General features: G+C 72.0%; 48 protein-coding genes (1 of these 48 running past the window's edge). 23 read left to right on the top strand and 25 right to left on the bottom strand.

The genetic code is table 11. The annotated features are described in order from the left end of the window. Both H563_RS0100230 and H563_RS0100225 read left to right on the top strand, forming a co-directional pair. On the top strand, positions 1-543 hold the 3' portion of the coding sequence (locus H563_RS0100230; RefSeq protein WP_245556799.1) for a DUF1295 domain-containing protein. It extends 255 nt beyond the left edge of the window; 543 of the gene's 798 nt are visible here — the last part of the coding sequence; the start codon falls outside the window, past its left edge; the stop codon is at positions 541-543. Between the two features lie 10 nt (positions 544-553). Continuing rightward, entirely contained in the window at positions 554-1003 is a 450-nt protein-coding gene (locus H563_RS0100225) for a hypothetical protein (protein ID WP_022880614.1), read from the top strand. 3 nt (positions 1004-1006) lie between these two features. Here H563_RS0100225 and H563_RS0100220 read toward each other — a convergent pair whose 3' ends face one another. Next, on the bottom strand, positions 1007-1528 hold the full coding sequence (locus H563_RS0100220; protein ID WP_022880613.1) for an NUDIX domain-containing protein: 522 nt from the start codon (positions 1526-1528) through the stop codon (positions 1007-1009). Positions 1529-1628: 100 nt separating this feature from the next. Here H563_RS0100220 and H563_RS14280 point away from each other — a divergent pair, with 100 nt between their 5' ends. Both H563_RS14280 and H563_RS14275 read left to right on the top strand, forming a co-directional pair. Further along, positions 1629-3134, top strand: a complete 1506-nt coding sequence (locus tag H563_RS14280; RefSeq protein WP_022880612.1) for a permease — start codon at positions 1629-1631, stop codon at positions 3132-3134. Beyond that, entirely contained in the window at positions 3134-3538 is a 405-nt protein-coding gene (locus H563_RS14275; protein WP_022880611.1) for an ArsR/SmtB family transcription factor, read from the top strand. Before H563_RS14280 ends, H563_RS14275 begins: the two co-directional genes overlap by 1 nt. Positions 3539-3557: 19 nt before the next feature. On the opposite strand, the gene H563_RS14270 is transcribed toward H563_RS14275, so the two are convergent. The 4 genes from H563_RS14270 to H563_RS0100190 form a co-directional block, all read right to left on the bottom strand. Next, the gene (locus tag H563_RS14270) at positions 3558-5252 is read right to left on the bottom strand and encodes an APC family permease (RefSeq protein WP_022880610.1); all 1695 of its coding nucleotides are present in this window, start codon (positions 5250-5252) and stop codon (positions 3558-3560) included. A gap of 162 nt (positions 5253-5414) precedes the next feature. Continuing rightward, on the bottom strand, positions 5415-6443 hold the full coding sequence (gene mgrA, locus H563_RS0100200) for an L-glyceraldehyde 3-phosphate reductase (RefSeq protein ID WP_022880609.1): 1029 nt from the start codon (positions 6441-6443) through the stop codon (positions 5415-5417). 9 nt (positions 6444-6452) lie between these two features. Next, positions 6453-7322, bottom strand: coding sequence for an LLM class F420-dependent oxidoreductase (locus tag H563_RS0100195; protein WP_022880608.1), 870 nt, complete (start codon positions 7320-7322; stop codon positions 6453-6455). Positions 7323-7421: 99 nt separating this feature from the next. Beyond that, a complete protein-coding gene (locus tag H563_RS0100190; RefSeq protein ID WP_022880607.1) occupies positions 7422-8777 on the bottom strand; it encodes an HNH endonuclease in 1356 nt (451 codons plus the stop codon). Between the two features lie 136 nt (positions 8778-8913). On the opposite strand from H563_RS0100190, the gene H563_RS18050 reads away from it, so the two are divergent. Next, the gene (locus H563_RS18050) at positions 8914-9309 is read left to right on the top strand and encodes a hypothetical protein (protein WP_022880606.1); all 396 of its coding nucleotides are present in this window, start codon (positions 8914-8916) and stop codon (positions 9307-9309) included. Positions 9310-9329: 20 nt separating this feature from the next. On the opposite strand, the gene H563_RS0100180 is transcribed toward H563_RS18050, so the two are convergent. Genes H563_RS0100180 through H563_RS0100165 form a run of 4 tightly spaced genes read right to left on the bottom strand, consistent with a single transcriptional unit; the run spans position 9330 to position 15274 of the window. Continuing rightward, positions 9330-10601 carry a SufS family cysteine desulfurase gene (locus H563_RS0100180; RefSeq protein WP_027478914.1) on the bottom strand — a complete coding sequence of 424 codons (1272 nt, stop codon included), beginning with the start codon at positions 10599-10601 and terminating at the stop codon, positions 9330-9332. 49 nt (positions 10602-10650) lie between these two features. Beyond that, positions 10651-11580 (bottom strand): aldo/keto reductase, encoded by a 930-nt coding sequence (locus tag H563_RS0100175; RefSeq protein ID WP_027478913.1) that lies wholly within the window; start codon positions 11578-11580, stop codon positions 10651-10653. A gap of 53 nt (positions 11581-11633) precedes the next feature. Next, positions 11634-13091: an MFS transporter gene (locus H563_RS0100170; RefSeq protein ID WP_033209082.1), complete on the bottom strand. Its 1458-nt coding sequence runs from the start codon at positions 13089-13091 to the stop codon at positions 11634-11636. A gap of 41 nt (positions 13092-13132) precedes the next feature. Next, a complete protein-coding gene (locus tag H563_RS0100165; RefSeq protein ID WP_022880604.1) occupies positions 13133-15274 on the bottom strand; it encodes a catalase in 2142 nt (713 codons plus the stop codon). 115 nt (positions 15275-15389) lie between these two features. On the opposite strand from H563_RS0100165, the gene H563_RS0100160 reads away from it, so the two are divergent. Beyond that, positions 15390-16355, top strand: a complete 966-nt coding sequence (locus H563_RS0100160) for a TIGR03557 family F420-dependent LLM class oxidoreductase (protein WP_022880603.1) — start codon at positions 15390-15392, stop codon at positions 16353-16355. Positions 16356-16559: 204 nt separating this feature from the next. Here the strand turns inward: H563_RS0100160 and H563_RS14265 are convergent, their stop codons facing one another. Further along, the gene (locus H563_RS14265) at positions 16560-18281 is read right to left on the bottom strand and encodes a GMC oxidoreductase (protein ID WP_022880602.1); all 1722 of its coding nucleotides are present in this window, start codon (positions 18279-18281) and stop codon (positions 16560-16562) included. Positions 18282-18382: 101 nt separating this feature from the next. Here H563_RS14265 and H563_RS0100150 point away from each other — a divergent pair, with 101 nt between their 5' ends. From H563_RS0100150 to H563_RS17155, 5 genes are read left to right on the top strand one after another with little or no spacing between them, the layout of a single operon-like run. Further along, positions 18383-19174, top strand: a complete 792-nt coding sequence (locus H563_RS0100150; protein ID WP_022880601.1) for an SDR family oxidoreductase — start codon at positions 18383-18385, stop codon at positions 19172-19174. Beyond that, positions 19171-20295 carry a carboxylate-amine ligase gene (locus H563_RS14260; RefSeq protein WP_081416116.1) on the top strand — a complete coding sequence of 375 codons (1125 nt, stop codon included), beginning with the start codon at positions 19171-19173 and terminating at the stop codon, positions 20293-20295. Before H563_RS0100150 ends, H563_RS14260 begins: the two co-directional genes overlap by 4 nt. A 55-nt stretch (positions 20296-20350) precedes the next feature. Further along, positions 20351-20896 carry a hypothetical protein gene (locus H563_RS0100140; protein ID WP_022880599.1) on the top strand — a complete coding sequence of 182 codons (546 nt, stop codon included), beginning with the start codon at positions 20351-20353 and terminating at the stop codon, positions 20894-20896. Positions 20897-20898: 2 nt separating this feature from the next. Continuing rightward, positions 20899-22923, top strand: coding sequence for an ATP-binding cassette domain-containing protein (locus H563_RS17035; protein WP_051142578.1), 2025 nt, complete (start codon positions 20899-20901; stop codon positions 22921-22923). Continuing rightward, positions 22920-23696 carry an ECF transporter S component gene (locus H563_RS17155; protein ID WP_051142577.1) on the top strand — a complete coding sequence of 259 codons (777 nt, stop codon included), beginning with the start codon at positions 22920-22922 and terminating at the stop codon, positions 23694-23696. The genes H563_RS17035 and H563_RS17155 overlap by 4 nt, the downstream gene beginning before the upstream one ends. A gap of 176 nt (positions 23697-23872) precedes the next feature. Here H563_RS17155 and metH read toward each other — a convergent pair whose 3' ends face one another. The 3 genes from metH to H563_RS14250 all read right to left on the bottom strand — a co-directional run bounded on the left by metH (position 23873) and on the right by H563_RS14250 (position 30544). Continuing rightward, positions 23873-27412: a methionine synthase gene (gene metH / locus H563_RS0100130; RefSeq protein WP_081416115.1), complete on the bottom strand. Its 3540-nt coding sequence runs from the start codon at positions 27410-27412 to the stop codon at positions 23873-23875. A gap of 94 nt (positions 27413-27506) precedes the next feature. After that, complete coding sequence (locus tag H563_RS0100125; RefSeq protein ID WP_022880597.1) at positions 27507-28985, bottom strand: MFS transporter; 1479 nt, start codon at positions 28983-28985, stop codon at positions 27507-27509. 158 nt (positions 28986-29143) lie between these two features. Then, positions 29144-30544, bottom strand: coding sequence for a chloride channel protein (locus H563_RS14250; protein WP_211212359.1), 1401 nt, complete (start codon positions 30542-30544; stop codon positions 29144-29146). A 46-nt stretch (positions 30545-30590) separates the two neighbouring features. On the opposite strand from H563_RS14250, the gene H563_RS14245 reads away from it, so the two are divergent. The 4 genes from H563_RS14245 to H563_RS0100100 all read left to right on the top strand — a co-directional run bounded on the left by H563_RS14245 (position 30591) and on the right by H563_RS0100100 (position 34494). Beyond that, positions 30591-31082: a MarR family winged helix-turn-helix transcriptional regulator gene (locus H563_RS14245; RefSeq protein WP_022880595.1), complete on the top strand. Its 492-nt coding sequence runs from the start codon at positions 30591-30593 to the stop codon at positions 31080-31082. Next, positions 31072-32640: a cytochrome c oxidase assembly protein gene (locus H563_RS17560; RefSeq protein ID WP_022880594.1), complete on the top strand. Its 1569-nt coding sequence runs from the start codon at positions 31072-31074 to the stop codon at positions 32638-32640. The genes H563_RS14245 and H563_RS17560 overlap by 11 nt, the downstream gene beginning before the upstream one ends. 106 nt (positions 32641-32746) lie before the next feature. Then, positions 32747-33211 (top strand): CBS domain-containing protein, encoded by a 465-nt coding sequence (locus tag H563_RS0100105; RefSeq protein ID WP_022880593.1) that lies wholly within the window; start codon positions 32747-32749, stop codon positions 33209-33211. Further along, positions 33208-34494, top strand: a complete 1287-nt coding sequence (locus tag H563_RS0100100) for an ArsB/NhaD family transporter (protein ID WP_022880592.1) — start codon at positions 33208-33210, stop codon at positions 34492-34494. Before H563_RS0100105 ends, H563_RS0100100 begins: the two co-directional genes overlap by 4 nt. Before the next feature lie 15 nt (positions 34495-34509). Here the strand turns inward: H563_RS0100100 and H563_RS14235 are convergent, their stop codons facing one another. The 4 genes from H563_RS14235 to H563_RS0100080 form a co-directional block, all read right to left on the bottom strand. Further along, positions 34510-37536 (bottom strand): FAD-binding and (Fe-S)-binding domain-containing protein, encoded by a 3027-nt coding sequence (locus H563_RS14235; protein WP_022880591.1) that lies wholly within the window; start codon positions 37534-37536, stop codon positions 34510-34512. Positions 37537-37555: 19 nt separating this feature from the next. Continuing rightward, positions 37556-39397 (bottom strand): thiamine pyrophosphate-requiring protein, encoded by a 1842-nt coding sequence (locus tag H563_RS14230; protein WP_022880590.1) that lies wholly within the window; start codon positions 39395-39397, stop codon positions 37556-37558. Between the two features lie 61 nt (positions 39398-39458). Beyond that, on the bottom strand, positions 39459-40346 hold the full coding sequence (locus H563_RS0100085) for a Rieske 2Fe-2S domain-containing protein (RefSeq protein WP_081416071.1): 888 nt from the start codon (positions 40344-40346) through the stop codon (positions 39459-39461). A 55-nt stretch (positions 40347-40401) separates the two neighbouring features. Beyond that, positions 40402-41841 carry a phytoene desaturase family protein gene (locus H563_RS0100080; protein ID WP_022880589.1) on the bottom strand — a complete coding sequence of 480 codons (1440 nt, stop codon included), beginning with the start codon at positions 41839-41841 and terminating at the stop codon, positions 40402-40404. 80 nt (positions 41842-41921) lie between these two features. On the opposite strand from H563_RS0100080, the gene H563_RS0100075 reads away from it, so the two are divergent. After that, complete coding sequence (locus H563_RS0100075) at positions 41922-43340, top strand: lipase maturation factor family protein (RefSeq protein WP_022880588.1); 1419 nt, start codon at positions 41922-41924, stop codon at positions 43338-43340. A 151-nt stretch (positions 43341-43491) separates the two neighbouring features. Here the strand turns inward: H563_RS0100075 and H563_RS17150 are convergent, their stop codons facing one another. Then, positions 43492-44346, bottom strand: coding sequence for an endonuclease domain-containing protein (locus H563_RS17150; RefSeq protein ID WP_022880587.1), 855 nt, complete (start codon positions 44344-44346; stop codon positions 43492-43494). Positions 44347-44585: 239 nt separating this feature from the next. Further along, a complete protein-coding gene (locus H563_RS0100065; protein WP_027478909.1) occupies positions 44586-45107 on the bottom strand; it encodes a hypothetical protein in 522 nt (173 codons plus the stop codon). A gap of 108 nt (positions 45108-45215) precedes the next feature. Here H563_RS0100065 and H563_RS14220 point away from each other — a divergent pair, with 108 nt between their 5' ends. After that, positions 45216-46166, top strand: a complete 951-nt coding sequence (locus tag H563_RS14220; protein ID WP_022880586.1) for a phosphodiesterase — start codon at positions 45216-45218, stop codon at positions 46164-46166. Positions 46167-46195: 29 nt separating this feature from the next. Here H563_RS14220 and H563_RS0100055 read toward each other — a convergent pair whose 3' ends face one another. The 5 genes from H563_RS0100055 to H563_RS0100035 all read right to left on the bottom strand — a co-directional run bounded on the left by H563_RS0100055 (position 46196) and on the right by H563_RS0100035 (position 51560). Next, positions 46196-46435 (bottom strand): DUF3072 domain-containing protein, encoded by a 240-nt coding sequence (locus H563_RS0100055; RefSeq protein ID WP_033209073.1) that lies wholly within the window; start codon positions 46433-46435, stop codon positions 46196-46198. A gap of 25 nt (positions 46436-46460) precedes the next feature. Then, positions 46461-48497: a vWA domain-containing protein gene (locus H563_RS14215; protein ID WP_022880584.1), complete on the bottom strand. Its 2037-nt coding sequence runs from the start codon at positions 48495-48497 to the stop codon at positions 46461-46463. After that, on the bottom strand, positions 48490-49890 hold the full coding sequence (locus H563_RS0100045; RefSeq protein ID WP_022880583.1) for a magnesium chelatase: 1401 nt from the start codon (positions 49888-49890) through the stop codon (positions 48490-48492). Before H563_RS0100045 ends, H563_RS14215 begins: the two co-directional genes overlap by 8 nt. 136 nt (positions 49891-50026) lie before the next feature. Next, positions 50027-50908: a manganese catalase family protein gene (locus H563_RS0100040; RefSeq protein WP_022880582.1), complete on the bottom strand. Its 882-nt coding sequence runs from the start codon at positions 50906-50908 to the stop codon at positions 50027-50029. 136 nt (positions 50909-51044) lie between these two features. Further along, positions 51045-51560 carry a metallophosphoesterase family protein gene (locus H563_RS0100035; RefSeq protein ID WP_022880581.1) on the bottom strand — a complete coding sequence of 172 codons (516 nt, stop codon included), beginning with the start codon at positions 51558-51560 and terminating at the stop codon, positions 51045-51047. 177 nt (positions 51561-51737) lie between these two features. Here H563_RS0100035 and H563_RS0100030 point away from each other — a divergent pair, with 177 nt between their 5' ends. The 6 genes from H563_RS0100030 (at position 51738) to H563_RS0100010 (ending at position 56385) form a co-directional block, all read left to right on the top strand. Then, positions 51738-52076 carry a DUF7882 family protein gene (locus tag H563_RS0100030; protein ID WP_022880580.1) on the top strand — a complete coding sequence of 113 codons (339 nt, stop codon included), beginning with the start codon at positions 51738-51740 and terminating at the stop codon, positions 52074-52076. Between the two features lie 247 nt (positions 52077-52323). After that, positions 52324-53841, top strand: coding sequence for a type IV secretory system conjugative DNA transfer family protein (locus H563_RS14210; protein WP_022880579.1), 1518 nt, complete (start codon positions 52324-52326; stop codon positions 53839-53841). 58 nt (positions 53842-53899) lie between these two features. Beyond that, positions 53900-54373 carry a single-stranded DNA-binding protein gene (locus H563_RS0100020; RefSeq protein WP_022880578.1) on the top strand — a complete coding sequence of 158 codons (474 nt, stop codon included), beginning with the start codon at positions 53900-53902 and terminating at the stop codon, positions 54371-54373. Between the two features lie 9 nt (positions 54374-54382). Beyond that, entirely contained in the window at positions 54383-55006 is a 624-nt protein-coding gene (locus H563_RS0100015; RefSeq protein ID WP_022880577.1) for a hypothetical protein, read from the top strand. Next, entirely contained in the window at positions 54981-55202 is a 222-nt protein-coding gene (locus H563_RS17555) for a helix-turn-helix domain-containing protein (RefSeq protein ID WP_081416068.1), read from the top strand. Before H563_RS0100015 ends, H563_RS17555 begins: the two co-directional genes overlap by 26 nt. After that, positions 55195-56385, top strand: coding sequence for a tyrosine-type recombinase/integrase (locus H563_RS0100010; RefSeq protein ID WP_022880576.1), 1191 nt, complete (start codon positions 55195-55197; stop codon positions 56383-56385). The genes H563_RS17555 and H563_RS0100010 overlap by 8 nt, the downstream gene beginning before the upstream one ends. An 89-nt stretch (positions 56386-56474) precedes the next feature. Here H563_RS0100010 and H563_RS14205 read toward each other — a convergent pair. After that, the coding region (locus tag H563_RS14205; protein WP_022880575.1) for a transposase at positions 56475-56696 on the bottom strand (222 nt) is incomplete at its 5' end.

The following is a 56696-nucleotide window of genomic DNA, read 5'->3' as shown; positions in this document are numbered from 1 at the left end:
GAGGACTACCGCTGGGCGGTGCTCCGGCAGCGGATGCCGGGGTGGGCGTTCGCCGTCTTCAACCTGTTCTTCATCACGATCTACCAGAACGTGCTGCTGCTGCTCATCGCGCTTCCGGCGTACACCGCGTGGCGGCATCCGTCGCCCCTGAACGCGCTCGACGTGCTGCTGATCGTCGTGTTCCTCGCGTGCCTCGTCGGCGAGACCGTCGCCGACGAGCAGCAGTGGCGCTTCCAGCAGCGGAAGAAGGCCGAGCTCGAGGCCGGGCGCGAGCCGGAGGCGCGGTTCGTGCAGACGGGCCTGTTCCGCTACAGCAGGCACCCCAACTACTTCTTCGAGCAGGCGCAGTGGTGGGTGCTGTTCCTGATCGGATGCGTCGCCGCGGGCTCGCTCTGGCAGTGGACGGTGCTCGGGCCGCTGCTGCTGACCCTGCTGTTCGTCGGATCGACCCGCTTCACCGAGCAGATCTCCCTCGCCCGCTACCCGGAGTACGCCGAGTACCGTCGGCGCGTGCGCTCGCCGCTCGTGCCGTGGCGGGGTTAGCGTGACACGCATGTCGTGCATCCGGTTCAACACCCCTGCCCAGCGCGAGCAGATGCGCCGGCTCGCCCCCAGCATGCTGACACCGGAGGAGGTGGCGGCGATGCACCCCGCTCCCCCGGTGACGGAGAGCAAGATCCGCCGGCTGCGGCTGCTGGCGAAGGACGCGAACCCGAAGATCCGCGAGGCGGTGGCCTCGAGCTACAACACGCCGCCCGACCTGTTCGAGCAGCTCGCGAAGGATCCGGACGCCGGCGTGCGCGGATGCGTGGCCCGCAACGAGGCGACGCCGTGCGACGTGCTGCGCGCCCTCGTGGACGACGAGGACGAGCAGGTGCGCAGCTTCCTCGCCGTGAACTACTACGTGCCCGAGGATGCCATGGAGCGCCTGCGCGACGACCCGAGCGACCAGGTGCGCGCGCTCGTCAAGTGGAAGACCGGGCTCGCCCTGCAGGACGCCTGAGGTTCACCCGAGCAGAGCCTCGATGCGCGGCCTGAGCTCGGTCCAGGACGCCGCGAAGCCCGGGTGCAGCGGCAGCGTCTCGACCTCGGCGAAGGGCACCCAGCGCACCTCGATGCTCTCGGCGTCGCCGAGCACCGGAGTGAACGGCTTGCCCACGTGGCCGACGACGGTCGTGTAGCTCCACCAGCCGAGATCCCACACCGATTCGAAGTCGAGCTGCACCTCGGCAGCCGGCACGCCCGCCTCCTCGTGCGCCTCGCGCACGGCGGCGTCGCTCGCGCTCTCGCCCTCGTGCCGGGCGCCGCCCGGGATGCCCCAGGTGCCGCCGAAGTGGCTGTAGGCGGCGCGGTGCTGCAACAGCACGCCGACCGCACGCTGGAACAGCAGCAGCCCCGCGGCGCCGTGCGTGCCCCAGAACCGGCGGCCGTCGGGCCCCTCGACCCACCCGTCGCCGCTGCCGAGCGTGCGGCGCGGCAGCGGTGCGCTGTCGTCGGCGTGCGCCGAGAGGGGGAACTCCTCGCCCATGATCCCCACCCTATGGCCGCGGGTGCGAGGCGGGAATGAGAGCGCACGCCACGCGTTAGGATATCCGTACGGTTTTACGGATATTCTCGGAGGCGACGCGATGCACTTCCTCTCCATGCTCGGCGAGAGCCTCTGGAGCGGCTTCTCGATGTTCTGGGAGACGCTGTGGGCGCTCGTGCTCGGCTTCGCGCTCTCGGGCGCCGTGCAGGCGTTCGTCTCGCGCGAGCGCATGCAGCGCTCCCTCGGCGACCACCGGCCGAAGACCATCGCCAAGGCGTCCCTGTGGGGCGTCGTGAGCTCCTCGTGCTCGTACGCCGCGTCGGCGCTCGCGAAGACGCTCTTCTCGCGCGGCGCCGACTTCTCCACGAGCCTCGTCTTCATGATCGCGAGCACCAATCTCGTGGTCGAGCTGGGGCTCGTGCTCTGGCTGCTGATGGGCTGGCAGTTCGCGCTGGCCGAGTTCGTGGGCGGGGCGATCATGATCGCCCTGATCGGATGGCTCGGCCCGCGGTTCCTGCCCGACCCGGTCGCCCACGAGGCGCGCGAGCGGGCGTCGTCGGGCGCCGGGGGCGGGCACGAGCACATGCACGGCGGGCACGACCACGAGCACATGCACGGCGAGACGGACGGGCACGACGAGGAGCCGCTGGCACGACGCATCCGATCGCGCCGCGGCTGGTCGGACGCCGCGGCATACATGATCAGCGACCTGACCATGCTGCGCAAAGAGCTCGTGATCGGATTCCTCGTCGCGGGGATCCTCGCGGTGTTCGTGCCGACGGCGGTGTGGCAGTCGGTGTTCGTCACCGGGCACGGGTTCTGGTCGAGCCTCGAGAACGTCCTCGTGGGTCCGTTCCTGGCGATGATCGCGTTCGTCTGCTCGGTCGGCAACGTGCCGCTGGCGGCGACGCTGTGGCACGGCGGAGCGAGCTTCGGCGGCGTCGTCGCCTTCGTCTTCGCCGACCTGATCACCGTGCCGCTGCTGCTCATCTACCGCCGCTATTACGGCGGCCGGGTGACCCTGCGCATCCTGGGGCTGTTCTGGCTGAGCATGAGCGCGGCGGGGCTCGCCGTCGAGTACCTGTTCCGCCTCGTGCGGCTGCCCGAGCCGAGTCACGACGTGACGATGGAGATGCGGCACATCTCGTGGAACTACACCACCTGGCTCGACATCGCCGCCCTGGCCGTCTTCGCCCTGCTCTACTGGCTGTACCGCACCCGCGGAGCCAGCGAGCGGTACGCGAAAGACCCCGTATGCGGCATGCAGGTGGAGGTCGCCCACGCCCCGGCCAGCCGCACGCGCGACGGCCGCACGTACTACTTCTGCTCGGATCGGTGCGCTGCGCGCTTCGACCGGGAACACCGAGGGGCCGCACACGACGGCCAGGAACACGACCAGGAAGGACACCAGCACATGCACGAGCACGGCAACGAGGCATCCGTCGACGGCGCCACCGCGATCGACCCGGTCTGCAAGATGACCGTCGACATCGCGACGGCCCCCGCCAGCGCCGAGCACGAGGGCCGCACCTACTACTTCTGCAACCCCGGCTGCCGCACCGCGTTCCTCGCAAACCCGGAGGCGTTCCTCACGGAGTCCCGCTGATGGCCGACCACGCGCACCCGGTCGACCCGGAGCGCGTCGCGCACGCGCGCGCCCGCGTGCCGAGTGCGGAGGAGACCGGCCGCCTGGCGGGCCTGCTGTCGGTGATGGCCGACCCGGTGCGGCTGCGCATCGTGTTCGCGCTCGACGAGAGCGAGGAGCTGTGCGTCGGCGACCTCGCGCTCGCCCTGGACATCTCGGAGGACTCGGCCAGCTACGCCCTCCGGCTGCTGCGGGCGGCGGGGCTCGTCGTCGTGCGCAAGGAGGGGCGCATCGTCTACAACCGGCTCGCCGACGACTTCCCCGAGCCGCTGCGCGACTACTGCTTCCGGCAGCTCATCGAACTGAGCGGGCGCGACAATGACGCCGCGCCCGCTCCCGCCCGCTCACACACGGGCCATCACTAGTCGTCCCTAGTCGTCCGGATCAGTGGCCGACGGGCTCGCCCAGCTCGGCCGTCTCCTGCTCGGCGTGCGCCGCCGTCTCCTCCGCCATCTGCAGGATGGCGTCGGTGGAGACGGAGGTGTTCACCGCCCAGTAGTAGATCACCAGGCTGAAGATCGCGGTCACGATCATGTCCCAGCCGAAGGGCAGCACGTCGGGGCCCGCGACCTTGCCGTCCGCGTCGGTGTTCCAGTCGCTCAGGAACACGATCAGGCCGAGGCCGATCAGGTACGGGAACAGCCACTGCGCCGACTTCCAGTTGAAGTGCACCGGCGTCGAGTTGAGGCGGAACACGCGGTTCAGCACGATGATCGCCATGCCGATGGCGATGCAGACGCCGAGCTTCCAGTCGGTCGACCAGCCGGTCCACAGGATGATCCAGTTCGACACGATGAACGCGATGGGCGCGAACACCTGGCCGCCGGGCAGCTTGAACGGCCGGTCGGCGTTCGGGATGCGCTTGCGGAACGCGCCGAAGGCGAGCGGCGCGCCGGCGTACATGAGCACGGATGCACTCGTGATCAGGCTCACCAGCGACTGCCAGCTCGGGAACGGCAGGAAGCAGACGCAGCCGAAGATCCACGCGATGATCAGGCCGAACCACGGCACGCCGCGGCCCGTCGTCTTCTCGAACAGGCGCGGGAAGTATCCGTTCTTGGACAGGCCGTACGACACGCGCGAGGTGGCGGTGAAGTAGATGAGGCCGGTGCCGCCGGGCGAGATGACCGCGTCGACGTAGAGCACGATCGCGAGCCAGGTGACGCCCGCGGCGGTCGCGACGAGGGCGAACGGCCCGCTGGCGTACTGCGTGGCGGTCGCGGCCCAGGTGGACAGCAGGTGGTCGCCGGGGATCGCGCCGATGAAGACGAGCTGCAGCGCCAGGTAGATGACCAGGCCGATGAGCACCGAGCCGATCACGGCGCGCGGGATGTCGCGCTTCGGGTTGCTCGACTCCCCCGCCAGCTGGTCGGCCTGCTCGAAGCCGAGCAGTGCGAAGACGATGCCCGCGGTGGGCAGCGCCGACAGCACGCCCTTGAAACCGGCCGGGGCGAAGCTCTCGCCGGCGCCGAAGTTGCTGCCGTGGAAGCTGAAGATCGCCAGCACGAAGATCGCGAGCACCGGGACGCCGATCTTCCACCAGGTGGCGGCGCTGTTGGTGTTGGCCAGCACGCGCACCGAGAAGAAGTTGATGGCGGTGAACACGGCCATGATGATGATCGCGACGACGATGCCGGAGCCGGTCAGGATCTCCGTCTTCGGATCCTGCCAGTGCGCGCCGAAGCTCCAGCCCTCCGTGCGGGCCAGCGACTGCCAGTAGCCCATCATCGCCATGACCTCGATGGGCGAGACGGTGACGGCCTGCAGCCAGGAGAACCAGCCGAACGAGCCGCCGACGACGCCGCCGAAGGCGAGGTGGGGGAAGCGGGCCGTGCCGCCCGCGATCGGGTACATGCCGCCGAGCTCGGCGTGCACGAGTGCGAGAACGAGGATCGCGGCGGCGCCGATGATCCACGAGATGATGGCAGCGGGGCCGGCGGCGGCGAGGCCCTTCTCGGCCCCGTACAGCCAGCCCGATCCGATGATCGAGCCGGCAGAGGCCCACATCAGTCCGATGAATCCGATCTGCCGCTTCAGCCCCGTGTCCGGCAGCGTGAGCGATTTCTCAGTCGTTGTCATACGTGGTGTCTTTCCTCCGAAATGGCACCCCCTTGACGGGGCTACCGGGACACGTTGCCAGAGTCGATACGTTCGGTCAATTCACGGCAACCGTGTCGTGGTGGATCCATAACCTCGTGTTATACGCACGAAACACACGGCGGTCCCGCTCACGCGGCAGTCTCACTTCACGGCGCTGGAGCGCTCCCACTTGTTGAGGCTCGAGTCGACCGCGTAGCGATCGATCTCGGCGAGCTCGTCCTCGTCGAACCCGGGGCTCTGCACGGCCGCGAGGTTGTCTTCGAGCTGCCGCACGCTCGATGCGCCGACGAGGGCGGAGGTGATGCGCTCGTCGCGCAGCACCCAGGAGAGGGCGAGCTGCGCGAGGGTCTGGCCCCGGCGCGCCGCGATCTCGTTCAGCGCCCGCACTCGGCCGAGCACCTCGTCGGTGATCATCTCCGGGCTCATCGACACCTTCCGCGCCGCGCGGGAATCCTCCGGAACGCCGTTCAGGTACTTGTCGGTGAGCAGGCCCTGCGCGAGGGGCGAGAAGGCGATGACGCCGAGGCCGAGCTCGGCGGTGACGTCGAGCAGACCGCCCTCGATCCAGCGGTTGAACATCGAGTAGGACGGCTGGTGGATGAGGGTGGGCGTGCCCAGCTCCTTCAGGATCGCCACGGCCTCCCTGGTGCGCTCGGGCGAGTAGCTGGAGATGCCGGCGTAGAGCGCCTTGCCGCTGCGCACCGCTTGGTCGAGCGCGCCCATCGTCTCCTCGAGCGGCGTGTCGGGGTCGGCGCGGTGGGAGTAAAAGATGTCGACGTAGTCGAGGCGCATCCGTGACAGCGACCGGTCGAGGCTCGAGAGCAGGTACTTGCGGCTGCCCCACTCGCCGTATGGCCCCTCCCACATGCGGTAGCCGGCCTTGGTCGAGATGACCAGCTCGTCTCGGTAGGGCAGGAAGTCCTCGTGCAGGATGCGGCCGAAGTTCGTCTCGGCGCTGCCCGCGGGCGGGCCGTAGTTGTTGGCCAGGTCGAAGTGGGTGACGCCGAGATCGAAGGCGCGGCGCAGGATCGCCCGCTGCCGTTTGATGGGCGCCGCGTCGCCGAAGTTCTGCCACAGGCCCAGCGAGATCGCGGGAAGCTGCAGGCCGCTGCGGCCGGTGCGCCGGTAGGGCATGGATGAGTAGCGGTTCTCGGCGGCGAGGTAGGTCACGTTCTCACTCTACGGATGACTCAGCCCGAGGTCGGCGGCCAGCTCGGCGAACGCCGCAGCCCGGTCGTCGCCGTCGGCGACGATGAGCTGCACCGCGACGTGGTCGGCGCCGTGGTGCAGGTGCTGGTCGACGCGCGCCTTGATCGCCGCGGCGTCGCCGGAGACGACGAGGTCGTCGATGAGGCGGTCGCTGCCCGGGCTCTCGAGGTCGTCGTCGCCGTACCCCAGCCGACGCAGGTTATTGAGGTAGTTGCGCAGGCCGAGGTAGGGACGGTCGACGGTGGGGCGGCCGAGGTCGCGGGCCTCGGCGGGGTCGGTGCGCAGCACGACGCGCTGCTCGGTGGCCAGCAGCTTGGCCGGCCCGAGGATGTCGCGGGCGCCCTCGTTGAAGGACGGGGTCACGAGATACGGATGCGCGCCGGCGGCGCGGTCGCGCGCCAGCTCGAGCATCCGTGGCCCGAGCGCGGCGAGCACGCGGCGGCTCGCCGGCACGCCCTCGGCGTCGAGCACGTCGAGGTACTCGACGGTCGCGGCGTAGGGCTTGCGCGCCTGCTGCCCCTGGGTCTCGGGGTGGCCCGCGCCGATGCCGAGCAGCAGGCGCCCGGGGTGCGCCGCCTCGACACGGTGGTAGGCGGCGGCGAGCTCGCGGGGGTCGGCCGTCCAGATGTTGGCGATGGCGGTCGCCACGGTGATCGTGCTCGTGTTGGCGATGAGGGACTCGACGTGCCGCAGGTCGGCGGCGGGCGAGTGGCCGACCCAGATGGCGCCGAAGCCCAGGTTCTCGAGGTGGTACGCGGGCTCGGGGGTCAGCGGCGGGCGGCCCTGCCACACGCCGTAGCGCCCGATTTCGGGAGTGGTCTCTTCGCGGTCGTCGCTCATACTCTCCTTGTCCCCCGGGCTGGCGCGGGTATTCGCTCTCTTCCTTCGTCTCGCCGCGTCCCCTTCTGCGCAGCGCCCCGCACCCTCGCACGGTCGCCGCTACTCCGTCTTGTCGAACGGGGCCGGTTGCAACGGGGCGAACGGGGCCGGGTCGGGCGGGCCGGGCTCCGCGAGCACTTCGAGCTCGTCGTCGGGGTGGGTGCGGTAGATGCGGCCCGTGGGCGAGCGCCAGCTCAGCACGCCATCGGCGTACTGCCGCAGACCCCAGCCTGCCTCGTGTTTCAGGTGGTGGTGGTTGGCGCACAGGTGTGCCAGGTTCCACCGCGCGGTCGTGCCGCCGCCGGCGTAGGCCACGGTGTGGTCGATCTCGGTGCGCGAGAGCGGCGCCGAGCAGGATGGCCCGCGGCAGTGCCCGTCGCGCAGCCGGATGACCCGCTTCAGCTCGGCCGGGATGCGGTAGCTGCGCCGGTCGAAGTCGACGACGGCGCTCGAGATCGGATCGGTGAGGACCCTGATGAGGCTCGGGGCCGCCGCGACCAGTCGGCGGGCCGCCGCCGGGTCGATCACCCCGTGACCCTGCACCACGGCGGGCTTCTCGTCGGCGCCGGCGAGCGTCTCGGCGGGGATCAGCACCGTGACGGCGACCGGCGCGCGGTCGCGCAGAGATGCCGCAGCGTTCTCGGAGGGTGCGCCGATCGTCACTTCGCCGTCGGCGAGCACGTCGACCAGCAGGTCGGCCTCGAGCTGGGCGCCGGTGCGGGTGTCGCCGTGCGAACGGGCCTCGGCGGCGGCGTTCTCGAGGCCGGTCTTGATCACGACGGCGTCGGCGGCGTCGATGAGCGCCTCGAGGCGGGCCATGCCGTCGCGCGCGGGGGTGAGTGCGACGTGCCGCCGCGCGAAGGCCCGCTCGTGCCGCGTCGCCAGCGACTCGGGCTCGAGCCTCTCGAGCACGCGCGCCGCCTTGCGGCGGAAGGCGGCGACGCTCAGTTCCTTCGCCCAGGGCAGCAGCGCCGCCTCCGCCTCGCCGCGGTGAGGCAGGTGGTCGGTCTCGGAGACCATCGCTTGGGCGTGCGCTCGCGACAGCTCCCCGCGCGACAGGGCGGCGAAGGTCGCCGGAAGGCGGTTCACGAGCACCCACGCGTCGTTCATGCGGGCCTCGATGGTCGGCAGCGACGAGTGCGTCGACGCCGCCAGCTCGGTCGCGAGCGAGCGGATGTGCAGCCGCGCCCTGCGGTCGCTCTCGGTGTCGGGGTCGTCGAACTCCGCCTCGAGCTCGGCCGCCTCGCCCTGCGCCTGCAGGATCAGGTCGGCCATGATGCGCGCCTCCTCGGCCTCGAGCGCCGCGATCTGCGCCCGGATCTCGACCACGCGCGAGATCTGACGCGCCTCCCACTCCCGCGAGAGCGCGAACGCCGAGTTCTCGACGTCGAGCTCGAAGGGGTCTGCCGTGGTCATGGCTTCATCAGAACATTGACCACTGACATTGACGGAGCGCATGTGCATAAGTGCGCGGCGCGCGGCGCTGGCCATCCGGCAGGCGACGGGCGGCATAATCCGCTTATGACAGATCCGCGCCATCCCGGTGCGCCGGATGATTGACGACATCATCGACGCTGTCGTCACCGCCTTCGCAGGAGAAGCCGTCGACAGCGCAATCCGCAAGCGCCGGGAACGCAAGGCGAGGGAGGCCGGACGGGTGCGTGGCGCCGTACGCGCATTGAATGGCGAGGCCCACGGGATCTCGTCGCGGTGGGAGGTCATCGAATTCGAGCCCGGTCCACAAGTGCTGATCTGGGGACGGGTCCGCCTCGACGTCGCATCCGTTCACCGTCGAACCGAGCGGACGAAGTTATCGGAGCAGCCGCCGCTCGGCTCAGACGCCGTCATCCTGGTGCTGAGCACCCCGACCGGCGTCGTGGAGTGCGCGGTTCCGCGCGAGGATGCCCAACCGGTCGCCGCTCGCCTCGGATTCCCTGTCGACAGCTGACCCGGAAGTCCGGCCCCGCGTCACACCCGGAAGTAGGCGCGGATCCCTTCCGCCGCGTCGAGGAACGCGTCGACGTCGTCGGCCGTGTTGTAGAGGTAGACGCTCGCCCGCACGCTCGCGGTGAGGCTGAGCCGGCGGTGCAGCGGCTGGGCGCAGTGATGGCCCACCCGCACCGCGATGCCGCGGTCGTCGAGGTACTGGCCGGCGTCGTGCGCGTGCACGCCCTCCACGTCGAACGAGACCAGACCGGCGCGCTCGACTCCGGCGCCGGGGCCGATCAGACGCAGTCCGGGAATGCCCGAGAGACCCTCGTAGAGCCGCTGCGCGAGCTCCTCCTCGTGGGCGTGCACCGCCGCCATGCCGGCATCCGTCAGATAGCCGACCGCGGCGCCGAACGCGACCGCCTGCGACACCGGCTGCGTGCCCGCCTCGAAGCGCTGCGGGGCAGGCAGGAACTCGGCGCCCTCCATCGTGACGGTCGTGATCATCGAGCCGCCGGTGCGGGCCGGCGGCAGGGCGTTCAGCAGCTCGCGGCGGCCGTAGAGCACGCCGAGGCCGTTGGGCCCGAGCATCTTGTGGGCGCTGAACGCGGCGAAGTCGACGCCGAGCGCGTGCAGGTCGAGCGGGCGGTGCGGGGCCGACTGGCACGCGTCCAGCACGGTGAGCGCGCCGACGGATGCCGCGAGCGCCACCACCTCGGAGACGGGGGCGACGAACCCCGTGACGTTCGACACGTGCGCGAACGCGATCAGCCGGGTGCGCTCGGTCACGACGGCGCGGAGGGCGTCGAGGGTCCACAGGCCGTCGTCGTCGACGGGCACGTAGCGCAGCGCCGCGCCGGTGCGGGCGGCGAGCTCCTGCCAGGGGATGAGGTTCGCGTGGTGCTCCGCCTCGGTGACGACGAGCTCGTCGCCGGGGCCGAGGGCGAAGCGGCGGGCCGCCTCTCCCCCACGACCGAGCGAGGCGGCGCCGAGGGCGAAGGCGATCGTGTTGAGCGCATCCGTCGCGCCCGACTGCCAGGCGATCTCGTCGACGTCCGCGCCCACGAAGCGCGCCACCGCCTCGCGCGCCTGCTCGAACTCCTCGGTCGCCTCGGCGGCGAGGGTGTGGGCGCCGCGGTGCACGGCGGCGTTGCGGCGTTCCAAGAAGTCCTGTTCCGCCTCGAGCACGACGTTGGGCCGCTGCGCGGTCGCCGCCGAGTCGAGGTAGACGAGCGGATGCCCGTTCACCGAGCGGTCGAGGAGGGGGAAGTCCGCTCGCAGATCGGCGAGCGGCGTCGTCACGGGAGCCACGAGGATCAACGCTAAGCCCGCCTGGTGCGAGGCGTCTGGATGTTACGGCTCAGGGGACGAGATACCCCGCCGCCGTGAACAGGCGGTACCACTCCTCGCGGGTGAGCGGGAGGTCGCTGCCGGCCGCCGCCTCGCGCACGCGCTCGGGCTTCGTCGTGCCGAGCACGACCTGGAAGTCCGCGGGGTGTCGGGTGATCCAGGCGACGGCGATCGCGGTCGGGGTGACCTCGTACTTCGCGGCGAGCTCGTCGATCGCGTCGTTGAGCTCCGGGTACTCCTCGCGGTCGCCGAGGAAGACGCCGTTGAAGAACTGCTTCTGGAACGGCGACCACGCCTGCAGCGTCATGTCGTTCAGGCGCGAGTAGTCGAGCAGGCCGTTGTCGCGCGAGATCGACTGGTCGAGGCCCTGCATGTTGGAGGCGACGCCCGCGGCGATGAGCGGCGCGTGGGTGATCGACAGCTGCACCTGGTTGAACGGCAGCGGCTGCCTCACGTACTTCTTGAGCAGCTCGATCTGGCCGGGCGTGTGGTTCGAGACCCCGAAGCGGCGCACCTTGCCCGCGGACTCGAGCTCGTCGAACGCCGCCGCGACCTCCTCCGGCTCGACGAGGGCATCGGGGCGGTGCAGCAGCAGCACGTCGAGGTAGTCGGTGCGCAGCGCGGCAAGGGAGGCGTCGACCGACTCGAGGATGTGCTCCTTCGAGAAGTCGAAGTACCCCGGGCGGATGCCGGTCTTGGTCTGGATGACCACCTCCTCGCGCTCCGACGGGGACAGCCGGATGGCGTCGCCGAAGCGCTGCTCGCAGTAGTGCGGCTTCCCGCCGTACACGTCGGCGTGGTCGAAGAAGTCGATGCCCACCTCGCGCGCGGCGGCGAACAGGGCACGGATCTCCTCGTCGGAGAGCTCCGTGATGCGCATCAGCCCCAGGATGAGGTTGGAGACGGTCAGGTCGGTCTGGGGCAGGGAGAGCTTCTTCACCCCTCCATCCTGGCCCCCCGCCTGGCCCGCATGACCGACGCCGAGCCGCCGGGCTACTTCACGACCCGGTGGGCCAGGGTGATCGGGGCCGACACGGTCTCGAGGGATCGGCGCTCGGCATCCGTGCCGAAGATGATCGCGACGATGCCGCCGACGATCATGATGCCGGCGCCGAGGAAGTACCCGACGGTGAGCGGCCCGCGCGCCGAGCCGTCGCCGACCATCGCCGCGTAGACGGTGGGGGCGATGGAGCCGAAGATCTGCGCGACCGAGAAGAAGTACGAGATCGCCTGGCTGCGGATCTCGAGCGGGAAGGTCTCGCTGACCGTGAGGTAGGCGCTCGAGGCGCCCGCCGACGCGAAGAAGAACGCGACGCACCAGAAGATCGTCTGCGTGACGGCGCTGAGGGCCCCGGCCTGGAAAAGGATGGCCGAGACCGCGAGCACGAGACCCGAGAGCACGTACGTCGCGAAGATCATCTTCCGGCGCCCGATCGTGTCGAACAGGGGCCCGAGCACGAGCGGGCCGATCAGGTTGCCGATCGCGAAGGGGAAGAAGAAGTACGGCACCGTGTCGCGGGGGATGTCGTAGAAGTTCTGCAGCACGAGCGCGTAGGTGAAGAAGATCGCGTTGTACAGGAACGACTGCGTGATCATCATCGCCGCGCCGGTGATCGTGCGCTTCGGATACTCCTTGAACAGCACCCGGCCGATCACGCGCAGCGGCACGAACTCGATGGGCTTCAGATCGATCGCCTCCGAGTCCGACACCGGGGTGAGCTCGCCGCTCTCGGAGCGCACCCGCTGCTCGATGTCGTCGATCGTCGCGTCGGCCTCGTGGCCGCGGCCGTGGGTGACCAGCCACCTGGGGCTCTCGGGGATGTGGCGCCTGAGGTAGATGATGATCAGGCCGATCACCGGGCCGATCCAGAAGCCGATGCGCCAGCTCCAGTCCTGATCCATCAGGTTCGCGTCGTACAGGGGCAGGCTCGCCGCGGCGCCGAGCGCCGCACCGCCCCAGTAGGTGCCGTTGATGGCGATGTCGACGCGGCCCCGGTACTTCGACGGGATGAGCTCGTCGATGGCGGAGTTGATCGCCGCGTACTCGCCGCCGATGCCGGCCCCGGCGACGAAGCGGAAGATCAGCAGGAACCAGTAGGAGAACGAGAAACCGGCGATGCCGCTGCCGACCAGGTAGATCGCGAGCGTCAGGATGAACAGCCGCTTGCGGCCGAGCCGGTCGGAGAGCCAGCCGAAGTAGAGCGAGCCGACGACCTGGCCGACGAGGTAGACGGTGCCGACGACGCCGACTTCCGCGCTGGACAGGTGCAGGGTGTCGGCGTATCCGTTCGACGCGACGATCTGGATCTCGAGCCCGTCGAGGATCCAGGAGATGCCGAGCCCGAAGATGACCGACCAGTGGAAGCGGGTCCACGGCAGCCGGTCCACCCGGGCCGGCACCAGGCTGCGAACGGTCCCGTCATCCCCCACCTGCTGCGACGCCGTCGTCATCGAAGACCTCCCTCGCTCTCCACTGCGTCCTTCCCCTTCATTCAGTGTTGCACCAGCTCGCGCTCCCACACCCGGTGCGCCGGCAGCAGCGCGAGCACTCCGGCCACGGCGGCGTCGGCGTCGCCGACGACCACGCCGGGCGCCTGCTCCGGGATCCCGGCCGCGCCGAGCAGCGGCTGCGCCTCCTCGGCGAGGGCGATCGCCTTGCCGTGCCGGAACGCCTCCCGCAGCAGCTCGAGCACCTGCTGCGTCACCGCGGGCGCGAGCACCACGAGCGCGTCGAGTTCGACGCTGGTGGCGGTGTGGAAGCTGCGCTGCACGGGGACGCCGGCGACCGTGCCGCCGTGCGGCGCGACGACCACGGGGGTGACGCCCTGCGCGTGCAGCGCCTGACGGGCGGAGCCGAGTTGCGAGGCATCCGTCTCGTCGTCGACGACGATGCCGACCATGCGCCCGTCGATCGGCCAGGTCGCGTCGTTCACCATGCGCAGCGCGGGGCTGGGGTCGACGTCGGGGACCTGCTCGGTGGGCTCGGGCGCGGGCAGGCCCAGCGCGTCGGCGACGGCCGCGCACAGCTCGCGGTCGATGTTCGCCAGCGCCTGCAGCTGGCGCTCCTTGATGGTCTGCTCGTAGCACTTGCCGAGCTCGAACGCGTAGGCCTGCTGCACGTGCATCCGCTCCACCTCGCTCAGCGAGCGGTAGAACATGCGCGGCTGCGAGAAGTGGTCGTCGAAGCTCGCGGGCTGCTCTCGGGTGACCACGTCCTCCGGGATGTGCTGCGGCACGTCGACGAAGGCGCCCTGCTCGAGCATCGCCGGGAACGGGCAGCCGCCGTCGAGCGAGTTCGGGTGGTAGGGGGCGACGCCCGAGTGCACCGCGGTCTGGTGCATGCCGTCGCGCAGCATGTCGTTCACCTCGGCGTGCGGGCGGTTGATCGGCAGCTGCGCGAAGTTGGGGCCGCCGAGCCGGGTGATCTGCGTGTCGAGGTAGGAGAACAGCCGGCCCTGCAGCAGCGGGTCGCTCGTCACGTCGATGCCGGGCACGAGGTGGCCGGGGTGGAAGGCGACCTGCTCCGTCTCCTCGAAGTAGTTGCTCGGGTTGCGGTCGAGGGTCATGGTGCCGATGAGCTGCACCGGCGCGAGCTCCTCCGGCACGATCTTGGTCGGGTCGAGCAGGTCGATGCCGGCGAACATCTGGTCCTCCGTGTCGGGGAACACCTGGATGCCGAAGTCCCACTGCGGGTACGCGCCCGCCTCGATCGCGTCGGCCAGGTCGCGACGGTGGAAGTCGGGGTCCTTCCCGGCCAGCAGCTGCGCCTCCTCCCAGGTGGTGCCGTGCACGCCGAGCCGCGGCTTCCAGTGGAACTTCACCAGGCTCGTCACGCCCTCCTCGTTGATCAGCCGGAAGGTGTGGATGCCGAAGCCCTGCATCATCCGGTACGAGCGCGGCAGGGCGCGGTCGGACATGTTCCAGATCGTGTGGTGCTGCGCCTCGGTGTGCAGCGAGACGAAGTCCCAGAAGGTGTCGTGCGCCGACTGCGCCTGCGGGATCTCGCGGTCGGGGTGCGGCTTGGCGGCGTGGATGATGTCGGGGAATTTGATCGCGTCCTGGATGAAGAACACCGGGATGTTGTTGCCGACCAGGTCGTAGACGCCCTCGCTCGTGTAGAACTTCGTCGCGAAGCCGCGGGTGTCGCGCGCCGTGTCGGCCGAGCCGCGCGAGCCGAGCACGGTCGAGAACCGCACGAAGGTGTCGGTGACGGCGCCGGCCTTGAGGAACGCGGCCTTCGTGTACGGCTCGGCGGCCCCGTTGGCCTCGAAGTGCCCGTGCGCGGCCGCGCCGCGGGCGTGCACGACCCGCTCGGGGATGCGCTCGTGGTCGAAGTGGGTGATCTTCTCGCGTAGGTGGTGGTCCTGCAGCAGCACGGGGCCGCGCCGCCCCGCCTTGAGCGAGTGGTCGGTGTCGCGCAGGCGCGCGCCCTGCGCCGTGGTCAGGTGGGCGCCCTGCTGGGCGACGGATGCCGGGGGCAGCCCGCTCGCCGCACCCGTCGGCGTGCGCGTCTGCGGCCCGGACTGGTCCGGCTTCGGCGGCAGCGGCTCGCGAGGCTCCGTCGGCTCGGCGAACGCCGGTTCCTCCGACGAGGGGGCGCCGGGGATGTCGATCGGCTCGTCGTTCGATGCCATGGTTCCTCCTCCTGGTGGGGTGGGTATCTCCTCGTTGCGTGGGTTCCCCCGCCCGCGGCGGCGCTAACGGGACACGCCGGTGCGGGGTGCAGATCGAGCAGAGGAGGATGCGGCAATGCGATACGGCTACAAGCTCATGGCCGAGGGGTTCGGCCCCGCCGAGCTGGTGCGCCAGGCGGTGCGCGCCGAGGAGGCCGGCTTCGACTTCGTCGAGATCAGCGACCACTACCACCCGTGGCTCGAGTCGCAGGGGCACTCGCCGTTCGCCTGGACGGTGCTCGGCGCGATCGCCGCGAAGACCGAACGGCTGGGCCTCGCCACCGGCGTGACCTGCCCGTCGATGCGCTACCACCCGGCGATCATCGCCCAGGCCGCCGCGACCCTGCAGCTGGTGTCGGACGGCCGGTTCACGCTCGGGCTCGGCGCGGGCGAGAGCCTGAACGAGCACATCGTCGGCCCGGTGCCCTCGGCCCGGGTGCGGCATGAGCGGCTGCGCGAGGCGATCGAGATCATCCGGCTGCTCTGGCGGGGCGGCTACCACAGCTATGACGGCCGGCACCTGCAGCTCCACGACGCCCGCGTCTTCGACCTGCCCGAGAGGCTGCCGGAGATCGCGGTCGCGGTCAGCGGCGAGGCATCCGTGCGCCTGGCCGCCGAACTCGCCGACGGGCTGTTCGCGGTCGAGCCGCGCCGCGAGCTCGTGGCCGGCTTCCGCGAGCGCGGCGGGAACGGACCGCTGTTCGCCGAGGTGCCGCTCGCGTGGGGTCCGAGCGAGGAGGAGGCGGTCGAGGCCGCCTTCACGAACGCGAAGTGGGCGCTGTCGGGGTGGAAGGTGATGAGCGAGCTGCCGAACCCGGTGAACTTCGAGGCCGCGTCGGGCACCGTGCGACCGGAGGACGTCGCGCAGCAGTTCGCCTGCGGACCGGACCCGCAGAAGCACCTGCAGGCGATCGCCACCTACGCCGAGGCGGGCTTCGACCACCTCGTGCTGCAGAACGCGGGAGACGACCCCGACGGGTTCATCGACTTCTTCGCCCGGGAGCTGAAGCCGCAGCTCGCCGCCGTGCCGGCGGGCGCCTGAACACCGGACGGCGCGGGCGCGGGGCGCGCGAGCATCTTCGAAGCACCCCCCGCTTCGAAGACGTGCGCTCGCGCCGTGCGACCGATGGCCGAGGGGCCGGCGACCACTCCGTTGTGATCACGCCGTCGTTCCGCGTCGGGTCTCGCGCAATCCCCCGGATCCTCGTTGATCCGCCGATCACTCTGCTCCGCGGCCGGCACAGCGTCAAGTAACGGTTCGGCCAAGATCTCCGCCCGAGCCGGCCGGCTGCGGGTCGAGCCGCAGATACCCCGTCCCCTGCGGCGGGCGCCGGTCGGTTTCGCCGCGCGCGGGCCACAGCGAGAACGCCCGCTCGGCCTGGGCGGTGATGGTGAGCGCCGGGTTCACGCCGAGGTTCGCCGAGACGGTCGATCCGTCGACGATGTGCAGGCCGGGGTACCCCCAGACGCGGTGATAGGGGTCGACGACGCCGCGGCTCGGGTGGTCGGAGATCACCGCGCCGCCGAGGAAGTGCGCGGTCAGCGGCACCCCGAAGAGCTCGAGCCAGGTGCCGCGGGGCAGCGCGGGCACGCCGGTCTCGGCGGTCAGCTGCTCGGCCATCGCCTGCGTCGCCCGGTGCGCCTGCGGCAGGTACGTGGGGTTCGCCTCGCCGTCGCCCTGCCTGCTGGTCAGCCGCACCCGCCCGAACAGCCCGCGCCTGGCCGAGACGGTGAGCGAGTTGTCGAGGCTCTGCATGACGAGCGCGATGATGCCGCGCCGGGTCGCCCCGAACGGCACGCTCGCGCGCAGTTCGGTGATCGGATGCCGCAACCAGCGCCGCGCCAGGTACCCGAGCCTCTTCCCCACGGGACCGCCGCCCGGGGCGAGCGCCGTGACGAGCAGCATCAGCGCGTCGGAGCCCTTGCCGTAGCGCACGTTCTGCACGTGGGTGACCTCGTCGACGTACTGGCTCGTGGTGATCGCGACGCCCTCGGTGAGGTCCGCGTCGGGCACGCGCACGGCGATCGCGCCGTCGAGGGCCTCGGAGTTGGTGCGCGTCAGCTTCCCCAGCGCGTCGGAGAGGCCGGGCAGCTCGCCGCGCTCCTTGAGCGTGTGCAGCAGCCGCTGGGTGCCCCAGGCGCCTGCGGCGAACACCACCTGCTCGGCGGTGACGGTGCGGCGGTCTGCGGCACCGGGCCAGGCGCCCGACCGCCGCGTGGTGACCGCGTAGCCGCCGCCGGGCAGCGGGCGCACCGAGGTCACGGTGCGCAGCGGCTCGATCACGGCACCGCGGCGCTCGGCGAGCCACAGGTAGTTCTTCACCAGGGTGTTCTTGGCGCCGACGCGGCAGCCGACCATGCAGTTGCCGCAGAGCGTGCAGCTGGTGCGCGCGGGGCCCTCGCCGCCGAAGAACGGGTCGGGCGAGGTGACCCCTCGCGTCTCGGCGCCCTCGGGGCCGAAGTACACGCCGACGGGCGTCGGCCGGAAGGTGTGCGGCACCCCGAGCTGCACCGAGACGCGGCGCATCACCCGCTCGGCCGCGCCCTCGTAGGGGTAGCGCTCGACCGTGCCGAGCATCCGCTTGGCGGTCTCGTAGTGCGGCGCGAGCTCGGCCCGCCAATCGGTGATGCCGCCCCACTGCGGGTCGCGGAAGAACGCCTCGCCCGGCACGTACTGCACGTTGGCGTAGTTGAGCGAGCCGCCGCCGACGCCCGCGCCGGCGAGCAGCAGCACGTCGGGCAGCTTGTGGATGCGCTGCGGCCCGAAGCATCCGATCGCCGGCGCCCACAGGTAGCGGCGCAGATCCCAGCTGGTCGTGGCGAACTCGTCGTCGGCGAAGCGGCGGCCCGCCTCGTAGACGAGCACGTCGTAGCCCTTCTCGACCAGCCGCAGCGCGGCGACCGATCCCCCGAATCCCGACCCGACGACCACGACGTCGTGGTCGAACGCGGACGAGTGACGGCCCATCGCATCCCCCTTCGATCCTCGTCGATCCCGGCGCCATACTACTGACCCGCAGTCAATAGCGCGATGCATCACCCGCCGCGGGCTCGGGCACCGTCCCCGATATGAGCGAGAGGAAAGCGATCGTCACCGGCTCCGACTCCGGCATCGGGCGGGCCACCGCCGTGGCCCTCGCCCGCGCCGGGCACGACGTGGGCATCACCTGGCACAGCGACGAGGACGGCGCCGAGGAGACCGCGCGGCTCGTGCGCGAGCAGGGCGCGCAGGCGGTCACCGCCCGGCTCGATACGACGGATGCGCCCGGCTGCGGCGACGTCGTCGACGAGTTGGCCGGCCGGCTCGGCGGCCTCGACGTGTTCGTGAACAACGCCGGCATCAACGGCGGACCGGCGTTCTTCGACACCGATTGGGACACCTGGCGCTCGACGATCCTCGCCGACCTCGACGGCGCGTTCGTGTGCCTGCAGCGGGCGGCCCGGCTGATGGTCGACCAGGGCCGCGGCGGCCGGCTCATCGCGGTCACGAGCGTGCACGAGCACCAGCCGCGCGTCGGCTTCGCGGCTTACGCCGCGGCCAAGCACGGCCTGGGCGGCCTGATGAAGGTGCTCGCCCTCGAGCTCGGCGAGCACGGCATCACCGCCAACTCGGTCGCGCCGGGTGAGATCAGCACGCCCATGAACGACGCCTCGGCCGAGGATGCGCGGCGCACCCGGCGCCCCGGCATCCCCGTGGGCCGGCCCGGTGAACCCGACGAGGTCGCCGCGGTGATCGCGTTCCTGGCCTCCCCCGAGGCCTCCTATGTGACCGGCGCGTCGTGGACCGTCGACGGCGGAATGCTGCAGATGGGGCCCCAGGCCGGGTCGCACCTGACCGGCGACGAATGGCGCACGGCGTGAGGAAGTTCGGCGTCGAGGAGGAATTGCTGCTGGTCGACGCGGGGTCGGGGCATCCGATCGCCGTGGCGAGCGCCCTGCTCGACCGCGCCGACGGGGCCGTGCCGCCGCTCATCTCCCCCGCCGTCGAGCTCACGGCCGAACTGCAGCAGGAGATGCTCGAGGCGGTGTCGTCCCCGCAGGAGACGCTCGACGGCCTGCGCGCCGCCATCGCCAAGGGACGGGCGAGCTCCGACCGGGTGGCGGCGCTGATGGGTGCGCGGGCGGCGGCCCTGGCCACTGCTCCCCTGCCGGTGCAGCCGCACCTGATGCCGCACGAGCGGTACCTCGAGATGACGCGCCGCTACGGCACCGTCACCCGCGACGCGCTCACGATGGGCTGCCACGTGCACGTGTCGATCGACTCGCCCGAGGAGGGCGTCGGCGTCCTGGACCGCATCCGGGTGTGGCTGCCGCTGCTCGTCGCCGTGAGCGCCAACTCGCCGTTCAAGGCCGGCGAGGACACCGGGCACGCGAGCTACCGCACGGTGGCGTGGCGGCAGTGGCCGACCTCGGGCCCGCTCGAGGTGCTCGGCTCGGCCGCCGCCTACGACGAGCTGCTCGACGAGATGCGCCGCACCGGCGTGCTCATCGATGACGGCATGGTCTACTTCGACGCGCGGCTGTCGCGAAACCACCCGACGGTCGAGATCAGGGTGGCCGACATCTGCCTCAAGCAGACGGATGCCGCGCTCATCGCCGCCCTGTCGCGCGGACTCGTCGAGACGGCCGCCCGCGAGTGGGCCGCGGGCGAACCCGCCCCCGGCACGCGCTCGTCGACGCTGCGGCTGGCCACCTGGAAGGCGGCGATCGACGGGGTGCGCGGCGAGCTCGTCGACCCCGTCGAGGGCGTGCCGCGGCCGGCCGCCGGGGTGCTCGAGCGGCTGCTGGAGCACGTGCGGCCGGCGCTCACCGACTACGGGGACGAGGCGTTCGCGGAGGCCGAGCTGCGCCGCGTGATCGACGAGGGCACGGGCGCCGACTGGCAGCGGCGCACGGCCGAGAACACCTCTCTGGGCGAGATGGTCACGGCGGCGGCCGAGGTGACGCAGCAGGTCGGCAGCGCGTCCCCCGGGCCGGGGTGACGTCGCGCGGCGTCATCTGCGCCGGGCGCCGCCCCGCGATCAGTACGCTGACCCCATGCACCGCCGCGCCCTGCCGACCCTGCTCGCCGCCGCCGCCCTCGCCGCGGCCCTCACCGGGTGTTCCTCCAGCGGGAACGCGGGGTCCGGCGGCTCCGACGCCCCCTCCGCGAGCTCGACCCCGGCGGTCACCACGGCGGCCGACTGCACCGGAGTGTTCGTCACGGTGCAGTTCGGCGTGCTCGACCATCCCGATCTGAACGCGTGCGACCCCGTCACGGGAACGGTCACCGCGGCATCCGTGCTGAAGGATCTCGACGTCACGACCGCCGGCACGACCAAGTACCCCACCCAGGTGATCTGCCGGGTCGACGGGGAGCCGGACGCGTCGACGCCGATCGCGGTCGCGGGGCACGGCTCGTACACCGAGAAGTGCCAGGACATGCCCGCCGCATTCGCGTACTGGGCCCTCTGGGTGCGCGACTCGGCCACCGGCACGTGGGCGTATGCCCAGAACGGCATCGACAGCGAGAAGCTGAAGCCCGGGCAGTCGCTGGGGCTCAAGTTCACCACCGGGTCGGACACGACGCCGCCTGAGGGCTAGCGGTGCGCTTCCGGCCCGCCCCGCTGCGCCAGGCCGCGGTGCTCGCGGCGGTGTTCCTCGTCTCCCGGGTGCTGTACCGCGCGCTGTTCGCGGGCGCGGGCGGCGACGGCGCGCTGCTGCTCGACCTCCCGCTCGTCACCCTGCCGGCGCCGTTCAGCGGCGTGGCGCTGCTCGGGCCCGTGACCGGCGGCGGGCTGGCCGCAGCGGCGCTCTCGGCGCTGCCGTTCGCCGCGGCGATCCTCGGCTTCGGCGTGCTGAACGCCCTCGTCGACGTTCGCCCGTTCTTCGCGGCGGCAGCCCGGCGGGGACCCGTCCGGTCGCTGGCGCGCGCGCTCGTGATCGCCTGGCAGACGGTGCCGGCGCTGGGCCTCGCGGTACGGCGGGCGGCGCGCGCGGCGCGGCTGCGCGGCGAGCGGCCCGGGCCGAGCACCCTCGTTCCCGTGCTCGAGGGCGCCATCGAGCGGGCGGTCGGGCTCGCCGCCGCGCTGGAGCTGCGCGGTTTCGCCGCCGAGCGCCGCCTCGAGGGCCGCTGCGAGACGCCTGTGCGGGCGACGGATGCCGCGCTGCACCGCCCCGGCTGGACGCTGGCCCTGCCCGAGCTGGAGTTGACGCCCGGCACCCTGACCGTGCTCACCGGGCCGACGGGCTCGGGCAAGTCGAGCGTGCTCGACGCCCTGTCGGGCCTGTTCCAGCACGTCGACGGCGGTTCCCAGACCGGGCTGCTGCAGGTCGGCGACCTCGACCGCGCGGCGGTGCCGCCGCGGGAGACGGCCGGGTTCGTCGGCGCGGTCGGGCAGCGGGTGCGGGACAGGTTCGTGGGCGAGACGGTCGCCGAGGAGCTGGGCTTCGCGCTCGCCCTGCGCGGCGTCGCGCCGGTGATCGTCGCGGCGCGGGTGCGCGAGGTCGCCGGGCGGCTCGGCGTCGCGGGGCTGCTGGAGCGGCCGATCGGCGCGCTGTCGGCCGGCGAGGCGGTGCTCGTGGCGCTGGCGGCGGCGGTGATCGAGAACCCGACGCTGCTGCTCGTCGACGAGCCGCTCGCCGAGCTCGACGAGACGGCGCGCCCGCGCGTCGTCGCCGCCCTCGCCGCGCTCGCCCACGACGCCGGGGTGTGCGTGCTGGTCGCCGAGCACCGGGCGGCGTGGTTCCGGGATGTCGCGGACGGGTGGTTGGCCATCCGGGACGGTGGTGTGGTGCGGGAGGAGCCGGGTCTCCATTCGCGCTCCGCGCGAGTCGACCAGCAAGGCGGCGCGGGTCTCCATTCGCGCTCCGCGCGAGTCGACCAGCAAGGCGGCCCGGGTCTCCATTCGCGCTCCGCGCGAGTCGACCAGCACGGCGGCCGTCGGTCGACTCACGGCGCAGCCGTGAATGGAGACCGGTCCCCCGCCCTGCGCCTGCACGACCTCACCGTGCGCCACGGCGAGCTCACCGCCGTCGACGGCATCGGCCTCGAGCTCCACCCCGGAGAGCTGGTCGCCCTCACCGGGCCGAACGGGGCGGGCAAGTCGTCCCTGCTGACGGCGGTCGCCTCCGGCGCCGAGGGCGTGAGCGTGCGCGGGCGGGAGGTGCGCGCGCTCACCCCGCGCGCACGGCGCGCCGCCGTGTCCCTCGTGCCCGAGGTCGTCGAAGACCTCTTCGTGACCGACTCGGTCGCGGCCGAATGCCGCCGCAGCGACCGGCGCCGGCATCCGTCGCGCCCGACCCTCGACCTGCTCTCCACGCTGCTCGGCCGCGGGGCGGCGCCGCTCGCCGAGACGCACCCGCGCGACCTCTCCGGCGGTGAGCGCGTGTGCCTGGCGATCGCGCTGCAGCTCGCCGCCGACCCGGCCGTGCTGCTCGTGGACGAGCCGGTGCGCGGGCTCGACGCCGCCGCGCGAGCCGAGGTCGCGGGCGCCCTGCGCCGGGCGGCCGAGGGCGGTGCCGCGGTGCTCTTCGCCACGCACGAGCGCGACTTCGCCGAGGCGCTCGCGCAGCGCGAGCTGCGCCTCGTGGCCGGGCGCCTGGTCGAGCCGCAGGGGGTGGGGGCATGACGGCGGTGGGGACGACGCCGCGCGGCATCCGTGCCCGACTCGACTGGCGCGCGCTCGCGCTCGCCGCCGGCAGCGTGCTCGCCGCCGGTGCCTTCGCCTGGCCGCTGTTCGCCCCCGCCCTGCCCGCGCAGGCGCAGGCCGCGGTGCCGTACCTGGCGTTCGCGCTCGCCCCGGCCGTGGTGGCGGCGCTGGCCATCGCCCTCGACGGCCAGGTGTCGAGCGCGAAGACGGTCGCGCTGCTCGGCGTGCTGGGCGCGATCGGCGCCGCGACTCGCGTCGCGGGCGACGTCGTCGGCGGCATCGAGCCGGTGTTCGTCGTGCTGATCCTCGCCGGCCGCGCCCTCGGCGCCCGGTTCGGGTTCCTGCTCGGGCTCGTCGTGATGACCGTGTCGGCCGTGATCACGGGCGGCGTCGGGCCGTGGCTGCCGTTCCAGCTGTTCGCGTGCGCGTGGGTCGCCGCGGGGGCGGGGCTGCTGCCGCGCATCCGCTCGAAGGTGGGCGAGCTCGTGCTGCTCGCCGGCTACGGCGCGGTCGCCTCGTGGCTGGTCGGCGCGCTGCTCAACCTGTGGTTCTGGCCGTTCCAGGTCGGCGAGGGGGCGAGCATCTCGTATGACCCGCACGCGTCGCTCGGACACAACCTCACGGCGTTCGCGCTGTACTCGCTGGTCACCTCGACCCTCACCTGGGACACGGTGCGGGCGATCACCACGGTGGTCGGCATCGCGCTGGTCGGCTGCCCCGTGCTGGCCGCCTTGCGCCGCGCGAAGTTGTAGGCGACGCCCGCCGGCTTTGCGCGCCTCGGATCCGCCGTCCGCTACCCGGACCCGAGTGGCGCGATGCGGATCCGAGTAGCGCAAGACGCTCTGCAAGGCGGCGACTTGTTCGCCGCCGGACGCGGGAACCGCGAAAGCCGACCGCGGCGCGCCGGGTGGGGACCGGCGCGCGAGACCTACACGGAAAAGTATTTCGCTTCCGGGTGGTGGAAGACGAAGGCGTCGGTGGACTGCTCGGGGTGCAGCTGCAGCTCCTCCGAGAGCACGACGCCGATGCGCTCGGGCCGCAGCAGCTGGACGACCTTGGTGCGGTCCTCCATGTCGGGGCAGGCCGGGTAGCCGAGCGAGAAGCGCGCGCCGCGGTACTCGAGCTTGAACAGCCCCTCGGTGTCGGCCGGGTCCTCGGCGGCGAACCCGAGTTCGGCACGGATGCGCGCATGCCAGTACTCCGCCAGCGCCTCGGTCAGCTGCATGGCCAGGCCGTTCAGCTCCAGGTACTCGCGGTACCGGTTCTCGGCGAACAGCGCCCCGGTGAACTCGCTCACCCGCGCCCCGGCCGTGACGAGCTGCACCGGCATGACGTCGACCTGCCCCGACTCGCGCGAGCGCACGAAGTCGGCGAGGCACAGGTGCCGGTCGCGGCGCTGGCGCGGGAAGCGGAAGCGCAGCCGCTCGCCGCCGAGCGCCCCGCCCGAGCCGCCGTCGGGGGCGAGCAGCCCCGGCGTGCCGAGGGCGCCTGCGGGGTCGTCGCCGTGGTGCAGCACGACGACGTCGTCGCCGTCTGAGACCACGGGGAAGTACCCGTAGGCGACGGATGCCTCGAGCATCCCCTCCGCGACGATGCGGTCGAGCCAGTACCGCAGCCTCGGCCGCCCCTCGGTCTCCACGAGCTGCTCGTAGCTCGGGCCGTCCGCCCCGCGCGACGGTTTCAGCCCCCACTGCCCCATGAAGGTGGCGCGCTCGTCGAGGAACGCGGCGAACTCGCCCAGCGGGATGCCCTTGACGAGCCGGGTGCCCCAGAACGGCGGCGCCGGCACCGGGTTGTCGGAGGCGACGTCGCTGCGCGCCGGCATCGCCTCGGGCTCGGTCAGGGTCAGCGTCGTGCCCTGCCGGTGGATGCGCTTCTTCAGCGGCGGCAGGCCGACCGAGGCCGGGTCGGCGCCGCGGGCGATCTTCACCAGGGGCTCCATCAGCGCGAGGCCCTCGAACGCGTCGCGGGCGTAGCGCACCTCGCCCTCGAACAGCTCGGCGAGGTCCTGCTCCACGTAGGCGCGGGTGAGCGCCGCGCCGCCCAGGATGATCGGCCACCGTTTCGCGAGGCCCCTGGAGTTCAGCTCCTGCAGGTTCTCCTTCATCACCACGGTCGACTTGACCAGCAGCCCGCTCATGCCGATCACGTCGGCGTGGTGCTCCTCGGCGGCGGCGATGATGTCGTTGATCGGCTGCTTGATGCCGAGGTTGATCACCTCGTAGCCGTTGTTGGTGAGGATGATGTCGACGAGGTTCTTGCCGATGTCGTGCACGTCGCCGCGCACGGTGGCCAGCACGATGCGGCCCTTGCCGGCGTCCTCGGTCTTCTCCATGTGCGGTTCGAGCAGCGCGACGGCGCTCTTCATCACCTCGGCCGACTGCAGCACGAACGGCAGCTGCATCTCGCCGGCGCCGAAGCGCTCGCCGACCACCTTCATGCCCTCCAGCAGGTGCACGTTGATGATCTCGAGCGCCGTGAGGCCGCCGGCCATGGCCTCCTGCAGGTCGGCCTCGAGGCCCTTGCCCTCGCCGTCGATGATGCGCCGCTGCAGCCGCTCGCCCACCGGCAGCGCGGCGAGCTCGGCGGCGCGCTGGTCGCGCAGCGCCTTGGAGTCGACGCCGGCGAACAGCTCGAGCATCCGTGCCAGCGGGTCGTACGTGACGTTGCCGTCGGCGTCGTACTCGCGCTTGTCCCAGACCAGGTCGAGGGCGACCTGGCGCTGCTCGTCGGGAAGGGAGGCGAGCGGCACGATCTTCGCCGCGTCGATGATGGCCGAGTCGAGGCCGGCCTGCACGGCCTCGTGCAGGAACACCGAGTTGAGCACGGTGCGGGCGGCCGGGTTCAGCCCGAACGACACGTTCGAGACGCCGAGCGTGGTGTGGATGCCCGGGTACTTGGCGGTGAGCTGCCGGATCGCCTCGATGGTCTCGATCGCGTCGCGGCGGGTCTCCTCCTGCCCGGTCGCGATGGGGAACGTCAGGCAGTCGACGATGATGTCGGAGACCTCGAGCCCCCACTCGCCGGTCAGCGCCTCGACGAGCCGGGTGGCGATCGCCAGCTTGCCCTCGGTGGTGCGCGCCTGGCCCTGCTCGTCGATGGTGAGGGCGATCACGGCGGCGCCGTGCTCCTTCACGAGCGGCATGATGCGGCCATAGCGGGAGGTCGGGCCGTCGCCGTCCTCGAAGTTCACCGAGTTGATCACCGGGCGCCCCCCGATCAGCTCGAGGCCCGCCTGCAGCACGGCCGGCTCGGTCGAGTCGACGACGAGCGGCAGGGTGGAGGCGCTCGCGAGCCGCGAGACGACCTCGCGCACGTCGGCGACGCCGTCGCGGCCGACGTAGTCGACGCACACGTCGAGCAGGTGCGCCCCGGCGCGGATCTGCCGGCGCGCGATCTCGACGCAGTCGTCCCAGCGCTCCTCGAGCATCGCCTCGCGGAACGCCTTCGAGCCGTTGGCGTTGGTGCGCTCGCCGATGGCGAGGTACGAGGCGTCCTGGTGGAACGGCACGTGCTGGTACAGGCTTGCGACCCCAGGGTCGTCCTCCACCTGCCGCGCGGCGACCCGCACCCGGCCGACGCGCTCGACGACCGCTTTCAGGTGCGCGGGCGTCGTGCCGCAGCATCCGCCCACCAGGCCCACGCCGAACTCGCGCACGAACTGCTCGTGCGCCCGCGCGAGCTCGGCCGGCTGCAGCGGGTACCGCGCGCCGTCCGAGGTCAGCTGCGGCAGGCCCGCGTTGGGCATGCACACGACCGGCACCCGGGAGTGCCGGGACAGGTAGCGCAGGTGCTCGCTCATCAGGTCGGGCCCGGTGGCGCAGTTCAGCCCGATCGCGTCGACGCCGAGCGGCTCGATCGCCGTCAGCGCGGCGCCGACCTCCGAGCCCATCAGCATGGTGCCGGTGGTCTCGACGGTGATCTCGACGAAGATGGGCAGACGGATGCCTGTCTCTTCGGTCGCCGCCTTGCATCCGTTGATCGCCGCCTTGGTCTGCAGCAGGTCCTGCGACGTCTCGATGAGGAACGCGTCGGCGCCGCCCTCGATCAGCCCGGCCGCCTGCTGGGCGAAGGTCTGCTTCAGGTTGGCGTACGTGGTGTGGCCGAGGCTCGGCAGCTTCGTGCCGGGGCCGATCGAGCCGAGCACCCAGCGCGGCCGGCCGTCGCGCTCGCGCCACGCGTCGGCGCGCTCGCGGGCGATGCGCGCCCCGGCCGCCGCAAGCTCGGTGATGCGGTCGGCGATGCCGTAGTCGGAGAGGTTCGACCAGTTGGCGCCGAAGGTGTTGCTCTCGACCGCGTCGACGCCCACCTCGAGGTAGGCGTCGTGGATCGAGGCGATGATGTCGGGCCGCGAGACGTTGAGGATCTCGTTGCAGCCCTCGTGCTGCTGGTAGTCGTCGAGCGTCGGCTCGTGCGACTGGATCATGGTGCCCATGGCGCCGTCGGCGATCACGACGCGCCGGCGCATCGTGTCGAGCAGCTCGGCGGAGCGCGGGGGCAGCACGGCGGAAGTCTGGCTCACGCGACCCAGGCTATCCGCGTACCGCCCCCGCGCACCCGGGTCAGTCGCGCGCGGCTGCGCCCACCGGCTCCAGCGGCAGCTCGTCGAGGTCGAGCAGCTCGTTCTCGTCCTGCGTCTCGACCAGCTCGACGGCCTCCGCGGCGGTCTCGACGGCGGGCATCGAGCCCGGCAGCGGGCGCCGGGCCGACTCGCGCAGGCCGAAGGCCGCGGCGGCGCCGACGACGGCGAATCCGATCAGGTAGTAGGCCGGGGTCATCGAGTCGCCGGTGGCCTGCATGATCGCCTCGATGAACACGGGCGCCGTGCCGCCGAACACGGCGACGGCGATGTTGTACGAGATGCCCATCGAGCCGTAGCGCATCGCGGTCGGGTACTGCGCCGGCAGCGCCGAGGCGAGGGTGCCGACGAGCAGCGCCGTCGGGATCGCCATCAGGAACAGCCCGACGAGCGTCGACCACACCGCGCCGACCGCGAGCAGCCCGAAGGCGGGCACGGCGAGCACGCCCATCGCGGCCGCCCCGAGCCACACGGTGGGGCGGCGGCCGATGCGGTCGGAGAGCAGGCCTGCGGCCGGGATGCCGGCCGACATGATCACGAGCACCGGGATGGTGAGCAGGGTGCCGTGCACCGCGTCGTAGCCGAGCGTGTCGGTCAGGTAGGTCGGCATGTAGCTGGTCAGGGCGTAGCCGACGGTGTTGGCCGCGGCGACCAGCACGATGGCGATCAGCAGCGGGCGCCACTGGGTGCGCAGGATGGCCAGCAGGCCGGTCTCGGCGGCGAGCTGCTCCTCCTTCTCGCCCTGCTCGGCCTCGAGCACGGCCTGGAAGGCGGGCGACTCCTCGATCTTCAGCCGGAAGTACACGGCGGTCGCGCCGATCGGCCCCGCGATGAGGAACGGGATGCGCCATCCGTAATCGAGCATCGCCTGGTCGCCGAGCGTGAGCTGCATGATCGAGACGATCAGCGCGCCGAACGCGAAGCCCAGGTACGAGCCGAGGTCGAGGAAGCCGCCGAAGAAGCCGCGCCGGCGGTCGGGCGCGTACTCGCTGACGAAGGTGGTGACGCCGGCGTACTCGCCGCCGGTCGAGAAGCCCTGCAGCAGCTTCATCACGACGAGGATCACCGGTGCGGCGGCGCCGATCGTCGCGTAGGAGGGGATGAGGCCGACGATGAAGGTCGCCGAGGCCATCATGATGAGCGTCGTGGCCAGCACCCGCTGGCGGCCGACCTTGTCGCCCAGCCGGCCGAAGACGATGCCGCCCAGCGGGCGCACGATGTAGGTCGCGGCGAACACGCCGAGCGAGAACAGGATCTGGACGCTCGAGGCGGCCGTGGGCAGGAAGACCTTGCCCATCGTGACGGCGAGGTAGCCGTACACGCCGACGTCGTACCACTCCATGGTGTTGCCGACCACGGTGCCGCGCAGGGCGCGCTTCAGGCGCGAGGTGTCGACGATGTTGATGTCGTCGAGGCGCAGGCGCCGCGGTGCGGAGGTTGTGCGAATTGCGTGAGAACTCATGGTTCCTTCCTGTGTCGAGCGACTGTCACGACCCGAATCGTCGTCCGCCACCCAGGGGCTCAGCGCCGCCCCCCATTCGGGGGCCGGCTCTCACATGAGCCAACTAGTTTACGTGTGAAAAGCAAATGTCGCGAATCGAGGGCGGGTCCGGGCGCGGCTCATGCCGCCGATGGTTCGTCGCCGCGGGCGTGCATCATGCGGCGGTATTCGTAGTCCTGCAGGCGTTCGATGTCCTGCCCGCGGCGCAGCAGCTTCTGCGTGTAGACGGTGCCGTACGAGATGGAGCGGGAGACCAGCGTCGAGATGGCCCCGGTGAGCATGACCGGCAGGGCGAGGGTGAAGTCGCCGGTCATCTCGACCACGGAAGCCAACGCCGTCAGCGGCGCCCGCGTGCCGGAGGCGAAGACGCCGGCCATGCCGATCGCCGCGTAGAGGGCGGGGCTGCCCGCGGCATCGCCGAACAGCTGGTCGACCACGACGCCGTAGGCGGTGCCGGTCATCAGGCCGACGAACAGGGAGGGCGCGAACACCCCGCCCGATCCGCCGACGCCGAGGGTGAGCGAGGTCGCGAAGATCTTCGCCGCGGCCAGCAGCACGAGGAACCACAGCGTGTAGTGGCCGTCGAGCGCGCGGAACATGACCGGATACCCCACGCCGTAGAGCTGCGGCAGGGCGAGCAGCAGCAGGCCGACGAGCAGGCCGCCGACCGCCGGCCGCGCCCATTCGGGCCTGCCCGCCCAGAGCCGGTCGCAGAGATCCTCGACGGCGTAGAGCACCCATTTGAACAGCTGGCCGACGAACGCGGCGATCACGGCCAGCGCTGCCACGAGCAGGTAGTCGGCCGAGTGCTCGAGCGAGGCGCTGTGCGGGAACTGCGCCAGGAACGGCGCGTCGCCGATCAGCGGCCGCACGATCGCGTCGGCCACCATCGAGGACAGCATGATGGCGAACAGCGAGCCGGCCGAGATCTCGCGCAGGATGATCTCGGCGCCGAAGAAGACGCCGGTGATCGGGGCGTTGAACGTCGCCGAGATGCCGCCGGCGGCGCCGCAGGCCACGAGGATGCGCAGTCTGCTGGTCGGCATGCGGATGGCCTGGCCGAGGCTCGAGGCGAGGGCGGAGCCGATCTGCACGATGGGGCCCTCGCGGCCGACCGAGCCGCCGCTGCCGATCGTGAGCGCGGAGGCGAACGCCTTCACGACCGCGACCTGGGGGCGGATGCGCCCGCCGCGCTCGGCGACGGCGAGCATCACCTCGGGCACCCCGTGGCCGCGCGCCTCACGCGCCCACCGGTAGACGACGGGGCCGTAGATCAGGCCGCCGACGGCGGGCGCGAGCACGTAGAACAGCGGACCGAGCCAGGGTGCGTGCGCGCTGTCGATGCGGCCGTCCTGGCCGAACTCCTGATAGCCGGTGGCGAGCCAGGTGAAGCCGAGCACGAGGAAGCGGAAGACCAGCGCCCCGACCGCCGAGCCGGCGCCGACCACCAGGGCGACGACGAAAAGTCCGTAACGATTCTCCCGGAGCCACCCGGCCGGCCGACTCATATTTGCACTCACGCAACTATTGTAAGAGTGCAACATATGGCGAACGGGCGGAGGAGAAATGGCCGGACGCGCTGAGGAGCGGCAGCAGTCGGAGGGAGACCCCGGCACGGCCGACGTCGTGCTGACCGCGTCCCGCGCTCTGCTCGCGATCGTCGCCCGCTCGGTCGCCCCGGCGCTGGAGGTCGTCTCCCTCCCACAGTTCCGCGTGCTCGTGCTGCTCTCCACCGACGGCCCGACCCGCGTCGGATCGCTCGCCGAGCACGTCGGCGCCAACCCCTCCACCTTCAGCCGCTCGGTCGACCGGATGGTCGCCGCCGGGTGGGTGGTGCGCACGGGCAACCCGGAGAGCCGGCGCGAGGTGCTGCTCGAGCTGACCGACGACGGGCGCTGGCTGGTCGAGTCGGTGACCGCCAGGCGGCGACGCGAGATCGAGACGGTGCTCGAGCGGATGCCTCCCTCGCAGCGCGCCGCCCTGGTGAGGGCGCTGCGCTCCTTCAGCGAGGCCGCCGGCGAGGCGAGCGTCGGGGATCTGCTGACCCTTGGTCTCTGACCTCATCGCGCTCGTCGCCGCGTCCGGCATGGATGGCGGCTCCTCCGGCGACATGTCCGGCCTGATGTGGATGCCGACGGCGCCGCTGACGACGGCGCGGCTGTTCGCCGTGCATCCGCAGCCCGTGCCCGTGCTGCCGCTGCTCGGGCTCGCCCTGCTCGCCGCGTATCTCGTCGGGGTGGCGGTGCTGCGCGCCCGCGGCGACCGGTGGCCGCTCGGCCGCGTGCTCTGGTGGGTCCTCGGGGTCGGCACCCTCGAGCTGATGACGGCCACCGGGTTCGACGGCTACGGCATGGAGCTGTTCTGGGTGCACATGCTGCAGCACATGTGCATCGGCATGCTGACGCCGATCCTGCTCACCCTGGGGGCGCCGATGACCCTGCTGCTGCGGGCCCTGCCCGCACGGCGCCGCGGCGGGGGCCGCAGCGCCCGGGCCGTGGTGCTCGCGGTCGTGCACTCGCGGGTCATCCGTGTCGTCGCCAACCCGGCCGTGACCGTCGTGCTGTTCCTGCTCGGCCTCTACGTGCTCTACTTCACGCCCGTGTTCGACGCGCTGATGAGCACCATGTGGGGGCACAACCTGATGCTCGTCCACTTCCTGGCGATCGGCATGCTGTACTTCTGGGGCGTGCTCGGCGTCGACCCGAGCCCGCGCCGCGGCGGCGGCCTGATGGGCGCCTTCGCCCGGCCGGTGGTGCGCATCGGGGAGCTCGCGGCCACCGTGCCGTTCCACGCGTTCTTCGGGGTCGTGATCATGATGTCCGCCCGGCCCATCGTCGGCTTCTACGCGCACCCGCCCGCCTGGTCGCACACGAGCGCGCTGGCGGACCAGCAGGCGGCCGGCGGCGTCGCCTGGGGGTTCACCGAGCTGCCCACCCTGTTCGTGCTCGGCGTGCTGTTCCTCGAGTGGCAGCGCACCGACGCCCGGCGCACGCGCACCGCCGACCGGAAAGCCAGGCTGCGCGGCGACGTCGAGCTGGACGCGTACAACGCCCGGCTCGCCGAGCTCGCCCGGCGCGACGAGGCGGCGGGCGGCGGAGCGGGGGGGGTCGCGATGAGCGCCCGCGGCATGCGCGCGGCCGCCGTCGCCGCGACCCTGGCGGCGGCGGTCTCACTCTCGGCCTGCTCGTCGTCGGCCTCCGACGACTCCGGCTGGACCGCCCTGCCCCGCTGCCCCGCGGCGGATGCGGTGTCCGCGCCCGCAGGGCTCTCGGGACTGCGCTTCACCTCTGCGAGCACGACCAGGGAGACGCTCGGCACGACCGGCTGCTCGTACCGGGACAGCGCCGGCGACCAGCTCTCGGTCGAGTCGCAGCCCGGCCCGCCGTCGGACGTGCAGTTCGGGACGGCGGCGGGGCTGCGGCTGCGCGACCTCCCCGCGCTCGGCGACGGTGCCCATTCGGCGCAGTCGGCGACGTTCTGCGCGCTCGCGGTGCCGCAGCGCGGCGGCCGCACCCTCCAGTTGCAGCTGCTCGGCGCGAGCGGCTCGTCCATCTCGACCGCGTGCGATCGGATGCCGCGGCTCCTGCGCCTCTTCGCCGACGCCCCCTCCTCCTGAGCCGCCGCGCCGGCTCGCGTCGGCCCGCCCGCTCTCCTAGGCTGGAGCCGGTGTGCCGGGAAGTCTGGTCGGCGTCGAAATCCGTTCTGCTACGAAAGGCCGACCCATGCATGCCGCCGACGTCGCCGTCGAACTCCCGCTGCTGCCGCGCACGAGCAGCATCTTCGCCGCACTGAGGCTGATCGGCGAACACGATCAGCTCGCCGTCGTGATCACGGACGACGGTGGCCGGGTGAAGGCGATCGCCTCCGCGCTGGAGATCACCCGCCTGGTGCTCCCCGACTACGCGGTCGAGGATCTTAATCTCGCCGGGCTGCTCGACGACGCATCCCTCGCCGACCTGTTCGCCGCCGCCGAGGCCCGCACGCTCGGCGACGCGATCGACGCCGGCGACCTGGGCGTGCGCGGCGTGGGCGAGATCGATCCCGACGCGACCATGCTCGAGACCGCCTGCCACATGGCCGCCGAGAAGGCGCAGATCCTGCGTGTGCGCGGAGCCGACCCGGAGCGCTTCGTCGCCCTTCCCGCCGTGATCGACGCGCTCATCGCACTGCGCGGCGGCAACGCATGACCTGGCAGATCGTCACCGCCGTCGCGGTCTTCCTCGCCGCCTACGTCTTCATCGCCACCGAGAAGCTTCCGCGCACCGCGGTCGCGCTCACGGGCGCGGCGATCATGGTGCTCATCGGGGCCACCACGGGCGACGACGTGTTCTTCTCCGAGGAGTCGGGCATCGACTGGAACGTCGTCTTCCTGCTGCTCGGCATGATGATCATCGTCGGCATCACCCGGCACAGCGGCGTCTTCGAGTTCCTCGCCATCTGGTCGGCGAAGCTCGCGCGCGGCCGCCCGTTCCGCATCCTGGTGCTCTTCGCCGTGATCACCGCGGTGCTCTCCGCCTTCCTCGACAACGTCACGACGATCCTGCTGATCGCGCCGGTGACGCTGCTGGTCTGCCAGCGGCTCGCCGCCCCGGTCGCGCCGTTCCTGATCACCGAGGTGCTCGCCAGCAACATCGGCGGCACCGCGACGCTGATCGGCGACCCGCCCAACCTGATCGTCGGCAGCCGCGGCGGCCTCGGGTTCACCGACTTCCTCATCCACCTCGGCCCGATCGTCGCGATCCTGCTCGCCGCGCTGATCGGGCTGGTGTGGCTGATGTTCGGCCGCCGGATGGTGTTCGACGCCGAGCGCGCGCAGCAGGTGATGGCCCTGCACGAGCGCGAGACGATCCGCGACCGCCGGCTGCTCGTCGTCTCGGTCGCGGTGATCGTGCTCGTGCTCGTCGGGTTCCTGACCTCGCGGGCGACGGGGCTCGAGCCGGCGCTCGTCGCGCTGCTCGGGGCGGGCCTGCTGGTGCTGCTGGCCCGGCTCGAGCCGGCGAAGGTGTTCGGCGACGTGGAGTGGGAGACGCTGCTGTTCTTCGCCGGGCTCTTCGTCATGGTCGGCTCGCTCGTGAACCTCGGCGTGATCAAGGCCCTGGGCACCGCGGCGGCGAACGCGATCGGCGGGCACTGGACGGCGGGCGGCATCGGTCTCATGATCGGCTCGGCCGTGTTCTCCGGCATCGTCGACAACATCCCCTTCGTGGCGACCCTCGCGCCGCTGACGCAGGACCTGGTCGCCACGGGCGGCTCCGCCGCACATCCGCTGTGGTGGGCGCTCACCCTCGGCGCCGACCTCGGCGGGAACGCGACCGCCGTGGGGGCCAGCGCGAACGTGGTGATGCTGGGGATCGCCAAGCGGAACGGGCATCCGATCTCGTTCTGGGAGTTCACGAAGTACGGGCTGATCGTGACCGGCGTGACCGTCGCGCTCAGCGTGCTGTGGCTGTTCGTGCTGTTCGCCGGGTAACCCTCGCCGCGCTCGTCACACGCGCCTCGGCGGGAACCGGTCGAGGGCGCGGCGCACCGCCGAGCGCGGCACGCGGCCGCGGCGTCCCGCGGCCGGCGGCTGCGCCTCCCGGCCCTCGATCGCCTCGGCGAGCAGCTCGGCGAGGTGGCGCGCCTGCCGCCCCTCCCCCAGATGCTCGAGCTGGGTGCGGCAGCTGAAGCCGTCGGCCAGGATCGGCGCGCCGGGGCCGGCGCCCCGCACGGCCGGCAGCAGGTCGTGTTCGGCGACGGAGATCGACACGTCGAGGTGCCCGGCCTCGAAGCCGAAGTTGCCCGCGAGCCCGCAGCATCCGCCCACGACCTCGGCGTCGATGCCGGCCTGCCCCATCAGCTCCTTGTCGGCGGCGAAGCCGAGCACGGCGTGCTGGTGGCAGTGCGGCTGCACGACGGCGCCGCCTCCGATGTGCGGCGGCGTCCAGCCCTCCGTGTCGAGCAGCAGCTCGGCCAGGGTGTGCGCGCGCTCGCCCAGCAGCGCCACGTCCGGGTCGCCGGGCAGCAGCTCGGGCCCGTCGGAGCGGAACACCGCGAGACAGCTCGGCTCGAGCGCGACGAGCGGCGTGCCGCCCGCGAGGTACGGGGCGAGCACGCGGGCCGTGCGGGTGAGGATGCGCTCGGCGGCGCCCAGCTGACCGGTGGAGATCCAGGTCAGCCCGCAGCACACCGCCTCGTGCGGCACGACGACCCGGTAGCCCGCATCCTCGAGCACGGTCACCGCGGCGCGCGCGATGTGCGGGTGGAAGTTGTCGGTGAAGGTCTCGGGCCACAGCACCACGTCGCCGTGCGGCGCCGAGGCGGGCGACGGATGCTTCGCGAACCAGTCCGTGAACCGCTGCGGCGCGAACCGCGGGACGGGGCGCAGCGGCTCGATGCCGCCGAGCCGCTTCAGCATCCGCGCCGCCCGGCTCGCGCCGATCGCGTTGACGAGGCGCGGTGCCAGATGCGCGAGCCTCGCCCACAGCGGCAGCCAGCCCATCGTGTAGTGGGCGGGCGGGCGCAGCCGGCCCGCGTAGTGGTGCGACAGGAACTCGGCCTTGTAGGTGGCCATGTCGACGTCGACCGGGCAGTCGCTCTTGCAGCCCTTGCACGACAGGCACAGGTCGAGCGCGTCGCGCACCTCCCTCGAGCGCCAGCCGTCTTCGATCGGGCCGCCCTTGGCGGGGCCGTTCAGCATCTCGAAGAGCAGGCGGGAGCGACCGCGCGTCGAGTGCTCCTCCTCACCGGTCGCCCGATACGACGGGCACATCACCCCGCCGCTGTGGCTGCGGCAGTTGCCGATGCCCACGCAGCGCAGCGCCGCACGGTCGAACCGGCCGCCCTCGTCGGGGTACGAGAAGTGCAGCTGCACGTCGACCTTCGGCCGGTAGTCGGCGCCGAGTCGCAGCTTCTGGGTGGGTCCGAGCGGCGCGTCGAGCTCGCCGCCCGCGGCGACGACGACCTTGCCGGGGTTCATCCTGTTTCCGGGGTCGAACGCGGCCTTCAGCTGCGCGAACGCGGCGACGATGCGCTCGCCGAACATGATCGGCAGCAGGGCGCCCCGGGCCTGACCGTCGCCGTGCTCGCCCGACAGGGAGCCGCCGTAGCCGGCCACGAGCCGCGCAGCCCGCTCGACGAAGCGGCGGTAGTGCTCGACGCCCTGCCGCGAGCCCAGCTCGAACGGGATGCGGCAGTGCACGCAGCCGTGCCCGAAGTGCCCGTAGCGGGAGGCGGGCTCGTAGTCGAACTCCTCGAGCAGGGTGCGGAAGTCGCGCAGGTAGTCGCCGAGCCGCTCGGGCGGCACGGCGGCGTCCTCCCACCCCGGCCAGGTGTCGCGCTGCCCCGGCACCCAGGCGGTCGCGCCGAGCGCGCCCTCGCGCACGTCGAGCACCTCCTGCTGCTGCACCGGGTCGTCGAACACCTTCGCGCTGGGCGCCGGGTCGCGGTCGGCGAGCTCCTCGAGCATCCGCTCAGCCCGCCGGCCGGCGTCGTCGCGGTCTTCGCCCGGCATCTCGACGACCAGCCAGGCGTTCCCGTCCGGAAGCAGCTGCAGGGCGGCCGTGTTGTCGCGCTTGGCGCGCTCGTTGCCGATCAAGATGTCGTCGAGGCCCTCGATCGATAGCGGGTCGTGCCGGGCGATGACGGGCGCCGCGTCGGCCGCGTCCTCGATGCTCGGAAAGCCGAGCACGACGAACGCCTTCGCCTTCGGCACGGGGACGAGCCGCAGCTCGGCGCGCAGCACCGTGGCCAGCGTGCCCTCGGAGCCGACGAGGGCGCGGGCGACGTCGAAGCCGTTCTCCGGCAGCAGGGCGTCGAGGTGGAAGCCGGAGACGAGGCGCGGGATGCGGGGGAACCGGGCGCGGATCTCCTCCGCCTCGCGGTCGACCAGTTCGCGCATCCGCTGGTACAGGCGCCCGCGTGCGCCGCCGGCGGCGATGATCTCGCGCAGCTCCTCGTCACTCGTGCGGCCCACCCAGCAGCGCAGCCCGTCGTAGCTGAGGATCTCGAGCCGGCTGACGTTGTCGCTGGTCTTGCCGTACGCCTGGGCGCTCGACCCGCACGAGTCGTTGCCGATCATGCCGCCGATGGTGCAGTGCGAATGCGTCGCGGGCTTCGGCCCGAACATCAGGCCGTGCTCGGCCAGCAGCGCGTTCAGCGTGTCGAGCGCGATGCCCGGCTCGACGACCGCGAGCCGGCGATCGACGTCGACCGAGATCAGCCGGTCGCAGTGCTTCGACCAGTCGATGACGACCGCCTCGTTGCAGCACTCGCCGGCGAGGCTCGTGCCCCCGCCGCGGCTGAGCACCGGCACGTCGTGCTGCCGGCACACCTCGAGGGCGCGCACGGCGTCGTCGACCGAGTCGGGCACGACGACGGCGATGGGCACCTGGCGGTAGTTCGAGGCGTCGGTGGCGTAGGCGGCGCGGCTGCCGTCGTCGAAGCGCACCTCTCCCGTGACCGCGGCCGCGAGCCCGTCCGCCAGCCCGCGCACGTCGAAGCCGCCCGACGTGATCGTCGCGGTGCTCGTCATCGGATGCCCCGCCGCGGCGTCACTCGCGCTGCCCGGGGTCGCCCGCGCCGAGGTGCAGCGCGTCCTTGACGCGCTGCACGGCCTGCGCGCCCATCGCCTCCGCGGCGTCGATCACGGTGTTGCGGGCGAGCGGGTCGCCCTTCGCCAGCGACTTCAGCATGTTGTCCCGGTACTCGGCGGTGATCTTCGCCGGCAGCGGCGGCGCATTGCGCGTCACGTACGCGTCGATCAGGGTGACGCCGTCGTGGCGCAGCGCCTCGTCCCACGCGGCCCCGGCGTCCTCGTCGCGGCGCACCCGGATGCCCTTGAAGCCGAGCAGCTCGGCGTAGCCGGCGTAGTCGATCGACTCGACGTCCTGCGAGCCGCGCCACACCGGATTGCCGTCCTCGGTGCGCATCTCCCACGACACCTGGGCGAGGTCGTCGTTGTGCATGACCACGATCACGAACTGCTTGTTCGGCCAGCGCTCCTGGTACTTCTTCACCGTGATCAGCTCGTTCATGCCGAGCATCTGGAACGCGCCGTCGCCGATCGTGCAGATCACGGGCCGCTCGGGGTAGGCGAACTTCGCGGCGACGGCGTAGGGCATCGCCGCGAGCATGCTCGCGAGCCGGCCGGAGAGGTCGCCGCGCATCCCCCGCCGCAGCCGGATGTGGTGCCCGTACCAGTCGGCGGTCGTGCCCGCGTCGGCGGTGACGATCGCGTTCTCGGGCAGCCGCTCGTTGAGCTCGAAGAACACCCGGCGCGGGTTGGCGCCGTCGGGGAAGCCGACCATCGCCTCGGTGCGCATCTCCTTCTCCCAGTCCTGGAACGCGTCGGCGATGGACTGCTGCCAGGAGAGGTCGGGCTTCTGGGCGAGGCGCGGCAGCAGCGCCTGAAGCGTCGTCTTCACGTCGCCCCACAGGTTCACCTCGGTCGGGTAGCGCACCCCGAGCTGCTCGGGCTTGAGGTCGACCTGCACGGCGCGCGCCTGGCCGCTCGCCGGCAGGAACTCGCCGTACGGGTAGTTGGTGCCGAGCATGACGAGCGTGTCGCACTCGCGCATCTGGGTGAGGCTCGGCAGCGAGCCGAGCAGCCCCACCTGCTGGGTGTGGAAGGGGATGTCGGAGGGCACGACGTCTTTGCCGCGCAGGGCGGTGACGATGCCGGCGCCGGCCTTGCGGGCCGCCTCCAGAACCTCGTCGGTGGCGCCCTGGGCGCCGGCGCCGACGAGGAACGTCACCTTGCTGCCCGCGTTGATCACCTCGGCGGCGCGGTCCAGTTCGTCGTCGGCGGGACGGATGCGCGCGCTCGCCGGCGCCCCGCTGGAGCGGGCCACCCAGTGGGCGACGGCGGGCTCCTTTGCCGGCATCGCCTGCACGTCGTGCGGCAGCACGATCACCGCGGGGCCGAGCCGGGTCATCGCGGCGCGGAACGCGGTGTCGATCACCGCCTGCGCCTGCTCGGGCGAGACGATCGTCTTCACGTACACGGCCACGTCGGCGAAGGTCAGCTCGAGATTGCTCTCCTGCTGGGTGAAGGTGCCGAGCGAGTCCAGGCCCTGCTGGCCGACGATCGCGACGACCGGCACGTTGTCCATCTGCGCGTCGTAGAGGCCGTTGATGAGGTGGAAGCCCCCGGGGCTGGAGGTGGCGACGCACACGCCCACCTCTCCCGTGAACTTGGCGTGCGCGGTCGCCATGAACGCGGCGATCTCCTCGTGCGTGGGGCGGATGTACTCCGGCGCATCCCCGGTCTTGTCGAGGTTGCCGAGCGCCCCGTCGAAGGCGCCGATGCCGTCGCCCGGGTAGCCGAAGACGCGGCTCACCCCCCACTGCTTGATGCGGTCGATCACGAACTCGCTGACCGTCTGCTTCGCCATCTTCGTCAGGCCGTCCCTTCCGTCTGGTACTACTTCGGCGGGTGCCCGTCGCGGCGCCGGGTCATGCGAGCGCGACTTCGACCCATCCCTCCCGCACGCGGGCCTGGAACACGGGCTGCGGGCTCGTCGCCGGTCCGTGCACGACGGCGCCGTCGCGCAGCGCGAAGGTGCTGCCGTGCCACGGGCACACCACGCACGGCTCGAGCTCGCCGTCGATCTCGCCCTCGTGCAGCGGCCCGCCGAGGTGCGAGCAGGTGTCGGCGAGGGCGTACACGCGCTCGCCGTCGCGGTAGACGAGCACCGGCACCTCGCCCACGGTGCGCCGGCTGAGGGTGCGGTCGGGCAGCTGCGCCACCGGGCCCACCCGCTCCCAGCCGTCGGGCACGAGATAGGGCACGTCCTCCGCGTGGTTCGCACCGGAGGCCTGCCGGTAGGCGAGGTGCCCGCCGATGAATCCGCCGGCCATCGCCGCGGTCAGCCCCGCGAGCGCGAGCAGGCGCCCGCGGCCGCCGCGGGAGCGCTGCAGGAACGACGCGGCGAACAGCACCGTCGCCGTCGCGTTCGCTGCCGCGTGCACGATGCCCGCGCGCTGCTCGGGCGCGTGCTGCTCGGACCAGTCGGTGAGGCCCGCCGCGGCCGCCGGGACCGCCGCCGCCGTGCCGACCCCGACCAGGGCGCGGGCCGCGCGCTCGCCGCCGGGCACGAAGTCGGCCATGACCGCCGACATCCACGCGCCGAGCGGCACCTGCACGAGCAGCGGATGCGCGGGGTGGCCGAGCGGCACGCCGTGCAGCAGGTCGCGCAGGGAGCCCGGCGGGAGCATCCGCTGCACCGCGCCCCTCACCTTGGCCGCCACGCCGTCGAGCGCGGTCAGGCCGTCGATCGTGTCGAGAACCCGGGTGGTCAGGCGCCCGGCCTGTGCCACCGGGCGGGAGTCCGGTTCGCTCATGCACGGCAGGTACCCGGATCGGGCGGCTTCTTCCGCTGCTTTCCGCTGCCTTCCGCTACGGCGCGAGCGACGGCGCCGGCAGGTGCAGCTCGGCCAGCGCGTGCCGGGCGGCGTGCCACCCGGACTGGCCGTGCACCCCGGGGCCGGGCGCCGTGGATGCGCCGGTGAGCCAGACGCCGGGGAGCGGCGTCTTCCACGGCACGAGGGCGGGGCGGGGGCGGGCCAGCAACTGCAGGAAGCTCGGCGCCCCCGCCGAGATGTCTCCCCCGATGTAGTTCGGGTTGTGCCGCTCGAGGTCGGCCGCGGAGCGCGACGACACGGCGAGCACCCGGTCGCGGAACCCCGGCGCGTGCCGCTCGATCTCGGCGGTGACCGCTTCGGCGCGGTCGGCGGTCGACCCGGCCGGCACGTGCGTGTACGCCCACACCACGTGCTTGCCCTCGGGGGCGCGGGTCGGGTCGATCACCGACGGCTGCGCGAGCAGCACGAACGGATGCTCCGGCAGCTCTCCGCTCGCCACCCGGCCCTCGCTGCGCACCATGTCGGCGCGGCTGCCGCCCACGTGCACGGTGACCGCCTCGCGCAACTCGGGGGCGAGCCACGGCACCGGCCCGTCGAGGGCGTAGTCGACCTTGGCGACGCCGTCGCCGTACCGGAACCGCTCCAGGGCGCGGCGGTACCCGGCGGGCAGCCGGTCGCCGGCGATCGCGGCGAACGCGCGCGGGGTCAGGTCGAGCACCACCGTGTCGGCCTCCGCCAGCTCGTCGAGCGAGGTGACCCGCGTGCTCGTCTCGATCACCCCGCCGTGGGCCGCGAGGTCGTCGGCGAGGGCCTGCGCGATCGCGCCGCTGCCGCCGCGCGGCACGGGCCAGCCGGCGCTGTGGGCGATGGCGGCGAGGGCCAGTCCGGGGGCGGCGGCGCCGAGGCCGGGCAGACGCTGGTTGGTGTGGGCGATGACGCCGGTCAGCAGCGCCGCCGCGGCATCCGTTGTGAACCTCGTGTCCCAGGCGCGCGTGCCCTGCTCGAGCGCGCGCCAGCCGAAGCGCAGCGCAGTCGTGAGGTGCGGCAGGGGCGAGAAGACGCCGCCGATCAGCTCGCTGAGGCGGCGGATGTCGTCGACGAGCGGGGCGAGCAGCGCCCACCACGCGCCGGCGTCGCGGCCGAGCCCGTGCGCGGTGCGGTCGAGGTCGCGCCAGGCGAGCGCCGCGCGGCCGGGGGCGAGGGCGTGCGCGTAGGACAGCTCGGGGGTGAGCAGCTCGACGCGCTCGGCCAGCCCGAAGGCGCGGAAGAACGGCGACTCGGCGGCCATGGGGTGCACGGCGGAGCAGACGTCGTGGTGGAAGCCGGGCAGGGTGAGCTCCTGCGTGGCCGTGCCGCCGCCGAGGTGGTCGGCGCGCTCGAGCACGGTCACCTCGAGGCCCGCGCGGGCGAGGGTGACCGCCGCCGCCAGTCCGTTGTGGCCGGCGCCGACGACGATGGCGCGTCCGTTGCTCACGCCCCCACGCTAGCCGGGTGCCGCGGGCGCCGTCAGCCGGGTGCCGTAGCCGCCGTCAGGCGGGTACCGTCACAGGTGTCATGGACTGGCTCGGATCCTCCGACTACGTCTTCGCGCGCGAGGTGCTGCAGCGCGGCGTGGCCGCTGTCTACCTGATCGCCTTCATCTCGGCGATCGACCAGTTCCCCGCGCTCCTCGGCGAGCGCGGGCTGCTCCCGGTGACCCGGTTCCTGCGCTTCTCCTACGCCCGCAGGCAGCCGACGATCTTCCGCTGGCGCTACTCCGACCGGCTGCTGATCGGCATCTGCACCGGCGGCGGCGTCGTCGCCGCGGCGCTCGTGGCCGGGCTGCCCCAGCTCACCGCGCCGTGGCTGACCACCGTGCTGTTCCTGCTGATCTGGGGCGCCTACCTGTCGATCGTGAACGTCGGCCAGACCTTCTACGGCTTCGGCTGGGAGTCGCTGCTGTGCGAGGCCGGCTTCACCGTCGCCTGGCTCGGCTCGGCGACGACCAGCGTGCCGTGGACGGCGATCTTCCTCACCCGCTGGCTCGTGTTCCGGCTCGAGTTCGGCGCCGGCATGATCAAGATGCGCGGCGGGCGCGAGTGGCGCGACCTGACCGCCCTGTACTACCACCACGAGACGCAGCCGATGCCGGGGCCGTTCAGCCGGCAGGCGCACCTGCTGCCGAAGTGGTTCCACCGCTTCGAGGTGCTCGGCAACCACTTCGCCCAGCTCGTGGTGCCGTTCTTCCTCTTCGCCCCGCAGCCGGTCGCGTCGATCGCGGCGGCGATCGTGATCCTCACCCAGCTGTGGCTGATCGTCACCGGGAACTTCGCCTGGTTGAACTGGATCACGGTGATCCTCGCCGCCTCGGCGATCAGCGACCCGGTCGTGCACGCGGTGATCCCCGCCTGGCCGGCGCACGGCACGGATGCGGGGATGCCGATCTGGTACGCGGTGCCGGTGCTCGCGGCATCCGTGCTGCTCGTGTATCTGAGCTGGTGGCCGGCCAGGAACCTGCTCGCCCGCAACCAACTGATGAACGCGAGCTTCAACCGCTGGCACCTCGTGAACGCGTACGGCGCGTTCGGCACGGTGACGAAGACCCGGTTCGAGATCGTGATCGAGGGCACGGATGACCCGGCCGGCGGCTCCTGGAAGGAGTACGAGTTCCACGGCAAGCCGGGAGACCCGGCGCGGGTGCCGCGCTGGTTCGCGCCGTACCACCTCCGGCTGGACTGGCTGATGTGGTTCCTCGCGCTGGGTGCGCCCGGCGACTGGTTCGATGTGCTGCTCGCCCGGCTGCTGGCGGCCGACCGGCGGGTGCTGCGGCTGCTGCGCATCGACCCGTTCGCCGGGCGCGCGCCCGCGGCGGTGCGGGCCCGGGTGTACCGCTACCGCTTCGCCACCCGCGCGGAGAAGCGCGCGACCGGGCTGGTGTGGATCCGGGAGGACCGCGGGCTGTACGCGCCCGCCCGCCGGGCGCGGGTGAGGTGAGGGCCGGAGCGAGCCCCTGGGCCGGCTGCGCGGTCCGGGGGCGGCTGCGAGGTCCGGGGGCGCCGTGCCCGGCGGTTCGATCCGCCCGTGTCCGCCCGGGCACAAACGGTGCGATCGGGCAGAACTTCTGCGCAGAACCTCTGCCCGATCGTCACGCCTGTGCCCACGTGACGCCGTGCCCCACGTGCGCGAGGATCTCGGCGAGCGTCGCCGGCCAGTTGTGCACCACATCCGCATAGCCGAAGCGCAGCACCGTGTACCCCATCCGCCGCAGGCGCCGGTCCTGCCACCGGTCGCGCGCGAGCTGCGCCGGGTCGTCGAGGTGGTGCCGCCCGTCCAGCTGGATGATCAGCGTCTCCCCCACCAGCAGATCGACCGGATGACCGTCGATGATCACCTGCTCGCGGCAGGTCAGGCCGACCTCCCTCAGCCCGACCCTGGTGATCGACTCGAGACCGGAGTCCGACTGGTCGCTCACGTGCGCGACGACGCGCGCGAAGCGGTCGCGGCGAGCGGATGCGAGCCGCCGCAGCTCCTCGACACTGATGAACCTCTGCCGGATCGCCGAGTCGAACGTCGCCACCGCGAGCGAGAGCGGCTGGCACCGGGCGATGTGCATGAGCGCATTGCGCCCCGATTCGACCGCCACCCGGTGCCGGTCGGGCTCGAGCGGCGCGGGCGACCAGTGCGCGACGACCTCGGGCGAGCGCCCGTCTGGTGCGAAGTGCGAGTTGAGGCTGCGCGGCACGACGTGCAACCGCCCGTCGTCGATGGCCCACAAGCCCATCAGCCGCGCTGCCGACACGCATGCCAGCCGGGCGTGCATCTCGACGGCGCGGCGGCGGCTGCGCCCGGCGCCGGGACGGGCGACGATGTCACGCCCCAGCGCGATGAGCCGCCCCTGGGCGATCTCGGCTCGGATGCGACGCGCCGAGAACCCGGCGGAGCGCAGGGCCGCCCGTGTGGCGAACCCGTCGTTCAGGTCGAGGATCTGATCCAGCTGCATGAGCGGCAGTGTGCAGGCCTCGGTGCAAGCGCCCTGGGCGGCACCGGCCGAATGGTGCACAACTGGGGCGCGCATCCGATTGTGGATAGACCTCGCGGGCACAGACGTCACGATCGGGCACAACGGATGCGCACAAGCTATGCCCAATCGCAACGTTCATGCCCGCGCGTGCAGGGGTGCAGGGGTGCAGGCACCGGCGCGAGCGGGCTGCACCGCCGGGGCCGGCGGCCGGCCCCCGCCTACTCCACCGCGAGGCGGTCGGGCACCTCGAAGTGCAGCCGCCCGAGCCACTCGGCCGGCTCGCCCCAGGGGCGGGCGGTCGGCAGCCGGCGCAGCTGGCGGCGCACCTGCTCGCCGCTCGCGGGCAGGGGCAGCACGCGGGTGGGCGCCTTGCTCGACAGCGCCCCGAACCACCAGTGCCGCCAGGTGCCCTCGATCTGCTCCGGGTCGAGCACGAGGTAGTAGTCGGGCATCTGCGCCCGGCCCGCGCGCAGGGCGGCCGCGGCGGTCTCCGCCTCGAGCTGCAGGGTGCCGAGGGTGGCCCGGTCGTCGAAGAACTCGACCCACGCCGAGGCGACGTGCGCCAGCGGGTCGGCGTCGGTGACCACGTAGCGCGCCTGCGAGGCGCTGATGCGGCGCGCGGCCCTGGCCTCGTCGTCTCGGTCGACGGCGACGGCCTCGACGTTGTGCAGCGCGGACAGTTCGGTGATCAGTTCGCTCGTCTCGTCGCCGATCACGGCGACCACAGTCGCTACAGCCATATTCCAGCGTATGCAGATTCCTCCGGATGTCGCGTCACGACGCGACTTCGATGTGGAGGGACGCCCCATAGGCTCGCAGTGCACCCCCGATGCGAGAAAGGCCGGCCGATGCATCCGCTGCTGCAAGGCGAATACCCCGAACCCGACCAGGTGATCGTGCACCTGAGCGACACGCACTTCACCGCGGGCGCCGCTCCCCTGCTCGGCGGGGTGGACAGCGACGCGAACCTCGCCCAGGCGCTGCGCGCGCTGCCCGCCTCGGGCCTGAAGCCGGCGGCGATCGTGGTCACCGGCGACGTCGCCGACACGGGCGCCGACGACGCGTACCGGCGGGTGCGGGGGATGCTCGAGCCGGTGGCCGCCGAACTCGGGGCGCGGCTCGTGTGGGTGATGGGCAACCACGACCTGCGCGGGCCGTTCCGCGCCGGACTGCTCGACGCCGCCCCGGGCGAAGACCCCGACGCGCCCGTCGACGCCGTGCACGACCTCGACGGGCTGCGGCTCGTGGTGCTCGACTCGTCGGTGCCGGGCTTCCACTACGGCCGCCTCGAGCCCGAGCAGCTGCAGTGGCTGCGCGACGTGCTCGCCACCCCGGCGCCGCGCGGCACGGTGCTCGCCCTGCACCACCCGCCGATCCCGTCGCCGAGCGCGCTCAACGCGCTGATCGAGCTGAAGGGGCAGGACGGACTCGAGCAGGTGGTGCGCGGCAGCGACGTGCGGGCGATCCTCGCCGGGCACCTGCACTACGCCACGCACAGCACCTTCGCCGGGGTGCCGGTGTCGGTGGCGAGCGCCACCTGCTACACGAACGACGTGGTGGTGGTCGAGCCCGGCCTGCGCGCCGTGGCCGGCGGCCAGTCGTTCGACCTCGTGCACGTCTACGGCGATCGGATGGTGCACACCACCGTTCCGATCACGGCGGCACCCACCCTCTACAAGGTCACGGCGCAGCAGCTCGAGCAGCTGCTGGCCGCTCCCGAGGAGGTGGCGCGGGAGGCGATCCGTCGCTATGTCACCGTCGGCGCGCTCGACGCGACGCCGTTCCAGACCCAGGCGTGACCGCGGCGCAGGCGTGAGCGCGCGCGGGCTCAGTCGGTGCGGCCGAGCCCCTTGCGCAGCCGCTCGATCTGCTCGGATGCCTCGGCCTTGGTGAGGTCCGCGGGGATCTGCTCCCCCGCCTCCTTGGCGAGCGTGTCGAGGTAGCTCTTCTGCGCCTCGGTCGCCGGGTCGTCGCCGCTCTTCCAGTCCTCGGGGTCTTTGCGCAGCGTGCCCTCGGTGGGGTCGGGGGTGCCCAGCATCTCCTGGTCGTCGTCTCGCTGATCGCTCATGCGGGTCACGTACCCAGCTGGCGTCTCATCCGTTCGCCCAGAATCCCCTGCCGCCGTAGCCGCCGCCCCAGTCCTCCCACGACGACGTCGTGGCCGAGCCGCCGCCGCGGCCGCCGAGGTACGAGCCGACGACGGCGATGCCGAGGTCTTCGAGCTCGGGGGCGACGACGCGGCCGTCGACGCGGCGGGCGAGCTGGTCCATGAACCGGGCGAGGTCGGGGCTCGAGCCGAGCCGGAAGAAGGTGATCTGCGCTCCCAGCCGCCGCGTGTTGTCCAGTTCCCGCACGGTGTGGGCGATGGTGATCGGATGCGGCGGGTAGTAGAAGCTCACCTCGCCGTCGGGCTCGAGGTGCGCGGTCGGCTCGCCGTCGGTGACGACGAGCAGCACCGGCTGCGCGTCGGGGTGCTTGCGGAAGTGCCGGTTGGCCAAGAGCAGCGCGTGGTGCAGGTTGGTGCCCTTCGCCCAGCTGGTGTCCATCGCCGTGAGCTCTTCGATGTCCATCACCTCGGCGTGCCGGCCGAAGCCGATCAGCTGCAGGTGGTCGTCGCGGAACTTCGACTGGATCAGGGTGTGCAGCGCCAGCGCGGTGCGCTTCATGGGAACCCAACGGCCGTCCATCGCCATCGAGAACGACGTGTCCACCAGCAGCGCGACGGCCGCCTGGGTGCGCGTCTCGGTCTCGGACACCTCGATGTCGTCGATGTTGATGAGCCGGCCCGCCTCACCGCCGGCGCGCCGCAGCACGCCGTTGAGCATGGTGCGGGGGATGTCCCACGGCTCGGTGTCGCCGAACTGCCACGCCCGCGTCGCCCCGGAGAGGTCGCCGGCGGCGCCCGCCTGGCGCAGCTCCCGCTCGCCCTGCCGGGCCGACATGCGCTCGGCGATGTCGCGCAGCAGGGTCTTGCCGAGCTGCCGCATCGCCTTGGGGGTGAGCTTGAGCTGGCCGGCCGCGTCGCGGCGCAGGGTGCCGGAGCGGCTGAGCGCCTTCTCCAGCTCCTTCAGGGCGCGGGCGTCGACGGCGGCCTGGTCGCCGAGCTGCCGGGCGAGCTTGTCGAGGTCGAGGTCGTCCATGCGGGCGCCCTCGTAGGACTGGGACAGCTGCTCGGCCAGCTCGTCGAGGTCGGCGAGGTCCTGCAGCATGCCGGTGGCCTCGCCGAGGCCGAGCGACTCGTCGCCGCCGAAGTCCTCCGAGCCCCACCAGTCCTCGCCGGGGCGCAGCGCCTGCAGGTTGGCGTCGAGCTCGGCGAGGGTCTGCGCCAGTTCCGGAGAGCCGAAGGCCTGCGCGGAGAGCTGCATGAGCTCCTCCCGCTGCTCGGGGGTCATCGAGTTGAGCATCCGTTGCGCCGCGGCCGAGCGCTGCGCGAGCGCGTCGATGAGCTCGTCGACGTTCTGCGGGTTCTCGGGGAAGAACTGGCCGTGCTCGGCCATGAAGTCGGCGAAGTCCTGCGGGGTGTCGACGCCGCGGCGGTGTTTGTCGAGCAGCCGGTTGAGGTCGCGCAGCATGTCCTGCACGGCCTCGCGCTCCTCGTCGCCGACGTTCTCCAGCGCCTGCTTCATTCCGGCGAAGCGCTGGTCGAGCAGCTCGCGGCCGAGCAGGTCCTTGATCTTCTCGTAGTCCTGGCGCGCCTGCGACGACTGCCACGTGTAGTCGGAGAGCTCGTTCACGGCGGCCGACGGCGACGGCGGCAGGTTCTCGAGGCGCATCTCGGCGAAGGCGCGCTCGTCGTCGTCCAGCTGCACGTCGCGGGCGAGCTGCTTGCGCTCTTCGAGCACGGCGCGGTCGAGCAGCTCCTTGATCTGCTGCAGGGTGCCGTCGAGGTTGTGCCGCTGCAGCAGCTCGCGGCGCCGCTCTGCGACGCGGCGGCCCAGCTCGTCGAGACCGACCTGGTCTCGGCCGCCGCGTCGCAGGAACTCGCGCATCGCCCGCTCGGGCGAGTAGCCGGCCATCACGTCCTCGCCGATGGCGTCGAGCGCCTCGGCGACGTCGACGGGCGGCGCCAGCGGGTCGCCGCCGTCGTAGCGGCGGAACCGGGTGGCGCGGCCGGGGGCGTGCTCAGCCATAGATCGTCTCGTTGCCGTCGGTGTCCTTGCCGACCTTGCGGGCCAGGTACAGCCCCTCCAGGCCGAGCTCGATCGCGGCGGCCCGCTCGCCGTCGCTCACGGCGCCGAGAGCCCCGGCGACCTCCTCGTACAGCTCGGATTCGCCGAGCACGGGCAGCCCGGCGAGGAAGTCGCGGGCGGTCACCTTCTCGCCGGTGGCGACCATGGCGCCGTTCTCGATCGCCTCGACGAGCGGCCCGAAGTCGATGCCGCGGAAGTGCTCGCGCACGGTGTCGGCGGTGGCGGTGCGCAGCAGGTGGGTGAGGATGTCGGACTCGCGCCCCTCCTCCCCCGTCTCGAATTCGATCTTGCCGCCGAGCACGTCGACGGCGGTCTCGAGGTCGACGACGCGGGCCACCGGCTCGCTCTCGCCCTGGGCGGCCGCGCGGTGCAGGGCCGCCGCCGCGACCGTCTCGGCGCCGGCGATCGCGAAGCGAGCGCTGACGCCGCTGCGCTGGTCGACGGACGACGACTCGCGCAGGTTGCGGGTGAACCGGGCGAGGATCTCGAGCAGGTGGTCGGGCACCTCCGCGACCAGCTCGGCCTCCTGCTTGATGACGGCGACCTCGGCCTCGAGCCGGGTCGGGTAGTGGGTGCGGATCTCGGCGCCGAAGCGGTCCTTCAGCGGCGTGATGATGCGGCCGCGGTTCGTGTAGTCCTCGGGGTTCGCGCTCGCGACGACGAGCACGTCGAGCGGCAGCCGCAGCACGTAGCCGCGGATCTGGATGTCGCGCTCCTCCATCACGTTGAGCATCGCGACCTGGATCCGCTCGGCGAGGTCGGGCAGCTCGTTGATGGCGACGATGCCGCGGTGCGAGCGCGGGATCAGCCCGAAGTGGATGGTCTCCGGGTCGCCCAGCGAGCGCCCCTCGGCGACCTTCATCGGGTCGACGTCGCCGATCAGGTCGGCCACGCTCGTGTCGGGGGTGGCGAGCTTCTCCACGTAGCGCTCGCTGCGGTGCCGCCACACGACGGGCAGGCGGTCGCCGAGCTCGAGCGCGCGGCGCCTGGAGGCGTGGGTGATCGGGTCGAACGGATGCTCGCCGAGCTCGGACCCGTCGATGACGGGCGTCCACTCGTCCAGCAGTCCGCCGATGGTGCGCAGCAGGCGGGTCTTGCCCTGCCCGCGCTCGCCGAGCAGCACGACGTCGTGCCCCGCGATCAGGGCGCGCTCCAGCTGCGGGATGACGGTGCTCTCGAAGCCGTGCAGACCGGGCCAGGGGTCCTCGCCCGCACGGAGTCTTGCCAGCAGGTTGTCGCGGATCTCGGCCCGCAAGGGCTTGTGCACGTGGCCGGACTCGCGCAGCTCGCCGACGGTACGGATGGTGGGTGCCGGGGTGGTCGGGGCTGTCATTGCGTCAGGCTAACCCCGGCCGTGCGCATCCGGACCGGGCATCCGTGTTACAAGTTCATGGCCTGCAGGCGTGAGTCCGCCGAAACGCGCGCCGCCCGCGACGCGGATGCACCGCCGCGCGGGCGTGCCGCGCGTCTCACTCCTTGTTCAGCGCGTCCTGCGCTCCCGCGGCCGCCTCCTCGACGGCGTTCGGCAGCTCGGTGGTGCCGTAGAAGCGCGTGTCGGGGTGCGTGGGCGGCGGCATGGGCACCCCCTGCTCCGGCTCGTCCCGGTAGGAGAACTCGCCCTTGCCGTCCGGCGTCGGCCCGCCGGCCCACGGCCCGTCGCCGGCCTGGGTGCCGTTCGAGAAGTTGATGTACTCGTAGGCCACGGCGCCGTCCTCCTTCGACTGCGGGAACTTGCTGGGCACCGGCAGGTCCTCGACCCCGGTCTCGCGCAGTTCGGCCGCGGCCGCGATCCACTGGTTCTGGTGCATGGTGTCGCGGGCGATGAGGAAGCCGAGCAGGTCGCGCACGCCGGGGTCGTCGGTCATGTGGTACAGCCGCGCCGCCTGCAGCCGGCCCTGCATCTCGGCGTTCGCGTTCGCCGTGAAGTCGGCGAGCAGGTTGCCGCTGGCCGTGATGTACGAGCCCATCCACGGGTTGCCCATGCCGTCGACGGGCCGGGCCCCGGCGCCGGCGACGATGGCCTGCTGGATGTCGGTTCCGCCCACGACCGCGGCGACGGTGGGGTCGTCCTGCACGGCGTCCTCCGTGATCCCGAGCGGCGCCTTCTCGAGCAGTTGCGCGATCATCGTGGCGAGCATCTCGACGTGTCCGAGCTCCTCGGCGCCGATTCCGAAGACGAGGTCCCGGTACTTGCCGGGCATGTGCATGTTCCAGGCTTGGAACTGGTACTGCAGGGCGACGCTGATCTCGCCGTACTGGCCGCCGAGCACCTCCTGCAGCTTGCGCGCATACACGGCGTCGGGCTTCTCCGGTTTGGCCGCGTGCTGCAGCTCTTGCTTGTGGAAATACATGGTCGTTCCTCTCCCGCGCCGGCGGGGCGGCGCTGCCGGCTACGTGCCCGCCCCGCGGAGGCGTGATCGGCGTGTCGCATTCGGCTGCGCATTTCGGACATCGCGCGGCGGGCGCGATCGCGCCGGGGCGGGCCGGTCAGGCTGCTCGGCGCACCGGCCGCAGCGTCACCTCGCGCACCGCCGGGCCGTCGATCACGGCCGTCATCAGGGTGCACTCGGGCTGCCTGCGGCGGTCGGTGGGCGAGCCGGGGTTGAGCAGACGGATGCCACCGGGGGTGGTGCTGTCCCACGGGATGTGGCTGTGCCCGAACACGAGCAGGTCGGGCCGGTCGCCGGCGAAAAGCGCGTCCATCCGTCGTTCGCGGCCGGCCGCGGCGCCGGTCTCGTGGGTGACCGCGAGCGCGACCTCCTCGACCCGGGCGCGGGCGATCCGGGGCAGCCGGGCGCGCAGCTCGGATCCGTCGTTGTTACCCCAGACGCCGATCAGCCGGGCGGCGCGCTGCTGCAGGGCGTCGAGCGTCGCGAGGTCGACCCAGTCGCCCGCATGCACCACGAGGTCGGCGTCGTCCACGGCACGCCACACCTCGTCGGGCAGCCGTTTCGCCCGCGCGGGCACGTGCGTATCGGACAGGAGCAGGAGCCGGGTCGCCATCGCCCTCCATTGTGGACCGGCACCGGAGCCGCCTCGCCGCGGGCGACGGGACGGTTCGCGCGTGCCCTGTACAGAAAACGCAGCGAGAAACGCCGGAGCGCGCCGACGGCCGCGCGCGTTTTCCTCCCAGGCCGCGCGGCGTGTGACGATCGGCCCGAACCGCCGAAGAAAGCAGACATGGGAACTCTCGTTTACGCCGCATCCGTCGCCTATGAGATCGATGACCGCGTGCTCGCGCACGTGAAGATCGCGATCAGCGCCAAGTTACGTCGACAGGAGTGCTTCCTCCTCAACTGGACGATCCCGAACGACCGGGGCTCCGGCCGCGTGAGCATCTGGCTTGCTCCCGGGGTGCCCCTCGAGTTCCGCTTCTCGGGCTCGAAAGCGCCGGAGCTGAACCGGCGCTGGCTGGACGCCCTCGAGCGGTCGTCGCACGGGGTGCGCGGAATGGTGCTCATGAACGAGCAGGAGGCCGAGGAGTACCTGCGCGCCGCCGGTGCCCCCGTCGCCCCCTGAGCCCCGCCTGAGCCGGTCGCGGAGCCACGAACTTTCCCGTCGCCGGTGACTGCTCCCCCGGGCTTGGGTACCGAGCTTGCGGGGCCGGCGACCGCCGGGCCGAGGAGGAGGCCATGCACGCGCTGACACTGACCCTTGGCAGGCACAGTTTCCCGCTTCGCGGCGACGCCGACCTCGGCGAGCTCGAGGCGCAGCTGACGGACGCCGTCAAATCGGGCGGCGGCATCGTCTCGCTGCCGCTGGCGCAGTGTGGTGGACGTGGCGGTTCTTCCGCGAGCACGGCCGCCAGGTTAAGAACGACCCCTACCGCATCCCCGGGATCGCCACCCGCTCCGAGGTAACACGGGCTGCATCCGAACCCGCGCTGCTGCGCCGGGCTGGGCATCTGCGGCCATCGCTCGACAAGCCAAGCCCTGAGGACGTCGGTTATCGGATCGGCACCTCGCGCGGCAAGAACGTGTGGGCGTCCGTCGAAGACTCCATCCTGCTGATCGGCCCGCCGCGCTCCGGGAAGGGTGCGCACATCGTCATCAACGCCATCCTCGACGCTCCCGGCGCGGTCGTGACGACGAGCACGCGGCCTGACAACCTCACCGCGACGCTCCGCGCCCGCGAGCACATCGGCCCGGTCGCCGTGTTCGACCCGCAGCACCTCGCCGAAGGCGTCCCCGCAGGCATGCGGTGGTCGCCCATCCGCGGGTGCGAGGACCCGTTGACTGCGATGATCCGCGCCACCGGGCTCGCCGCCGGCACCGGCCTGTCCGCAGGCGGCGTCGAAGGCGGCGGGTTCTGGGAGGGCAAGACCCGCACCGCGCTCCAAGCCCTGCTTCACGCCGCCGCTCTCGACCGTCGCCCGCCGGGTGAGCTGTTCCGGTGGACACTTGACCCGTCTGCCGCCGCAGATGCGGTGGCGATCCTGACGGCGAATCCGCTGGCTGCGACGGGGTGGGCCGAGTCGTTGCAGGCGATGATCGACTCCGACCCGAGAACCCGCGACTCGATCTGGCAAGGCGTCTCCCTCGCCCTGGCCGCCCTCGCAGACCCGCGCGTACTCGACGCCGTGTCGCCGCGAGAAGGTGAGGACTTCGACCCCGAAGCGTTCCTGCGCGCCAAGGGCACGCTCTACCTGCTGGCGACCGGCGCCGGCGCCAATAACAGCGCGGCGCTGGTGGCGGCGTTCGTGGAGGACGTCGTGGAAGCCGCCCGCCGCATCGCCGCCCGCAGCGCCGGAGCGCGCCTCGACCCGCCCTTGCTGCTCGCACTCGATGAGGTCGGCAACCTCGCGCCCTTGCCGTCTCTGCCGACGCTCATGGCCGAAGGTGGTGGCACGGGGATCACGACGATGCCGGTGTTGCAGTCGCTCGCTCAGGCGCGGGAGAAGTGGTCGGAGAACGCCGCCGGCGCGATCTGGGACGCCTCAATCGTCAAGATCATCCTCGGCGGCGCATCGAACTCGAAGGACTTGCACGATCTGACCACGCTCATCGGGGAACGTGACGAGGTGACCGACTCCACCACGGTCGGAGACCACGGCTCCCGCTCCGCGCAACGCTCCATCCGGCGCGTGCCGATCATGCCGCCCGACACGATCAGGACGTTGCCGTTCGGGACCGCGCTCGTGCTGCTGCGCTCCGCGCCGCCCATTGTCACGAGGCTGCGGACCTGGACCGACCGGCCCGACGCGAAGGCACTGCGCGCCGATCGGGCCGGCATCGAGGCGCTGCTGCAACGTCGTCTGCTGGAGGAGCCGGGCGCACCTGCCTGACACAAGGGTGGCTCCGGCCGTGGGGCTGCCCGTCGATGTCAGAAATGAGGACAGTCCGATGGCTCTCCACACGCAGGAATCCCTCTCGGGGTTCATCGCCTCCGACCCGCAGCTCACATACACCGAGCGCGGCGACGCGCGCCTGTACGTCAAGATCGGACAGGAACACTACCGCAAGGAGCAGGACGGGTCGTTCACGCAGACCGAGACGACCTTCCACGACCTCGTGGCGTTCAAGAAGACCGCCGAGCGCGCCCACGACAGGCTCGCCAAGGGCGACAGCTTCGTCGCCGAGGGCTACACGCACCCGTACGAGTACGAGCGGGACGGCGAGACCGTGCAGGGCGAGGAGTTCGTCGCCAAGAAGGTCGGCCACGACCTCGCCCGCACCAGTTATGAGGTCACCCGCGCACGCTCGCGGCGCTCCGTCGAGCAGGAGGCTCCGTCGCAGTCGGCTCGGCTCGATGCGCCGCAACAGCCGCAGCCGCGTCGCTCGGCCGCCGCCCCGGCGGCGCCAGCGCTGGGCATGTGACGGAGCAAGATGACCGAGATGCATGCGATTCCCGAGCTGGAAGAGCCGGAGCCGACGCCCCTTGATGACGACGAGAGCGAGGAGCAGATGCGCCTCGACGTCGGCTTCGTGGCGGAGCCACCGCGTCCGGTGAACTGGAACCTGCTCACCGCCGACGAGGCACGCGACGAGTGGGCCGAGCTCGACAAGTGGGTGACGTGGCTGCGCCACACCTACGGGCTGCCCGCCAGCGTCATCCCACCCTTCTGGCACCGTCATGCGGAGCTGGTCTGGGAGCTCTCCGCGCTGCACCTCCACTGGCTGTGCGCGTACGACCCGGAGCAGAACGGATCGGCGCCGTCCGGCTGGCACCGCGACTTCGCAGAGACCCGCCAGCGTCTGCGCGACTGGGTCGCCGCCAGCGGAACCCGCCTGGACCGAGATCGGCCCACCCGGCAGACAGCTTGGCCGGGCGAAGAACCCGCCGACCCCGTCGAGGACATCGTGATCCCGGATCGCGCCGAGGACTTCCGTGCCTTCGTCGAAGCCGATGTTGCGCGCCGTCAGGCCGCCGAGGACGCCTTCTACGCGAGCCTCGGCGTCGATCCCGAGACCGGCGAGGTGTTCGATGACGACGACCAGCCTGCCGAATGAACGCGGCATCGGGCCTGTCGAGCCCCTGTGGTGCCCGCGTGATGTCGCCGAGTTCCTGAACGTGTCCCAAGCCACCCTCTCGCGATGGCGTCGCGAGAAGGTCGGGCCGCCATTCGTTCAGGTCGGCGGCGTCTACCGCTATAACCCGGCCACCGTGCGTGAGTGGGTCTGCAAGCAGGAGACGGCTCGTGGCTGATCCGCGCAATCACCGGATGCCGCCAGTCGGCGTGAAGCTGACCACCGATGTCGAACGTCGCGTCGACGGGTTCCGCGCCCGCGTGCGCTGGACCGACCCGTCGACCAAGAAGCGCGTCGGGAGAGTGAGCCATGTGCGCACTGCCGAGGAGGTCGAGGAGTTCTTCGACCAGATGCGCAAGGCGACCGAGACCGGCAACGACACCACCGCGACCCTCGCGGTGTATGCCGAATCCATCGGCGACAGGTGGAAGCGCGCTCTCGATCCGACCTCCACCGCCGAGAACTACGACATCGGGCTGCGGCTACGCGTCCTTCCCGCGCTCGGACACATCCAGGTCGCCAAGCTCACGGCTGGCATGATCGACCGCACGATCGACCAGTGGGAGACACAGCACTCGCCGTCCACAATCAAGAACTCCATCGCCCCGCTCGTGCGAGTCCTCGACGAGGCGGTGCGCGACGACCTCATCTCCATCAATCCCGCCAAGCATCGAGCGCGCCGCAAGCTCGGCCACCAGGTCACGCAGACCACCGGCTCGCTTCGTCAGTACGCGATCCCTGACCTCGCGACGCTCACCAAGCTGGCAGACGCCTGCGCCAAGGTGCACCAGTCCTACTCGGACCACGTCATGCTCGCCGCGCTCCTCGCAGCGCGTGGCTCCGAGGTCGCCGGGCTGAACGTCGGGGACGTGGACTGGCGGAACCGCATCGTCTGGATCGAGCGGCAGCACTACCCCGGCAAGGGCGGGCTCGTCGTCAAGCAGACCAAGGGGCGCCGGGGCCGGCCTGTGCCGATCCTCGACGCGCTTGAGCCCATCCTGGAACGCCTCACCGAGGGCAAAGAGCCCGACCAGCCGTTGCTGCGCGGGCCGCGCGGCGGCGTCCTCACCACCGCGACGATCCGGGACGCGACGCACTGGGACGATCTCGTGAAAGGACTCGGGCTCGAGAACCTGACCCGGCATGGCCTGCGTCACACCGGGGCGACCTGGATGGCAGACGCGGGCGTCCCGCTCCACGTCCTCCAAGAGATCCTCGGGCACAAGTCCGTCGAGACGACCAAGGGCTACCTGCACCCCGACCACCGGCACCTCGCCGAGGCCGCTCGGCAGGCCAATCAGTTCCTCGCCGCACCGCCGACACGAAGGGGGACGACTCGACGCGACAGCCCCCGCCTGTGAGCCCGGCCAAGCCCGCTCCGGCCCTCCACCGGGTCGCGTCCCGTTGAGTGGTGGAGTTTCTCGACACCGTGCGGGTCAGCTGTGTTTGATTATGCGGCTTTGAGTTCGGGGATCGCCACCTCCTCGGGCGTTTCGGTGAGGAGTTTCATGGACTGCTCGCTGAAGTAGCGGCGGTCGCCGGCGTCCCATTCGTCGTGCTGCTCCACCAAGACGGCCCCGGCGAGGCGCAGCAGCGCGGCGGGGTTGGGGAAGACGCCGACGACGTCGGTGCGGCGTTTGATCTCCTTGTTCACCCGCTCCAAGGGGTTCGT

It is taken from the genome of Gryllotalpicola ginsengisoli DSM 22003, assembly GCF_000419445.1.
GTDB classification, from domain to species: Bacteria; Actinomycetota; Actinomycetes; order Actinomycetales; family Microbacteriaceae; genus Gryllotalpicola; species Gryllotalpicola ginsengisoli.
This window is presented reverse-complemented; position numbering and strand designations above follow the sequence as displayed.

Bases quoted from the DNA above. Each gene is read 5' to 3' on its own strand.
- H563_RS0100225 (WP_022880614.1), top strand. From the start codon at position 554: ATGTCGTGCATCCGGTTCAACACCCCTGCCCAGCGCGAGCAGATGCGC.
- H563_RS0100220 (WP_022880613.1), bottom strand. From the start codon at position 1,528: ATGGGCGAGGAGTTCCCCCTCTCGGCGCACGCCGACGACAGCGCACCG.
- H563_RS14280 (WP_022880612.1), top strand. From the start codon at position 1,629: ATGCACTTCCTCTCCATGCTCGGCGAGAGCCTCTGGAGCGGCTTCTCG.
- H563_RS14275 (WP_022880611.1), top strand. From the start codon at position 3,134: ATGGCCGACCACGCGCACCCGGTCGACCCGGAGCGCGTCGCGCACGCG.
- H563_RS14270 (WP_022880610.1), bottom strand. From the start codon at position 5,252: ATGACAACGACTGAGAAATCGCTCACGCTGCCGGACACGGGGCTGAAG.
- H563_RS0100195 (WP_022880608.1), bottom strand. From the start codon at position 7,322: ATGAGCGACGACCGCGAAGAGACCACTCCCGAAATCGGGCGCTACGGC.
- H563_RS0100190 (WP_022880607.1), bottom strand. From the start codon at position 8,777: ATGACCACGGCAGACCCCTTCGAGCTCGACGTCGAGAACTCGGCGTTC.
- H563_RS18050 (WP_022880606.1), top strand. From the start codon at position 8,914: ATGATTGACGACATCATCGACGCTGTCGTCACCGCCTTCGCAGGAGAA.
- H563_RS0100170 (WP_033209082.1), bottom strand. From the start codon at position 13,091: ATGACGACGGCGTCGCAGCAGGTGGGGGATGACGGGACCGTTCGCAGC.
- H563_RS0100165 (WP_022880604.1), bottom strand. From the start codon at position 15,274: ATGGCATCGAACGACGAGCCGATCGACATCCCCGGCGCCCCCTCGTCG.
- H563_RS0100160 (WP_022880603.1), top strand. From the start codon at position 15,390: ATGCGATACGGCTACAAGCTCATGGCCGAGGGGTTCGGCCCCGCCGAG.
- H563_RS14265 (WP_022880602.1), bottom strand. From the start codon at position 18,281: ATGGGCCGTCACTCGTCCGCGTTCGACCACGACGTCGTGGTCGTCGGG.
- H563_RS0100150 (WP_022880601.1), top strand. From the start codon at position 18,383: ATGAGCGAGAGGAAAGCGATCGTCACCGGCTCCGACTCCGGCATCGGG.
- H563_RS0100140 (WP_022880599.1), top strand. From the start codon at position 20,351: ATGCACCGCCGCGCCCTGCCGACCCTGCTCGCCGCCGCCGCCCTCGCC.
- H563_RS17155 (WP_051142577.1), top strand. From the start codon at position 22,920: ATGACGGCGGTGGGGACGACGCCGCGCGGCATCCGTGCCCGACTCGAC.
- metH (WP_081416115.1), bottom strand. From the start codon at position 27,412: ATGCGCCGGCGCGTCGTGATCGCCGACGGCGCCATGGGCACCATGATC.
- H563_RS0100125 (WP_022880597.1), bottom strand. From the start codon at position 28,985: ATGAGTTCTCACGCAATTCGCACAACCTCCGCACCGCGGCGCCTGCGC.
- H563_RS14245 (WP_022880595.1), top strand. From the start codon at position 30,591: ATGGCCGGACGCGCTGAGGAGCGGCAGCAGTCGGAGGGAGACCCCGGC.
- H563_RS0100105 (WP_022880593.1), top strand. From the start codon at position 32,747: ATGCATGCCGCCGACGTCGCCGTCGAACTCCCGCTGCTGCCGCGCACG.
- H563_RS0100100 (WP_022880592.1), top strand. From the start codon at position 33,208: ATGACCTGGCAGATCGTCACCGCCGTCGCGGTCTTCCTCGCCGCCTAC.
- H563_RS14235 (WP_022880591.1), bottom strand. From the start codon at position 37,536: ATGACGAGCACCGCGACGATCACGTCGGGCGGCTTCGACGTGCGCGGG.
- H563_RS14230 (WP_022880590.1), bottom strand. From the start codon at position 39,397: ATGGCGAAGCAGACGGTCAGCGAGTTCGTGATCGACCGCATCAAGCAG.
- H563_RS0100085 (WP_081416071.1), bottom strand. From the start codon at position 40,346: ATGAGCGAACCGGACTCCCGCCCGGTGGCACAGGCCGGGCGCCTGACC.
- H563_RS0100075 (WP_022880588.1), top strand. From the start codon at position 41,922: ATGGACTGGCTCGGATCCTCCGACTACGTCTTCGCGCGCGAGGTGCTG.
- H563_RS17150 (WP_022880587.1), bottom strand. From the start codon at position 44,346: ATGCAGCTGGATCAGATCCTCGACCTGAACGACGGGTTCGCCACACGG.
- H563_RS0100065 (WP_027478909.1), bottom strand. From the start codon at position 45,107: ATGGCTGTAGCGACTGTGGTCGCCGTGATCGGCGACGAGACGAGCGAA.
- H563_RS14220 (WP_022880586.1), top strand. From the start codon at position 45,216: ATGCATCCGCTGCTGCAAGGCGAATACCCCGAACCCGACCAGGTGATC.
- H563_RS0100055 (WP_033209073.1), bottom strand. From the start codon at position 46,435: ATGAGCGATCAGCGAGACGACGACCAGGAGATGCTGGGCACCCCCGAC.
- H563_RS14215 (WP_022880584.1), bottom strand. From the start codon at position 48,497: ATGGCTGAGCACGCCCCCGGCCGCGCCACCCGGTTCCGCCGCTACGAC.
- H563_RS0100045 (WP_022880583.1), bottom strand. From the start codon at position 49,890: ATGACAGCCCCGACCACCCCGGCACCCACCATCCGTACCGTCGGCGAG.
- H563_RS0100040 (WP_022880582.1), bottom strand. From the start codon at position 50,908: ATGTATTTCCACAAGCAAGAGCTGCAGCACGCGGCCAAACCGGAGAAG.
- H563_RS0100035 (WP_022880581.1), bottom strand. From the start codon at position 51,560: ATGGCGACCCGGCTCCTGCTCCTGTCCGATACGCACGTGCCCGCGCGG.
- H563_RS0100030 (WP_022880580.1), top strand. From the start codon at position 51,738: ATGGGAACTCTCGTTTACGCCGCATCCGTCGCCTATGAGATCGATGAC.
- H563_RS0100020 (WP_022880578.1), top strand. From the start codon at position 53,900: ATGGCTCTCCACACGCAGGAATCCCTCTCGGGGTTCATCGCCTCCGAC.
- H563_RS0100015 (WP_022880577.1), top strand. From the start codon at position 54,383: ATGACCGAGATGCATGCGATTCCCGAGCTGGAAGAGCCGGAGCCGACG.
- H563_RS17555 (WP_081416068.1), top strand. From the start codon at position 54,981: ATGACGACGACCAGCCTGCCGAATGAACGCGGCATCGGGCCTGTCGAG.